Here is a 57,671-nt window from a genome sequence, read left to right as displayed (position 1 = left end):
CAGCACAACCTGTTCTCCCTCTCGCAAGCCGGAAAGCACTTCATAGCCTTCCGGCAACTGCCGTCCGAGGAGCACACTCCGCCGAACAACACGGCCAGCGCTGAGCACTTCCACCATGGTCAGTTGACCGATGTGCCGTACGGCTGCAGGAGGTATTACTAACACCTCTTCATCTTCCAGAGGGAGGAATATGCGTCCGAACATGCCACTGTAAACTCCCGGCGGACAGGGACCAACTACTTTAACCGTGAAGGAACGGCTGGCAGTCTGGGCCTCTGGAACGATCTCGCTGACTGTCGCCTCGCATTCATAGTCCAGGGATTCCAGGCGCCCCCGGATCTTCTGCCCGACGCGAAGCCGCTGGGCTAGGGATTCCCGGACTGTCACCACCAGTTGCATTCGGGCAGGATTATACACGGTGAGCACTACCTGACCTGGCGTCACAGTGTCACCGACCTCAACCCGCTTGTCGGTGACAATTCCATCGATAGGAGAGCGGATGATCGTGTATTCCAGCAGCACCTCGGCTTCGCGCAACAATTGCTGGAGGCGTTCCCGCTCCGCTTGCGCCGCTCGCCAAGCGGCTTCGGCTTTATCGAACTCAGATCGGGCAATCGAATTGCTGCGCAAAAGCTGAGCGGCACGCTCATAGTCGGCTTGAGTCTGTTGAAGCAGGGAGTGAGCACTTTGCAAGGCTGCCTCCGCCTGTTTTTTTCGTGCCTGAAGGTCGGCATCGTCCAAACGAACCAGCACCTCTCCCTTCTGCACCGCTTGACCTGCCCGAACACGCACCTCGACTACTTTGGCCAGTAGCTTGGATGCTACCGCGGCCTCATGGACCGGACGGACCGTACCCACGGCGGATTCCCAGCGCGGACGACGGACCACCCGCACCGTTGCGATCCGCTCCCCTGGGATCGCCTGACCATCATTTTTTCCCTCCTCTGTCTCCCCGTCACCGGGAGGCACTGCCACCTTGGGGTGGAAAAAACCGGCCAATATCAACAGCAGCATAGCCAGAGCGCTGGTCGTTCCGACAACACCAAACCACCACAATACAGTGCGTAGCCAATTCCGCTGTTTCCCTCGTTCTTCCGCACGACGATGCGTTACCACTTCCCCCGATGAGGTGTCCCCGGAGGAAGAAACAACACTCGTCACTGACTCGGAAGGCCCAGATGAGGAGAGGGACAGCATAACCCTTGACCCCCTGACGGTTTTGAAGCATTTCCCGTTGGTCTTGAAAGATTTCCCGCTATGTGAGGAACACAAGATTCATGTCTTATTTTTCAGATACAACGCCTCGGAACGGTTGGGGCAAGCAATCCGTGTGGTGGCATTAGTATCCTTATGGACCGGTCAGCGCCTTGGCGTGCCAGCAGGCGCACTTGCGGGGAATTTGGCCTGCCATCGGGCTTGTAACAATTGCTGCAAGCGGGTGGCAAACTCCGGCGGTAAAGGGTACGGCTCGCCCGCCCGATACAACTGGATCGTTCCCCGGATTGTATCCACCACCACCTGGCACGGATGGCATCCCTTGAGATGTTCCGCAAACTGCTGGCATTCCAACTGGGACAAGTCCAGCGTACCATCCACATATTCATTCAGGGCTTGAAGCAATTCCTCGCAGGTCATGGGAAGCGAATCCTCAAGCATTTGTTGGGATGGATGCTCACTATCAGGATTCCGTTACAAACCGTCGGTCAGTCTGGGAACACCCTCCGAGCCTGATCTGTCGGCGTCCGCTCATCCGGCGATGGGGGCAACGAGGCTGTTGGAGGCGGCAGTTGCTCCGCATGGTGGCTGTGATCCGGGAACACACGCGTCGAGGGATCCGCCAAGGAGGCAGTCAGTCGCTCCCGCAGTTGCAAGCGGGCACGCAGCAGGCGAACCTTGACATTGCTCTCGCTGATGCCCAGAATCTCCGCCGTCTCGCGTACGCTCAAGCCTTCGATGTCCCGGAGCACGAATACCACGCGGTATTTGTCATCCAGTTCGCTGAGAGCTTGGTCGATAAGCTGGCGGACTTCGCGATCCTGGACCAAGCGCTGCGGGTCATCTCGCCAGCGCGCGATGTATTCTGGATGGGGCAACGGCGCACGATCCTCCTCTTCGTTCACCAATGTATCTAAAGAGACTGCCGGACGGGAACGCTTCCGCCGCAGCCATTGCAGGGCATGATTGGTCGCAATCCGCAAAACCCATGTCCGGACTGAGGACTCGCCGCGGAACTGTTCCAGATGCTCGATGACGCTCAAGAAGGTCTGCTGGGTCACATCCTCGGCATCCTGCCGCTGGCCCAAAATGCGATAGGCCAAGGTGAAGACGTGATCCTGCCAGCGCTGAATCAATTGCTGAAAGGCGGCGAAATCACCCTGTTGGGCCTGCCGGAACAGCGCTAGCTCTTGTTCGGCTTCATCCGAGGGTTCAGCGGTTCCAGATTTCCGCTCATCAGGATCACCGGAATGCATGGGGGTATCTGTTCCATCTCCTGGAAGTTTTTGAGATCCCAGTATCATTTCCTCCCCCCGCCCTTGGCCCGAACAGGCTTTTCGTGTTGGGAACAGCTCAGCGATGAGGGCATGCTCCACCCGCAAAAGGAGGCGTTGTTGATATACTAAAAATCCAGCGGGCCGAAGGAGGGATCCCATCCCCCCGTCATGCAGTCTGTTTGATCATGCGCATCGGACTATTCGGCGGAACGTTCGATCCTGTGCATATGGGTCATCTGATCCTGGCGGAGCAAAGCCGGGACCAGGGGCGGTTGGATGAAGTTTGGTTTGTACCCAGCGCCCATCCGCCGCACAAACGGGAGCAACCGTTGACCCGTTTTGAACAACGATGCGATATGCTGGAGTTAGCCACCGCCGGGCATCCGCACTTCCGGATCGAACGGATTGAGAAGGAACTTCCGCCCCCTGGCTATACGGTGCAAACATTGACCCACTTGCGACAGCGCCACCCGGATCACGAATTTTTTTTGATACTCGGAGCGGACAGCCTGGCGGACTTGCCAGGGTGGTACCAGCCTCAGCAGATTGTGAGCCAGGCGGGTTTACTTGTCGCTCCCCGTCCAGGGGTCATGTTGTGGACTGCCGAACGCTTGGCCGAAGCCATAGCGGTAAACGCCGGTCAGGTGCGGCTGCATTACATTGCCTGTCCGTTGATCGAGATTGCCAGCCGGGAATTGCGCCGCTCCGTGGCCCAAGGCTGGAGCATCCGTTACTTGGTACCGCGAGCGGTGGAGGAGTATATTCGCGAACGTGGTCTGTACCGTCCGAAAGCGTCCGGGTCCGGTCCGGCTTCCGCGACATACGAACTGACTCTCCTGTAGCGAAAGCAGTAAGCCGCCAGCGACCCGATTCGATGTTGGATGAGCAGGGCCGCACACTTCCTCCTGTGGGCGTACCGGTGTATTGGCGCGATAGGCTTTCGGAGGGGGATGCCCAAGAAACTGTTGTCCCCGGCGATCTGATTCGTCAGCACCTATGTCCCCCTTGCAGATATTGGGACGGAAAGGTTGAGCCAGGCAGGGAGCTATCATGAGCGGAACATTCCAGTCGAGACGAAAAGGGATTGTAGTAGGGACGGTTCTGGTCCTAGCAGCAGGGCTAGCATACCGGGCGCCTGCCCCCAGCCAGGAACCGACGGCTACTACCCCGCCGGTGCAACAGTGGCAAAGCCAGTATCAGCGGGAGCGTGAGGAAGCCCGGCAACAGGGATGGGGTGAGGCGGCATTGCAGGCGGCGGAGGAATGGGCAGAACGTGCTCAAGCGGCGATGCAAGCAGGCCGTACTGATCTGGCCATCCGCTATTGGCGTGAGGCCCGCTGGCGCCTGCCCTACATGCCACCTGATATGCCTCCCCACGTCCGTCGGGTATTACTTCAGTCCCGTTTGCGGCACGGTGACCGGATCAATAGCCTGGTCTTCAGCCCCGATGGCCGGCGCCTCGTTTCGGCTTCACGCGATGGTACCGTCAAAATCTGGGACTTGGACAATGGCCGAGAGTTGATCTGCTATCGCGGGCATCTTTCGCAGAGCGATGATCCGACACGCAGCGGCAAAGGGATGACGAACGTCCTCCAGGCCAGCGATGCTGCCTTCCACCCGCGCGGCCAGTGGATTGCCTCGGTCAGCGGCAATCAAGTCCACCTCTGGGAGGCAGCGAGTGGCAAACATCTCAAAACCCTGTTGCAATTGAAAACCGATCGGCCTCTCAAATGCTTGGCCTTCCACCCGCAAGGCACGCTCCTCGCAGTGGGGGGAGATGACGGCGTGCTGCGCCTCGTGGACATTACCACCGGTCAGGAAGTCTGGACAGTACCGTCCCGCAATGCCCGCATCGAACGGGTGGCTTGGAACAAGGATGGGTCTTTGATCGCCTTGGGGGACAGCAATGCACAAATTGGAGTGTATGCCCTAGATAATAAACAACTGCTCCTCGGCATGACAGCATTGGAGGGGGGCGAAGTTCTCGGGCTAGCGTGTTCGGTCCAAGATCGGCTGCTCATCGGGGGACGTCAGGGACGGGTTCAGGTGCTGTACTTGCCCCGGCTCAAAGACGCGGGGGCCGACAAGGCAGGCATGCGCGATGGCGAAGATTTCCAAGGCCATGAAGGGGCCGTCTATGCCTTGGCCACGTCTCAGGATGGTAAGTTCCTGGTGACTGGGGGAAGGGATCGAACCGTCCGCCTCTGGGACTTTGCCTCCCGGCAACAACTCCGCTTGTGGCAAGGCCATGCCCAGGCTGTCACCGCAGTGGCAATCAGTCCGGATAGTCGCTGGGCAGCGAGCGGGAGCGAAGACGGGACCATCCGTCTCTGGCCGCTACAGCAAAGCGACGAGCACCGTGCTTTCCAGGATGCGAAAGATTCGCTCTGGGCGGTGGCCTACAGTCCCGATGGCAAGCGCTTAGCCACTGCGGGGGCCGATGGCCGCCTCCGCCTCTACGATTCCGCCGCTGGGAAATTGCTGGCTGATTTTCCCGCCGCGACACTACCCATCACCACGCTGGAGTTCTTCCCCGATTCCCGCCGGGTAGCTCTGGCTGGGGGGGATCGCCATATCGCCATTTGGGACCTCGAACAGCGCAAGCCGGTGCGGACTCTCAGCGGGCACACCTCGGCCATTCTGGCGCTCGCGGTGGCGGCAGACGGCCAGCACTTGTTGAGCGGTGCCGCCGACAAAACCGCACGTTGGTGGAATCTGGAACAGGGCCAAGCTGTGTGGACTTGGAATGGCCGTTCCGCAGTGTGCGCCGTGGCTATCCGTCCAGGTAAAAAAAACCATCTAGCCGTCGGGTTGGCGGATGGGACACTGGTGATCCTCGACGGGGCGAGCACGACCGCAAAAGAGCTATCCCGCCAGCCCAATGCCAATGGGGCCGGTGTCGCGGGCCTAGCTTTCAGCCGGGATGGCCAGCGGCTGGCTTCCGTGGGCGGAGATGGCAGCATTCAGCTCTGGCAGGTGACGGACACGGGAACCGTTCAACCTCTGGCTCGCCTCCACTCCCCCTCCCGGAACAGCTCGGCAACGGCTCCCCTGACCGGAGTGGCCTTCAGTCCGGATGGCCGCCATCTTGCTGCCGTCGGTGCCGACACTTTCGTGCATCTGTGGGACACCGTCACGGGCACGGAGGTCCGCACACTTCAAGGGCACACCGATTGGGTATCCGCCGTGGCTTTCAGTCCGGATGGCCGTTATCTGGCGAGCGTCGGCGTAGAAAAAGACCGAACCTTGCGGATCTTCGAGTTACCCACTCTGCAAGCCGAACAGGAGCAGGTTCACCGCGGTCCGATCTTCTCCCTTGCCTTCAGCCCGGACGGCCAAACTCTGGCCACCGCCGCCTCAGACGGCACCATCAAAGTCTGGAATCTGGCGGATGCTCGTTTGCGAGCCACTCTTCCCACCACGGCGGGAGATAATCCCTATGCCTTGAGCTTCCTCCAAGCGGACACCCTTGCAGTCGGCTTGTCCAACCCTGACGGCAAAGAGGGACGATTGCTGATCTGGAAGCTTGCTGCTCAACCCCAACTGCTCCGCACCATTGAGACCGGCGCTCCCTATCTGATTGTTCCGGACTCGACAGGCCAGCGTTTTGCCGTTTGGCATGCACGTCACCCCAGCGGTGTTGCTTCGCTCCAGTACCACCTGAGCCTCTTCGAAACCGCCACGGGCCGTCAAGTGGGGAGTTTGTCTCCCACTCCCGAACTGCGCGCCCTAGCAATTACGCCGGCCCACTTAGCCATCTTCGGCGATTCACGCGGGCAGGTCCGCTCAGCGTTCCTGGGCGAGAACAAGAATCCGACCGCTCCCTGGTCTCTTTTCTCCGGTCCGATTGCCGACGTGGGAATCACTCCCGATGGCAAGTTTGTCGTGGCCGCGGACGAGAAAGGCACGATCCAAATTGCAGACTTCGCCCAGAGAAAGATGGTGAAGGAGTTCGCAGATAAAACCGAGGGCGTGCGCATGGTACTGGTCAATCCGAGCGGGCGCACCTTTATCACCATCACAGCCAAGGAGCAGGTCAAGCTGTGGGCGTTGGACCCCGCCGCTCCTCCTCAACCGCTGCGCACCTGGAAGTTTTCGAGCAGTATCCGTACAGCTGCTTTCAGCCCGGACGGGGAATCCCTGGCTGTTGCGCTGAACGATGGCACGGTAGCTCTGCTGGAATTGCCAGCGGAACGGAAGAAGTGACTCAGGCCGCCCCGTAGCAGCGGTCATCCGCCACCGAATCGCTCGCGGGCTTCCTCCAGGATTTGGGCGGTCGCTGTTGCACCCACACGAGTGACTCCTATGGCTCGCACCTGAAGGAGCATGTCGAGTGTACGCACTCCCCCAGCGGCTTTCACTTGGACCCACGGCGGGCTGCACTCCCGCATCAAACGTAAATCTTCCAGCGTGGCTCCTCCGCTGCCATACCCAGTGCTCGTTTTGACCCAATCCGCTCGAACCTCGCCGCAAATGCGGCACAATTCCCGTTTGTGCTCATCCTGCAATAACGAATTCTCGAAAATCACCTTGACCTTGGCCCCCTGGCGATGGGCGGTTTCGACCACCGCTGCGATCTCATCCGCCACGTAATTCCAGTCCCGCGATAACACTTTGCCGATGTTGACCACCATGTCCAGTTCCTCGGCGCCGTCAGCTATCGCTGCCTCCGCCTCAAACACTTTGACCCGCGGCGTGTGACTGCCATGCGGAAAACCGACGACCGTGCCTACTGCCACTGGACTACCACTCAAACGACGGACGGCACGCCGCACAGCATACGGTTTGATGCACACCGACGCCACGTTGTAGCGCAAGGCCACTTCCAGACCCGCCTCCAGCTCAGAATCGGTCAGCACCGGTTGCAGCAAGGAATGATCGAACATTTTCGCTAGCTCGGCGAACGTCACGCTGGTGTTCATGCCTTTGCTCTACCTCCTCGGATCGGATAACTACGTCCCACTTTCCCCAAACACTCGAATGATGGAACCACTCGGATGATGGAACCATCCTTCCGATCAAACAATCTATGACTTCGTTTCCCTCGCCGACAGGAAACGAGACTCCGCCTCGGACTAGCGGTTTGAACCGCAACTAACGTTGCCGTAGAATCAGACCGGTGCGAAACCGAACTCAAACACAAAGAAACGGCACTCCGGCGCTCAGCTTCACTGGCGCAGGAATCGGCTGGGCTTTGCCCACGCGGGAAGCTTCTCCTGGAGTCCGCTGGGGTCAGATTTCAGTCAGATTTCAGGCAATAGGGGCAGGGGGTTCAAGGAGCGAGTGCCGATCACTTTTTACCGCTTTTGCGGGCGGGTGTGGACCGGGCACTCTTGGCGTTCCGGGCGGTCCCACTTTTGGCAGCCCCTGACGCCGCTTTGCTGGCCGACTTCTTGGAAGCTGTCGCGGAGGTGCCAGCGCCTGCTGGGGTGCTGCCGTTGTTGCGACCACTCCCTTTGGACTTGCCATCCTTCTTGCCGAAGATCGCCTCATACCCTTCAGCAAATCGCGGGTCTTCCGACATCCCAACACGCACGATACTCACGGCTTCTTACCTCCGGTCCCAAGTGACCATCGATGCAGATTTGACCCCGGTGTGTCTCAGCCAATCCGGGTCTACACAAACTATTCTATGTCCTCACCTGTCCCTGCTTCCTGCACATCATTCACTGTATCAATGTAACACAATGTTTTGCAAGGGTGAAGGGTCCGGTGGACGCAGCGAGCAGTTGTTCCGATGTGTGGCGAGAAGCTCGACGGGGTTTCAGAGCGGCGATTCTGGCGAAGCTGCTGGCCAAGGTGCCATAATCTCAGCGGCCAATTGAGCGGCGAGTCGCGCGTTAGCCTGAAGCAGGACACGATTAGCGAGCAAGGTGCGCCCGCCACTCAGTTCGGCCAGCCGGCGCAAGACAAAGGGCGTCCGAGCTGCTCCCTGCTGGCCACTCTGATGGGCTTCCCTCTCCGCCTGTTCGAGCCAACGTTCGCATTCTGGCGCTGGAATGGCTGCCTCCTCCGGACATGGCTGCACCAGCAAGAGTCCGCTTCCCGCGAATCGGCGATGGGCCGTCCAGAGAGCGGAAACTTCCGCCAGAGTATCGACGCGACAAGAGACAGGCAAACCTGCATCGGACACGTAGAAAGCTGGGAAACGGTCGGTCTGCCACCCCACCACAGGAATGCTCAGGCTTTCCAACAATTCCCAAGTGCTGGGCAGATCGAGCAGGTTTTTGGCTCCGCTGCACACCACGATCATAGGAAAGCGAGTCAAAGCGAACAGGTCAGCCGAGACGTCCAGGGAGGGGGAGGCAGTGTCGATCCGGCGATGGACCCCGCCGATGCCCCCTGTGGCCAGCACGTTCAAACCCACGGCAGAAGCCAGGGCCAAAGCAGCAGAGACCGTTGTGGCCGCTGTCTGGCCCACCGCGATCGAGGCAGCAAGGTCACGCCAAGCAGCTTTGCGCACCCCCACAGCACTTTGCAACTGTTGTAACTGATCATCTTCCAATCCCACCCACGGTATGCCACCCAGCACTGCGGTGATGGCTGGAGTCGCTCCGGCTGCTCGGATCGCTGTCAGGACTTCTCGCGCTGCCTCCTCCCGCTGAGGAGACGGCAAACCCTGGACGAACACCGAAGATTCCAGAGCCACTACAGGCTGTCGGGCGGCCAATGCCGCGCGCACATTCGCCCCGATCTGCACTCTCTCCCTAGCCGGAGCCATACACCCCTCTCATCTCTTTCTCTGGGCTGGGATGGCATTCTTCCCTTGGATGGGAAGTGCATCTGCCGTAATCGACGTTTCCACCTTCCAGGATGATAATGCGCTTCATGACCCCAGCAGAACATCGAGACCCGTCTCGCCCTGCGTCTCCTGCCGAGCCGAGCGCAGAAACGCTGCTGCGTGCAATCGCCCAGCAGGGGGATGAACCCTGGTTCCCCTCGACCTATGCAGCCAGCACGGGGATTGCACGGGATGCCTTGGATGGCCCGTTGACTGACCTGCGCCTGGCGGGGTTGATTGAGGTCGTCACGTGGGTCAAAGGTCGCGGCCAGGGGTACCGAGTCACCGAAGCGGGGCGACGAGCCTTGCGCGGGGCACAGGTGAAACCCCCGGAAACCTCTCCTCCACCTTCGCTCGATAGCATTCCTCTTAACCAGCGTCCGCTCCTGGTCATTTGGCTGCTCGCCGCAGTCTGTATCTTGGTCTTTCTAACTGGTCTAGTTCTGGCCGCGTGGAACGGCTTGTCGATCCGTGATTATCTCACAGGGCAGGATGTGGCCACCGTTCACCGTCTGGGAGCCGTGCGCGGCTGGGATTTGGTACACGGACAATGGTATCGCCTTCTCACGGCGAACTTCACCCATTTTGGACTACTCCATCTCCTAGCGAACCTTCTGGCCCTGATTTTATTGGGAGCAGAGGGCGAAACGGTATATGGACGCTGGCGGCTGCTGTGGTTGTTTCTGTTCAGTGGCGTAGGCGGGGTGGTTGTCGCCGTGGCGATAACACCGGAGGTGGTCCTGGCGGGGGCCTCGGCTGCCCTCTGGGGCTTGCTCTCGGCTCTAGCTGTCTGGCTTTTGACCTACCGCTCGCAATTGCCAGAGCTGCTTTTTCAGCGCGCTTTATTCCGCCTCGGCAGTATCGTTTTGCTCAATCTGCTGCTCGGTTTGGTGCCGGGAATCAGTTGGTCGGGGCATCTCGGCGGCGCTCTCTGGGGTGCGCTGGGGGCAGCGTGGCTGTTGACGGAGCGGCAGAGCCAACATCCAAGGATTCGTTGGTTTCTCCGAGGTGGCATTGGCGTACTCACTCTGCTGCCGCTTTTAGGACTTTTCCTTGTTATGAACTGGTCCGCCGATTGGACAGCGATGCGTCAGCGTTACCATCTCGAACAGGAACGCCGCCGCCTGCAGGAAGCTCAGGAGCAATTCAACCACGAGGTCGTGCCGCGACTCCGCCGGATTAGCCCTTCCCAACTCGAAGCGATCGAGCGAGCTGCCGTCCTTCAGTTGCTCCGGCCCGCCAGCCGCCGGGACAGCGCCACCCTCGCTCACCTGCGAGAACAAATCCAGCAGCACCTCCAGGATGCCGAACAGATCATCGCCTGGCTCGATGGCCCACCCACGGGGCATGCCGCTTTTGACTTGTATCGGCAGCAGGTCCAGCACTACGCCGCCACGGTTCAGCACGCTCTCCATCTTCTCACACTGATGCTGGATCATCCGGACATTCCCTCGGAAACCACCTGGCACCATTGGGGCCAAACACGGCGGCAATTGGAAACCCTGTGGCTGTCGTTCCAACCGCCATGACATCATGGCCACACAACATCCGGGATTAAAGCGGGGAAGTGAACGCGATTCGGTGAGACAGTTCCCTCGTCCGGTGCCAGAGTTCCAATGGCTGTTCATGAGGCGGTACGACTGCCGCCCGCTTGGACCGGAAGCGAAAGGGCACGCTGGAACAAGCGGCGGAACACCGCGAAGGTACGCAACAGTCCCAGCCTTCGCCCGTGGGGAAACTTTTGACTTTCTTGCAACAGGGCCGGGAGCAGAACCACCGCGGTTAGCAAGCACCAGGCCACGCCCAAGGACATAACGATGCCGAGACTAGCCATACCACGATGGCGAGCCAGAGCCAAGGCTGCGAAGCCGATCAGAGTCGTTAGTCCCGCCACGATAATCCCGCGCGCCACGGACCGTCCGAGTTGCCAGGGCTGGCTTTTATCGTGTCGGTGCAAGTAGTCATGGAGCACATGTACGCCGTTATCCAAACCGATGCCCAGCAGTAAGGGCAAAGCCACCAAGTTGGCAGGATTCCAGTCCACTCCGCACCACCCCATCGTACCCGCCGTTAGCAGCAGGCCCGCCGTTAAGGGTAGCAGGGCGGCTAGCCAAGCCCACCCGCGGCGCAGGTCCAGCCAGAGGATGAAAGCCACTACTGCCAGGGCATACACGCAAGCCCAGGCAAACCCCCGCTGCATCTGGCGCAATCCTTCATAAGTGCGAAACGTCTTGCCGGTGGCTTGAGGGTCCACAGTGGCCACGGCCTGAATGAAGCGTTCCAGTGCAGCATACTCCCACAAATCCTCGCGTGCAAACGCTCGCACTAAGAATGCTCCATCCTGACTGACATACCGTTCCCGTAGGGCCACAGGAATGTCGGCCTGCGTCACCGCGACGGGGTGGCTCATTTCTCGCAACTGCCGCAAACCTGTAAACAATTCAGCGCTCAACCAGCGATCGAGGTCACGCAAGCGTTGGGACGCTTCTGGGGCTTCCCGTACTCTCTGGGCAAACCGGCGGGCCGCCTCCTGCAATTCGGTTCTTCCAGCCGCTAACGCTGCTACCTGTTCCGCCAGGCGGACCACACGCTCCGCCTCCACGGCCACAGCGGGAAGGGGTGGCACCTCCGGCAACCGTTGCAGTCGCTGGTGGATTTCCTGAAGCAACGGCAGTTTTCGCTCCTGCTCGCCCGGAAGCAGTGAGGCCACTTCCACCACGTGGTTGACCTCCGGTATCGCCCGGTATCGTTGGGCCAAGTCCGCCGCCTCCTCTCGACTCTCTGCAATACTCAAAGCATCCCAGGTCATCCCGGCAGCGTGAGTGTTTAGATGCTGTTGCCAATAAACTGATTCCAGATTCCTGGCTTGCAGATGAAGGAGGTTGTGGTCATAGTGGATTTTCCCGATTCCAACTCCTGCTAAGACGAGCAATATCGCTGCCAGAGGCAGAACCAGTCGAGGAATGGTCAATTGGGCGGGCTGCTCCTGTCTTACATCGCGTGAAGTTGTTCTCTGCGACCATCGTTCGCTAATCACGAGCAGGGCGGGGAGGACCGTGCAGCAACTGAGGGCACAGAACAACACGCCGCAACCGGCAATCCATCCCAACTCGGCGACCGCTTGAAAATCCACCGCCAGCAATGCCCCGAAGGCTGTTCCCGTCGTCAACGCCGCAGTGACAATGCTCGGACCTGCCATTCGGCCGGCATACTCGATCGCGGCCAGAGGGGCCAAACCCTGCTGCCGTCCTTCATCGTAACGGGCCACCCACAAAACCCCGTAATCTCCGACACCGATCATCATCACTGCAAAGGCCGCCGACAGGATATTCAAATGTCCCACTGTCCAGGTGGCCCAGCCCAAAGCCCAGATTGTACCAATAACCAAGGTCAGTACCGTCAAAAGCGGATACCGTAGTCCGCGGTACACCCAAGCATACAGCGCGATCACCCCCAGCAAGGCGATCAACGTCGCTCTCCGGGCATCCTGATCCGCCTGAGTCATCTCGTCGCTTTCCAGCACCGGCAATCCCGTCAGACCCAAGGTCAGATCGGGATAATCGGCTTGCACTTCATCCAGAAGGGCACGCAGGGTGACAACCGCCTGGCGAGACTCTTGGGGCGATGCATCCGCTCCCACCAGGCGACATAGCAGCACCGTTGTTGTTCCATCTGGCGTTTGCAGGTACTGCGGTTGTTGGAGCGCCTCGGACCACGACTCCTGCTGATGCTGCTGGTGGGGGGTCCATTGCCAAGGTGGGGGTCCGCTCTCTGCGTGCAACCGGGCGCTGCCAGCCCGTAACAGCGCCGGCAACTGAGCGAGCAAAAGCGCATCCATTTTGGAAGGAGAATCGCTGACGAGCGCTGCTGCCGCCCGGCTCAAGAGTGTCTGGATGGATAGCATCCGCCACCCCCATCTTCCCTGTTCCCCCAGAAGCGGCTCCAGGTGTCGTATGCTTTCCCACAACTGTTCCAGTTCCGGCACGCTCAGATAGAGCAGCGCTCGGTACTGCAACGGCCGCAAGTCCACGCGATAAAACACCCGGTCGAACAGTTCTGGTCGGGCTGTCAGGCGTGCTGCCACGGCATCCGCAGCTTCCTTTTGACGGGCGGGGTTGGCCCCCGTGATGACGATCACAGCATCTTCGTCCGCACCGAAGCGTTGAATGTACTGGAGCCAGCGCTTCTGGCAGGGGTTGTCGGCGCTGAGGAGGGCATCCCGTTGGGGAAAGTATTTCAACTGCCAGCAGGCTGCCCCCAGTGCTGCCGTCACGGTCAGGAGTGTCGCCATCAGAGTCCACACGGGTCGCCGTGCCGCCGTCACCGCCATTGCCACCAGCCACCGCTCATATCGCCGCATCACCGCCATGTCTAATCCTCAGCGCTAGCCCTGCCCGCCTTCCGGAACAACTCCTCTCGCTCCGCCACCCCTGATCTATCCACTGGCCGCCTTCCCTCTCTGCCGCTCCATCCCAGGCGGGCATACAACAGGCGGACATTTCATAAGGCATCCGTCGAATCTGGACAAGACCATCAGGTGTTCTCGATTTGGCTGCCGATTTGGGGAAGGGAAACTAACCTCCCTGAGAGCTGAGTTCTGCATGATGAACTTCTGCCTGACGCTCTACGGCCTGATGATCTGATGAGGATTGCTTTCCAGAGCGTAAGAGATCAGCAGGGGGCCTCGGTCCGTGCAGTTCGAGCAGGTAGAGGAGGGATAGGTGAGGACAGACCCGCGAGGGCGAGTCCAGGACACGGTTCTTCAGCGTTGGGTAGTGCCGGGGTGAGGAGCAATCCAGCACACAGGGGCACGATCTTCTTCAGCATGAGGACCAGATAAAGCCAGGCGGCGTAGGGGCACGACCTGGACATCGTAGATTTCCTCAACGCCGCTCCGAAGCATGAAGGTGGCCACGGTACGGCCGGTACGCCATTCGATCACACCCACGCCACAGACGAGTTCATCATGCCGCTCCCCAATCGGCAATCCGCCAAAGATGTTGGTTTCGCGGATTCTGGACAAACCCACAAAGGCATAGGGACCGTGAAAGGCCAAGCCACGTGTGTATCCCGGCACCGCCGCGACTCCTTGCACCTGACCCCGCGTCACATCCACCAGGGACAAATGCCCCCAGCCGGAGTTGAGCACCCACAACTGCCCGCCATACAAGCGCGGGGAGTGCGGCATGGATAACCCTTCGACCACGACTTGTCCGCTCGGCACTTCCAAAAGGCAGCCGCCTTGCACCTTGTTGGCCCGCCAGCCTTCTTTTTCATTGCAGCGTCCCAAGACAGTCACGAAACGGGGCTGCTGCCCATCTGTAGCCAAGCCGTTGAGGTGGCACCGATCTTCCGGCACTAGGTCACTGACAAAGGGGGGACGCCACCGCGGCACGAAGTGGTACTGGGCTTCCAAGGTACATAAACACGAAAAGAGGGTGTTGACTACCCACAATTGGCCGCCACACCACGCCAGATCATGGCATCGGATCGGGCCTGTGTAATGGGCCTGGCGTGCCAGAAATCCCCCGTCGTATCCCTCCAAGAGTCCCCGGTCCGCCGGTTGAGCTGCGAGAAACCACACCGCCTGGCGTGTCCCCACCGCCAGCATCCGCGGACTGACGGCCAGTCCCATCGGCTGCTCGAAGGTGTGAAACTGCACGTCCAGCTTTCCATCCCGTTCGCCGAGGACTAGCACCTTCCCTGCCTGATAGGTGGACACTAACAGAGAAATACCCAACTGTCCAAGCAAGTCAGGGAAATCCTGAGAGTGTTGGTACTGCACCAGCCGTGTGCTGGAACCTGCCGCTGCCGGTTCCGATCGGGGAGCAGCCTCCATCGTCATCGTCATGCTCCGTGGAGTGATACCGAGGAAAAAACAGCGATCCCCTTTCTGCACTGGACCATAATCTAGCACATCGGCGCTTGGAAGGGGAACGCGACTTTGACTGCGTGCCAACTCCGGGCTAGTTGCTGTCCCGTCTCTTCGTGTGCATTCTGAGAACAGCATCAGAGGGGGCATTCCGAAAGGAAAGGTGAGCCGTTGGGACCCCAGAACGCCCGCTTGAGCCTCCTGGAACACATCGTTTCTGTACCACAATTGCTACAATCAAGGGCATGGCAGACAATCGCGAACCGGTACAGGTACGGTGGCCTTTGGTGCTGTCCATCGGAGCAGCGGTGCTGACTTTGGCTTTGAAAGCAGGCGCGGCGTGGTGGACCGGCTCGGTGGGATTACTCACGGATGCTCTGGAAAGCCTGGTGAACCTGACGGCAGCCGCCACGGCGTATATCGTGGTGTGGTATGCGGCCCGACCGGCAGACCGAACCCATGCCTTCGGCCACGAGAAGATCGAGTATTTCTCCAGCGGTCTGGAAGGGGTCCTCATTGGCGTGGCGGGCATTGGAACCGCCGCTTATGCTTTGCAACGCTGGTGGCAACCGGTCCCGTTGCAGGGATTAGAAACTGGAACGATTATCGGAGCTATCGCCGCGGCGATCAACTGGCTGGTCGCACGAGTACTGCTCCAAGAGGCCCGACGCATCGGCTCGATCGTCCTGGAAGCGGATGGACGGCATCTCATGAGTGATGTCTGGACATCTGCGGCTGTACTGGCCGGCCTGCTCCTGGTTTTGTGGACCGGCTGGACCTGGATCGATTCCTTGCTCGCTTTGGGTGTCAGTCTAAATATCATTTGGACCGGGAGTGAATTGGTGGTGCGTTCCTTTCACGGTCTGATGGACCGGGCATTACCTGAAGCGGAACAGGAGCGGATTCGGGAGGTTCTCCGCCAGCAACTGGGCGACCGCGAAGCCACGTTCCACATGCTGCGGACCCGGCGTGCTGGCCAACGCCGCTTCGTCGAGTTCCACCTGCTGCTTCCCGGAGCCACGCCGATACGCGCGGGGCATCAATTGGTCCACAGCCTGGAAGAAGCCCTGCGCCGCGAGTTCCCCGGCACGGAAGTGATGGTCCATCTGGAACCGATTGAAGAGTCCTGTTCCTGGGAAAAGGAAGAGTTGGCCCGGCTGGGAGAAGTGACAGAGCCAAACTCGACGAAGGGTCAGCCGAAGCCAACAGGGATGGCAGAAAGGACAAGGAAATGACGGAGTGGTGGTCGCCGGGATTGGAGACGGTCATGGCAGGCACCGCTCTGCTCGCAGCGAGTGCGGGTGTGACCGGAAGTTTTGCAGTCTTGCGCCGGCAGAGCTTGCAGGGAGATGTCGTAGCTCATGCTGCCTTGGCTGGCGTAGCCGCTGCCTTTCTCCTTGGGATTCGCGGCCCTCTGGGGTTGCTCCTGGGCGGCGCCGTGGCGGGCTGGATCACCTTGGCCCTCGCGAGCCGCCTGCACCACCACACCCGCCTGCCGTTGGATGCCGTGCAAGGAGGAATTATGGCGGTGGCTTTCGGCTTGGGTCTGGCCTTGCTCAAACACATCCTGACTCACGTGCCGGATGCTGGACGCCACCCTTTGGATCGATACCTCCTCGGCCAAGCAGCCCAGCTCCGCGATGCTGACGTGCAGATCATCGCCGCCGTGACTATTCTGAGCATGCTGGTAGTGGCGGCTTTCTGGCCGCAGTGGAAGCTGCTGGCTTTTGATCCGGAGTATGCCGCAGGATTGGGACTGCCCGTGCGCCTCCTCGAACTGGGTCTGACGACCCTAACGGTGACTGTAGTGGTCATCGGTTTGAAGGCCGTGGGGGTTGTCCTGATGACGGCTTTGCTGGTCGCCCCGGCTGTAGCGGCCCGCCAATGGACCGACCGTCTCGGAATCATGGTCTTGCTGGCCGGCCTCTTCGGTGCCCTCTCTGGTATTCTGGGTACCCTCCTGGCTCACTATCTTGGGCGGCATGTCAGCGTCCCTACAGGGCCGACAATCGTGCTGTGCGCCAGCGGGTGGGTGATCGTATCACTCCTGGCTGCCTGGGTTCGGCAGGAGTCTCGCCGTTGGGTAGCGACTCGCAGGAGTCATCATGCTGGAGCTGAAACTGGCCCCTGAACTGGAACTGGCCTGCGTGCTTGCGGTGGCAGCGGCGGCCTGTGCCTTGCCCGGCGTGTTCCTGGTCCTGCGCCGCATGGCCTTGGTCTCGGATGCCATCGGCCACACTTTGCTCTTCGGCATCGTTGTCGCCTTTTTCGTGGTAGGCGATTTGGACTCTCCGTTTCTGCTGCTAGGTGCGGCTTTGACCGGGTTGGCCACGGTCGTGCTGGTGGAAAGCTTGCAGCGCCACCGGCGGATGAAGGCGGATGCAGCCATTGGGCTGGTCTTCCCTTTTCTCTTTGCATTAGCTGTCGCCCTGGTCTCACTCGGCGCCCGCAACATTCACCTCGACGTGGACGCCGTGCTGGTCGGTCAGCCAGAATATGCTTTGCTCCCCCGCTGGCATTGGAGAGGAATAGCTATTCCGCCTGTAGCAGTCCTGGGTGGTGTCGTTGTCCTCAACCTTTTGCTTTGCCTGCTGTTTTACAAGGAATTGAAACTCACGACGTTTGATCCGGAACTGGCGCGCGTACTGGGCTATTCGCCGGCCCTGGTGCATTATGGCCTGATGGCGGTGGTCTCGGTCACAGCCGTAGCCGTCTTTGATGCGGTTGGGCCAGTGCTGGTGGTGGGGTACTTTGTTCTGCCGGCGGCCACCGGATTGTTACTCTCCCAACGCCTGTCGGGCGTCCTAGTCTGGTCCGTGGGAGTCGGCGTTATCGGTTCGATCCTCGGAACGCTGGCCGCGGCCCGCTGGAACACCAACGCTGCTGGTAGCGTGGCAGCAGCTTTGGGATTGCTTCTGGTGCTGGCATTTCTACTTTCACCCTATCGTGGCTGGCTCGTCCAACTCTGGCGCCGAAGGCACCAACGGCAAACCCTGGAAGAAATCCTGCTCCTCGTCCATCTCTATCAGCATGAGGGCACAGCCGCCGAAGCGACCGAAGCAGCCGTTGCGGACCTCCACCAGCACTTGGATTGGCCAGACGAGCGCGTGGCTCAAGTCATCGCACGAACCTTGTCCCGAGGTTATGTTCAACAGGACGGCAACTTGCTGCGACTCACCCCAGAAGGCCGCCAACAGGCCCAACAGGTCTACGGCAACATCCGCGGCCTCCCCGAAAACTGATGGGACGGCGGTTTCCCTTCGAGCAGAAATGCCAGGGCCGGCTGGATCGCCGGATAAAACGAAAAGCGTAACGCTGGTAAGCCGATCCTTACCGTGACGTGGCCTACCTTTCGGAGAAAGCATCCGATGTTGCTGGCGCAGATGAAGCAGAAACGCCAGGCGTGCTGGAGAGTGGAGGGAAATTGGTGCTAAAGAGCCACTCCAGGAGGGCTTTTTGCGTGTGCAGGCGGTTAGCTGCTTGCTGGAATACTGCGCTGGCTGGGCCATCGATGACTTCATCGGTGACCTCTTCCCCGCGGTGAGCCGGCAAACAGTGCAGAAAGCGACAATGGGGCGGCGCTGCGGCCAACAACGCCGCATTGACCTGGTAGGGAGCAAACCGCTGCAGCCGTATGTCTCGCTCCGCTTCCTGACCCATACTGGTCCAGACATCAGTATAGATGACATCCGCTTGACACACAGCCGCTTTCGGATCGCTCACTTCGAGAGGCAGCTCGGTCGAGACCTTGGCGCGGTACAATGCCTGGAAATGCTCGTCAAAGCCGTAGCCGGGCGGACAGCTCAGTATGAAGCGGATGCCTAGCTTGCCGCAACCGACCGCCAGGGAGCGCGCCACATTGTTCCCATCACCCACGAAGACGACAGTTCGTCCCTGTTCTGTGCCGAATAATTCCCGGATGGTCAGCAAATCCGCCAAGGCCTGACAGGGATGAGCCTTGTCTGACAAGGCATTGATCAAGGGAATCGTAGCATGGGCCGCCAAACCCGTCAGCGTCTCGTGATGATACACCCGCAGGACCAGCGCATCGACATACTGGCTGATGGTGCGGGCGAAGTCGGCCAAGGATTCACGCCACCCCAGTCCGACCTCGTTGCCGGGCAGATACAGGCTGGTGCCGCCGAGCTGGGCGATGCCGCTTTCAAAACTGACCCGCGTCCGCAACGACGGCTTCTCGAAAATCAACCCGATGATCCGCCCCTGCAGACTCCGCCGCGGAATCCCCCGCTCCTGGGCAGCCTTGATCCGCTCCGACTCCGCCAGCAGATGCAGCAACTCTTCCCGGCTTAGATCGATCAGATTGAGAAAATGCCTCATGGCGCGTCTTTCCCTCGGGCGAATCGTGGCCCTGGATTGGAATCAACGGATAACAGATAGTACCTCCGGCGACTCTTTCCCTAACGGATGATCCGTTTGTGTCCCGCCAGAATGCCCGCAGATCGGCGTGCTGGCCGGTAGCAGAGCGCGAGCAGGAATGGTCCACGGCGGCTGGTTGCCTTCCTGTCGCTGGCCTGAGAACCCCTCAACTCTCCAGAGAGGTGAGCACCTCTGCGAGAATATCGCAGCCTTGATCGATTTCCGCATCGCTGATGGTCAAAGCCGGCAGCAGACGCAGAATGGTCCGTTGGGTGCAGTTGATGAGCAGTCGCCGTTGCAGGCAGGCGTGGACAATCGGTTCCCCCTCGGTGTGCAACTCGATACCGATCATAGCTCCGCAGATGCGCAGGTCGCTGATGAGAGGCGCACGCTGGCGCAGGGCTTCCAGACGTTGGCGGAAGCGTTCCCCGATGGCAGTAGCCCGGGCGAGCAAGCCCTGCTGCTCGATCGTCTCCACCGTCGCCAAGGCCGCGCGAGCCGCGAGCGGATTGCCTCCAAAGGTGGCGGCATGGGTGCCTGGTTGGAGTTTCTCGGCGACCTCCGCTCGTGCGATCATTCCCCCCATGGCCACACCGCCTGCCAGGGCTTTGGCCAAGGTGACGATGTCCGGCGTAATTTTCCAGTGCTGGAAGGCATACCAGCGACCGGTACGCCCCATACCTGATTGCACCTCGTCCAGGATCAACAGCAGGCCGTGGCGGTCGCACACCTGCCGCAATCCTTCCAGGAAACCGGCAGGGGGTATCTGAATTCCCCCTTCTCCCTGAATCGGTTCGACCAGGATGGCGCACGTTTCGTTATCGACTAGTCGAGCGATCGCCTCCAGGTCGCCGTAGGGGGCATAACGGAAGCCCGGCAGGAGTGGTTCGAAACCCGCATGGTACTTCGGTTGACCCGTTGCTGTCAGAGCACCATAAGTCCGGCCGTGGAAGCTTCCCGTGCAGGAAATGATCTTGTATCGCCCGTGAGGATGGCCGTAGAGCCGAGCCAATTTGATGGCCGCTTCGTTGGCCTCCGCCCCGCTGTTGCAGAAAAAGCAGCGGGCATCGAACCCCAGGCGTTCCACCAAGGCTTGTCCCAGCAGCGCTTGGGGCACGGTATACCAGGTGTTGGGCACATGGATCAGTTCCGCCACCTGAGCTTGCACAGCCTCGACCACCCGCGGCGGACAGTGTCCCAGCAAACCGCACCCCCATCCCGGAAAGAGATCGAGATAGCGGTTCCCCTCCGCGTCCCAAACCCAGGAGCCTTCACCGCGCACCAGACATACGGGAAAGCGCTTGTAATTGGGGGTCAGGTAGCGCTGAGCCAGTTCCATAACCTGGGCGGTGGAGAGGGAAGCGAGAGCAGAACTGGAATGAGTTATCGTATTCATGGCTGTGGTGTTGCTGGAGGTTGGGAATGGGTGGAGACAGAGAAGTTTCATCGCCGCAGGCGCGTGCCGGCTGACTTATGGAGAAATAGTTCCAGTAAGGCGAAGGGCCGGCGGCCATCCAGAATCACTGCTGTGGCGGCTCCCGCCTCCAGAGCCTGAAGGCAGGCTTCCACCTTGGGAATCATCCCCCCGTGGATCACTCCTTGGTCCATCAGCGCTTGCGCTTCCGCTGCCGTCAGTTCGGGGATCACACTGGCGGCATCCGTCGGATGTCGCAACACGCCAGGGGTGTCGGTGAGAAAGACGGCTCGCGTAACAGCTAACGCCCCAGCGAGAGAGGCCGCTACCGTATCGGCGTTGACATTGAGCCAACCTAACGGACTAGCCGCGTAAGCCGCCAAGGACGGAAATATCGGGACTTGACCTTGCTCAATACACACCCGGATGGCAGCCTGATTGACACGGGCCACTGTGCCCACCCAACCCAGGTCCACGGCTGATCCATCTTCTGACTTCCAAGACAACAACTCCCCCTCTAGGGGAAACGGCTGGAGGTCCAAGGCCGACAGGGCTGCCACGCCCAGTTGTTGAAGCTGGCGGGTCAAATCGCGATTGATCTGTTGCAGGACGCGAACCACAATCGCCAGTGTCTCGGTATCGGTGTAGCGCCGGCCTGCGATTTTGCGCGGGGTCAAGCCGGCTTGCTGCATCGCCCGGTCGATTGCTTTTCCCCCTCCGTGCAGAAGGAGAAGGGGAAATCGCAACTGATGCAATACCGCCACACCGCGCAAACATCGTTCCGCGGCAGCCGGATCATCCAAGGCACTGCCACCCAGTTTGATCATCAGGATGCCGTCTCGCTGGCGAACCAGGTGTTCCACAGCCTCGGCCAGCGCCGCCGCAGTCAAACCCTCAGGCATCGACTTCGTGCTGCCCCGTGTTCACATTAGTATCGAATCAACATCGGAAAATTTCATGCTAGGCAACGTGGCCGGATACGTCAATCCCCAGAGGCGGAAGCCGGAACCCGCGTCCCTTTTCCAATACCAGACTTTCACGTCGGTTCATGGAGGGATTGTCGGCTTCCGCTCTTTTGCTCACTGATTTATCACTGGGCTGGAGAGCGTATAGTGTAGGAAGTAGATAGGCTCCTCGTTGATTTCCGCCAGTATTATGCGTAAAGTGACTTACGAAGCGAGAGGAACAGCGATGCGGACGGCAGGGCAACGACGCGGTGAGGACCTGCATCTGCTCCGGTGCGGCCGGGGTGGGTTTGCGGTGCAAACGGCCTGAGCACGTCCAGCACACACCCCACGGCCCCGGCGCACGGCCTTCTGTGTCCGGGGCCGCACTTGTTCTCAACCGCTGATGGAGGAAGTTCGAGTTCTCGCCCTTGGCCTGCCCTTAACTCTACTACCCTGTGAGGTGTCACCATGGCGCCACCGTCGGACCCCAATCGTGTGTTGATCTTCGACACCACCCTTCGGGATGGCGAACAAAGTCCCGGTTGCAGCATGAATCTCAGTGAAAAGATGGAGATGGCGAAGGCCTTGGCGGAGCTAGGAGTGGACATCATTGAGGCCGGCTTCCCCATCGCTTCGCCGGGAGATTTCGAGAGCGTCCGGGCGATTGCCCAAGAGGTCCACGGACCGATCATTTGTGCCCTAGCCCGCTGCAATCCAGTGGACATCGACCGGGCCGCAGAGGCTTTGCGCGGTTGTCCCCGGCCCCGCATTCACGTCTTTCTGGCCACCAGTGCCATCCACCGCGAATTCAAACTCCGCATGACCCCTCAGGAAGTGATCCAACGCGCCGTTGATGGCGTCCGCCGTGCCCGCGACTACTGCGAGGACGTGGAGTTCTCACCTGAAGACGCCGCCCGTACCGAATTGGACTTTCTGGCAGAGGTCGTGGAACGAGCCATCGAAGCGGGAGCCACGACGCTCAATATCCCCGACACCGTGGGTTACGCTGTCCCAGAACATTATGCTGCCATCATTCGCCATCTGCGTACCACTGTGCGCGGTATTGACCGCTGTGTACTATCGGTCCATTGCCATAACGATCTAGGGCTAGCCGTCGCCAACAGCTTGGCAGCACTGCGTGAAGGTGCCCGGCAGGTGGAATGCACCATCAACGGCATCGGCGAGCGTGCCGGGAACGCCGCTTTGGAAGAAATTGTTATGGCCCTGCGGACCCGCCGCGATTTCTTTGGCCTGACCACCGGTATCAACACGCGCTTGCTTTACCCCACCAGTCGTAAGCTATCCCACATCACCGGCATGCACGTGCAGCGCAACAAAGCCATCGTGGGCCAGAATGCTTTTGCGCACGAAGCCGGTATCCACCAGGACGGCATGCTCAAGGAACGCAGCACTTACGAGATCATGCGCCCCGAAGACGTGGGTATCCCCCGGACCGAACTGGTCTTGGGCAAACATAGCGGACGCCATGCCCTCAAGCAGCGGGTCGCCGATCTGGGCTATCACCTCACCGACGAGCAGCTCAACCGCGTCTTCGAGGAATTCAAACGCTTGGCCGATCTGAAAAAGGAAATCTACGATTCGGACATCGAAGCGCTCGCGGAAAATCAGTTGCAGACTGGCACCTCCGCTACCTGGACCCTCGTCGGCTTTACCAGCACGGCGGGAACCGGCTCGCAAACCTCCGCTGCGGTCGCCCTGCGCCACAAGGACGGTACGATCCACCGCGACGCCGCAGTTGGCAACGGACCGATTGATGCCCTCTTCAAAGCTATCAATCGCATCACACAAACACCCGTCAAAGTCGTGGATTATCGCGTCCGGGCTGTCAGTCAGGACATCGATGCCCAAGGGGAAGCCTACGTGGAGATCGAACACGACGGCAAGCGCTCCCGCGCCCGCGCTGTAAGCGTGGATGTGGTGGAAGCCAGCGCACTGGCTTATCTGGAAGTCGTCAACCGTGTGCTCGCCCGCGAACTGCGCAGCCGGCTCAAGCCCACCGACCATATTCCGACAGATGTGACCCCGGCCCCCACCCCCTGACCTTCCGTGAGCTTCCTTCGCGCCAGTCCGAATTGCGGGGGTCGCTCTTGCATCTGGAGCCAACGGCAGCCTACGACTCAAGCCCCGACAATCGCCAGAAGTTGACTCAACCGGGAGATCGTAACCACCTCCGCCGCGGCACATTCATCTCCCACCAACTGGAACTGCGAGCGAAGCGGAAAGGCCGCCTCATTCTTCTTCTGAGGCTGATACCAGACGGCTTGCAACCCCGCCGCCTGGGCCGCTTGATAGTCCATAACCAGGTCATCCCCCACATAAAGCACCTGGGACGACGGATAACCTGCCTGGCATGCCACCGCACTGAAAAAGACAGCCGACGGCTTGCGATAGCCCACCTCTGCGCTGATCACCAGCCGCTCCTGCAAACCGGCGAGATCCGGAAAACCCGCCACCACCGACCGCAAGCGAGCATCATAATTCGAGGCGATCCCGCAGCTCAGCCCGCGTCCTTGCAATGCATCTAGCACCATCGCCGCTTCATCCGCCAGTCGCCAAGCCTGGGGATGCGCAAAGTGCTCGAACAACTCCTGGAAAATGGCTTCCGCCTGTTCAGCATCGGCCGACGGCAGACAAGCCTGGACAATGGCCCGCCACCGCGACACCTCACGGGCTGCATCCACCTTCCAACCCCGCTGCCGGTCCACCTCCTCCTGTTCCGCAAAGGCTCGCCTGAGACGCTGGCGGACCTCGGCTACTGATACTTCGATCCCATGCGCTCGGCCCACAGCCGCATACACCTCTTCTGCCGGAGGGTGGGGGAACAGGAGCGTGCCAACCGCATCGAAATAAACCGCCTGAATCCTCGCCATGATTCCAGAGTGTGTTGGGAGGCCCTGAGACTGTCTGAGCGCTTCGGGACCTAGCGGTTTGTAGGAGCTAGCCCACGGCCTGACGCCGCGCTGCATCCTGACGGGGAAGAATCGCGACAGGCGGAGGCGAAATCGCAGCCAAGGACGTCCCTGGAAGGGAAGAACGACGGGCGGCTGCGGGCGGAACAGAGGTCTGCAATACCACCCGCAGGGCCAAGGCGGATTTGAGCAAGTGAATCCCTCCGCGAAAGATGATAAACCCTACGCCGGCTGCCGGAACCGCCTCGAATACTCGCTGATCCAGCAGTAACAACAGGGACAGACCAAAAACCAGCATTCCACCCGCCAGCAACAACCAACCCGTAATTTCTCGCAGCATCAGCAGCAGTCGCATGGTGGATTCTCCCTTGCCTCAGACACGGCGGATCACCCCCGCGATCGTTCCGCCCTCCGTCTCATCGGAAGCAGACTCATCACGCACTCTCCCGAAGACCCCAGCCAACGGCAAGCTTATTCTGTGGCTTCGGGAGTGAGGCTTTCTCTCTTCAGGCGGCTCACCCTGCCCTGGAATGCCGCCGCCCGCCGCCACTCGCGGTGCAACTGCTCCCAGGCTTGTTCCTGGAGCAACATAGCTGCTTCATCTCGGTTCAATCGGCGATAGCGCAGCAGCCAAAGAAGGCAGTAAGATACCACCACCACCCCCGCCACCACCGCCGTCAGCACCATCAACCGGCTCAACCACCCCGGCAGCGCTTCCGCCGTCAGAGACGAACGATCGAGGTTCCAGGCCACCGGCGGATCATAGCCGGGCATGAGGATGACAGACTCGGCCGTCAACCATAGAAGCCAAGCAGCGGCTACACCGAGCACCGCCTGCCTCAAGCAACGAAACCATTCACCGGGCGGTACAATCTCCGCCGGCCGCCGCCAGCGCACCACTTCCCCTTCACGAGCTTGGGGCTGAATGGCCACCTCCTGCATCAGACTTACGTAACGCCAGTGACAACTGGCATACACGACCACTGCCAGAACGGCGAAGATCAGGTCGATTTCCAGGGTCGATTCTAGGGGGACAACCGGAGTTCGCTTGATTGGGCTGCCAATGGGAAAGTAACTGAACCAACAGGCCAATAGCAAAACACCCGACACTGCTCCACCCCAGCGCCATATCCATCCCGCTAATCCCAGGATCGGAAAAAGCAAGCTCCATTCGCCGGCGGACTCTAGAAAGTAAACTGTGACCGTGAATAGTGCCGCCGCGCTGGTAGCCAGATACATCAACCCAGCGGAATGAGTCCGGAGCGACGCCCACATTTCGGGAGTCGAGAGCGGCCGACAAGGACAAGTCTCCTCCGACAGGGGAATAGCAAGCACCGGTGACTGTCCGCCGTTTTCGGCCCGCCCTTCCCACCGCACACGCGGTCTCTCTGGAGCGGATGATACGGCTGCTTGTTGCTGAGGGTTCATCGCCGGCTCCGGTATCCTCGCAGTCGGTCCAACCGTTCCAATACTACTGGCAACGGGTCGTCAGCATCGAGGCGCAAGACCGCAGCGCCCACCGCCACCAACTGCCGCCGCATCTGCTGGAAGGCTCGCTCATAGTCGCGCTGCGCCAGCCGCTGCTGAATCGCCTCGGTGGACGAGAGAGGTGCTAGCTTCGCCACTGGAACTAATGAGCGTCGGCCCGACATGCCCCGGCTTGAGGAAGAGGGCGTTTGCGGTCCGGGAACAATCACCAATACATGATGGTGACGGGCGCGCGCCACGCGGCAGGCAGTGATCAGCGGCGTCAGTGCACCGCTATAACGAGCCAGGTCCGCCAGAATCACGTACAATTCGTTGTCCCGCGCTTGCCCCACGGCGCGGAGCAGAGCTTGGGCCAAAACGGTGATTTTCTCTGGTTCCTGATACTGCTGTTGCTGGGGCAAATCATACCAGGGAACAATCACCGGCACTTGATGCTCTTGGAGGAATCGACGGAGGGCCGTCAGAAAGGCCTCATCCTCATGCATCAGTCGTTCAATCGAAGCGGGACCAGTACCTTGTTGGAAGGCCAGAAGGGCGGCTAATTGTTTGCGCCGTGTCACGCGCCGCCGGCCGCTCCCTAGTAGGTCGTAGCTACCGTACAGCAGCCAGAAGGTGCTAGCAAACACGAATGGACCGAGTGACGACACCAGAACACTAAGCAGGAAAACGACGAGATGAGTCGTCCAGTGGGAGCCGGGAAAAGACCGAAAATACCAACGGGTAAAGGCCGCGGCCAATTCCAGACATGTGAAGCGCCAGGCCGGCACCAGGATCAGGAGCAGCAGATTGGCCACCATGATCAGCGGTATCAGCCACCCCCAGCGGCGATCCAACAATGGCCGCCATAAACGTGAAAGTGGCATGCCATTGCAAGGCGGCTGAAGCAACTCCGGGTATAGATATTGCGCGCGCAGGCCGACCTGGCGAGTCAGGTCCGCCAATGTTCGGCTTTGCGATCGGGCGGGTCGTGCGGCCATCTGGGCCAGACTTTGCAAAAAGCGCAGCAGATGTTGCCGGGTGCGCGCGGGAGGCAGCACTTCCACTCCGCGAGCATCGAAACAGACCAGACCAACCAGATCACGATGACTCGCTGCTGCCTGGCCTAGTATGGCTGCGGCTTCGGCCAGCCGTTCCACACCTCGTTCTCCCGCCTCTCCCAATCGCATCTGTTCCGCACCATCCACAAATAGCAGGCAGCGCACCGGCACATCGCTCTCGAATTCCTTGGTGATCAACTGCTCCCGGCGGGCTGACACTTTCCAGGCTACCATCTTGGGAGGATCGCCCGGCTGATAGTCCCGCAAGTCCAGCAGTTCGCTGCCCGTGCCTGGCCGCCGCCAACGGTGCATACCCGGAGGAGGGAGCAAGTTGAAGGGTTTGATGGCACGTTGCCGTCCCTCCTCATCGGTCAGCAGGGGCAGGACCCACCATTGCCGCGCCTCCCGTAGCATCCAGCGGTGCTGAAAAAACCCCTGCCCGTCGGCGGCAATCACCTGCACTCCTTCACATCGCACGCTCCCCAACGCCACTGCTCGCCGTTGGTATCGCAACACGACACTCTGACCTGCTTCCAAGCGTATCCCCCATCGGGTGGATCCTCCGCACAACTCCGTTCCGGGCGCGAACACATCCTCGACCAGCAGAAATGCAGGCGACCACCGGCTTCGGTTGGTCACGGTCAGCTCCACAGTGAAGGGGATCTGGGTCCATAAGGTCTTTACAGGCCGTCCCCCTTGCCAGAGCCGCCGTTCCACTTGCAACCGGCCGCGCAATCCTTCCACAAGGAGGGCAAAATACAACCATTGGCCCCCAAACAGCACTAGCAGCGCTAGGGCTGTCCAGAGGGGAAACAGAGAGGCTTCACTCCCCAGAAGCGTGGCGACAACGGTCCAGACCACGATCAGGATCAGCCAGCGATATCCGCGTGTCGTTAACATGATGGGATGGTTCGGACCCCTGCCGTTAGACTTATCGAATCGGAATAAGAGCTGCCTCCGTCTGCCTCGACCGGTCTGTCAAGTAGACTCCAGCACTGGTACCGTATCGAGCAATTCCTGGAGCACATCCGTTGTTTGCCGGCCTTCAATCTCGGCTTCCGGACGCAAGATGAGCCGATGGCTTAGCACAGGATAAACCACCGCTTGCACATCCTCGTGGGTGACAAAGTGGCGCCCGCAAAGGACCGCCCGCGCTCGAGCACAGCGCAGCAGATTGAGAGCCGCGCGCGGACTCGCTCCCAACGCCACCTCGGCATGTCGTCGGCTCGCCTCTGCCAACTGCACAATATACACGTAGATTGTTTCGGCCACATGTACGCTCGACAACTGACTCTGCAGTGACAGAATCATCTCCGGCGTACAGAGTGGCTCCACTTCCGGCACAGGCCGGCTGTGCAATCGCAGCAATTCCACTTCCTGCTCAAAGCCGGGATAACCCATCTCGATCCGCAAGAGAAAACGATCAAGCTGGGCCTCGGGCAGGCGGTACACACCTTCCTGTTCCACCGGATTCTGCGTGGCAATCACCAGGAAGGGAACCGGCAACGGAATCGATTGGCCATCCACCGTCACCTGATATTCTTGCATTGCTTCCAGCAGAGCCGCTTGGGTCTTGGCTGGAGCACGGTTGATCTCGTCGGCCAGCAGCACCTGCGTGAAGATCGGGCCTTTCCGCAGCACAAACTCATTGCGATTGCGATCGAAGATGGAAGTGCCGGTAATGTCGGAGGGAAGCAAATCGGGCGTGAATTGCACCCGTTGATACTGGCAGCCCAAAAGACGGGCGAACACCTTGGAAAGGGTGGTTTTGGCCACACCAGGTACGCCTTCTAAAAGCACATGTCCGCCTGCCAGCAAAGCGATGAGCAACTGAGCCGTCACTTCCTCGACTCCCACGACAACCCGGCCCACCTCCCGGTTCATCTGGCGCCGCAATTCCTGGGCCTGTTGAGCTAGTTCTCTGGCCAGCTTCTCGGCATCCGGCGTCGCAGCACCATCGGAGCTGGTGGATGTCGGAGGCGGTCCTGGCTGTCCGTCATGGCTACCGGACAGAGCGGCGTGCGGAGATGAACTGCTGCCAGGCATTGCTGTCATGCTCGGCCTTCCTCTGCTGGGGTCAGACGCCACAAACCATCCCGCTGGGCTTGCATAAGTTCCTCCAGTACCCTTTCCCACTGCGGCCACTGCTGCAAGGTCAAGTGCGGGGTTGGCTCACGGGCGTAACGCCACAGGGTCTGAAGTTGTCGCCGCCATTTTTCGGCCTGGGGCACCTGCAATACCACCACAATCGGCGGTACGGGAGTCGAAGCAGGATCACCAGCGCCCGTTTGGATAAAGAAATCACGCAACACGCGACGTATCGCTTCGGACCACTCCGGCTCCGACATAGCTGGCGATCGCCGCTGAAACCAACCCCTTCGGGGCTGCTGGCTGGACTGTTGGCCTGTCCGGGCCAGAAACGACTGAGAGGAACGGCTCTGTTGGACTCCCCGCCACAACAACCCCAGTGCTCCCGCTAGTGCCAGGATAGCGATTAGCTTGAGCAAAGCTGTCCAGCGGGCCTGCCGCTGCACGGGGAACTCCGGCGAACCGAGGAGCACGGTGTTGGGCAAATCCCGCTCCTGCGCTGTCTGGATCGCCCGGTTCCCCAGCTCAGTCAGCTTCTTTTGAAGGGCCCAGAAATCTGGGAAGCCCGAAGGAGGCGGAGGAGGTAGTGGCGGCACGGGTGGCACAGGCGCTGAAAGCAAAGCTTGCAGCACCTCCCGACTCGACACCCGACTGCCGTTAACATACAGGCGGTACCAGCGGCGCGGCGGCGACCCACGCAGACAGACTGCCACCCGTCTCGCCAATTCCCAGTTGTCCGTCCCCGCTTCTATCAACATCTGATTGATAAACACACTGTGATCAGCCAGAGCCAAGATGGTGGCGGCGGGGACACCGGGTGCAGTTCGGCTCCATTGTCCCCCCGCAGCAAATATCGCAGATGCTGGCAAAGGCAGGTCCTTTCCTCCAACTTCGTCGTGCAGATAGCTCCCCTGGGGAAAGCGGGCTAATGGCTGCAAAGGACCCCGCTTCGGATCGAGCAACAGATAGCCGCTGACATTGCAACTGACGCGGTGCAAAGCCTGCATCAACTGCTCCGGTTCTGAGTCACGCCTGGGACCCCCACCTTCAGGTACCGCCCCATGCCACCGCAACTCTTCTTGGGGCACAAGATACAAACATGAAGGCCGGTTTCGGTGGATCATGCGCGCATCGTCACACCGAACTTCGCCCCCTTGAAACCGCAGTCCTAACTCCGTCAGATCAAGTTCTCCATCCGTGGCGATCAGGATACCGCCGCCGCCCCGCAAGACCTGGAGCAACTCATCTCGACGCTGGTCACCTTGCCGGACCAAATAGCGCAGGTCACGGCCTAGATGGATGACCACCGCTTCGGCCCCAGCCACCTTGGCTTCATCTTCCCACAATTGCAAACCGTGAAGGTGCAATACGGCGGACCACAATTCGACCCCGGCGCCCGAGACGGCAATTCCAGGCAAAGGCGGCGGCTCTTGACCTCGTGTCTCGATCAAACCCATCAGGAGCAAGATTAGCACGCCCAGGCATACCCCAGGACGCAGGAGCTTTCTGAGAGGCGGGAATACCTTTCCACGACGGAAGGTGTCAGGTGGCGTAGTCATGTCGGCGATACCCCGGCCCATGAACATAAGATACGCCGTCCCTGCATCCAGACCTCCGGCGGCAATTTTCTGGCTTCTGGAGCATAGCGGGCCAGTTCATACAAGCGTGCCAACTCTTCGATTTGCTCCTTCTGTAAAACGGCTTTCTGGTGCAAAACCCGAGCAATGGTGGCATGCGTCCAGTGTCGTGCCTCCGGTCCCAAGAGTTGTACGCTCCACCACTCGAAAGCCCGCACCAGTTCTTCCGGGGTCTGAATCTGCCGGGGATCGACCAGTTGTTGACCCTGGAGCAGCGGTGGCCGATGCGGCCAGGATAACCAAGCGAAGCGACGCTGCCGTTGCCTGATGATCAGTGCGGCAATCGCTCCTCCGAGAATAACAAGGATTGCTAAGAACCACCAGCTTTGCCGGGGCAGGGCGGGCCAGTCCCATCCGCCAGAGGATAGGCTCCCCCACGATCCTCCCCCACTACCCTGACGTCCCCAACGCAGGGACGAACTCCACCGCGGCCACCGCCACTGGGGCCAGCGCCAGCGTCGTCCCTCCGTGCCACCTTCGGCGGAAGCTCCTTCACTTCTGTTATCCCCCGTCCCCCTTTGGCCATGCCCGATTTCCGGCATCTGTTCTCGCAGAACCTCCCAGACGCTACGGCCGGAGGAATCCCGCAGGTCCCAAGCCATTCCCCCCTCTTCCATCATTTGCAATAACAGATTCCGTAGTTCCGGCGTATTATCCATAGGTCCGATATAGCGTTCCCACAATTCCCGGAAGGCGTCCCAGGAGCGGTGGCGGGGGTCGTGGGGGGACGGTAGGGCTGTGTTCTGACCTTGGGGCGTCGGCGGGGCGCTTTGCGGTGGCGTACCAAGAGGGCGATCAGGAGGAACTAACGGGGAATCCGTGGACAGGGGCGGCTGCATTAGCTTGGATGGATCCAACGGAGGGAGCCAATTCCGCGGAGGCAATGGCGGCACCTCCTTCCCTTCCTGAGATAGGCGACGCTGGATTCCCTCCAGGAAGCGCCGCCAGCGCTCCTCATCCATGTGCAACAATTCCAGCCACCGCTTCTGTTCCTCCGGCGTGGCAACTCCCATCTGCCGCAAATGCTCGCTCAGCAGGTTCTGCCACTGCTGTTCCAGAGGAGATGCCACCGGCGGTACCCCTTTCCCCCCCTGTCGCAACCGCTCCCGGAGCTGCGCCACATCCAAGGCCGGGACCCAAAGATCATGTTCCGCGCTACCGGGGGCAGGGACGCCGGCAAGAGGCAAGGGCTGTTCCACGTCGATATTCAGCCCCAGTGTACCAGACCAACCGATGACCAGCCCGTCAGAATATCGCAGCGCTTTCTGTCCTCCATCTTCCCTCACCGGACACGCCATAACCCAACTCGAACAATAGAGGGCAGCGGCCAAATACACTCCCACGCTGACCATCCTCATGACTTGAACCCACCCCTTCCCACTGGGCATCACCGGCCACCATCTCTTGAGAACAGCCAGACCTGCGAATGGAACGTCCTTCCCCCGCACCTGAGCATTTGTTCCACCGGACTGTCTCATACGCAACAATCTCATGAGACGATTGCCTTTCCCGCCGTAATTATCACGCTAGGCACAATCGGCCACCCTTCCGTTCCCCCTTCCACCCCCATACACCACTCGCTTGGCAGACTCTATACACACCGCTCACTTGGCCGATACCTCTTATTCCTTGATGGTATTGTCCCGCATTTTCCTTCAGCGAGCAAGCCATGCCTCTGGAGCCCGACGATTCCTCCAGACGCAACCTTCCCCCAGCCAGCGACCCGTCGAAGCGGTCCGGTTCCTGGAACTGAGGCGAAAACCCAAGGCTGCCTGGCCTCCCCTCGATGGGGGAACTGAAGATAGAGCTAGACTCCGCTTGAGGCGGTCATAGGGAAGGCAGATTCCACCTCCGTCATGCTCTCTGTTTCCGAGTTTCCATCGTCGGGAATGGCCTCCGTTTCGCTTTCCCACCGCTCCCACTCCTGGAGGTACGGTTCGGCCAGATATTGCAAGCGTTGTTCGACCACGTGCCGAGCGAGAATCAGAAAGCCGGCGTACCACAGCCAGGTGTAACGATACAGGTTATGGCCAAATATGCCTAACAAGAGGAGCAACAGCACCGACATGCCAATGGCCCGCGCAAGGGTTAGCGGAAGCCAATCCCGCAGGAAGGGATAGTCTTGTCCCACTCGTCGAAGCCATCGGATATTGCTACGGTAGGCCGCGAGCAAACCGACAAAGGCTAGCAGACCCACGGTTCCCAATTCTCCTACGAGCTGTCCGTAGAGGTTATGGGATTCCAGCTTGCTGCCCGTTGCAGGCCGCCAGGCTCCGGGTCCCACCCCCGTTAGCGGGTAAGTCTGCCACAGCGCCAAACCCGTGAAGAACCCTTCGATACGCCCCTGTCCCGATTCCTGGGCATTTTTCGGACCGGCATTCGGATCGATGATCGTCAGGAAGCGGTTTTGCAGCGACTCCGGCAAAGTCAGAAAGGCAGGGGGGGCCACGAGAATGGCCACGAGCAGTAGGCGGAGCCGCTGCCGACTTCGGCTGATGAGCAGAGCACCCCAAGCCAAAAGGCCCAGAAATGCCGAGCGGGAACCAGTCAGGAGGATACATAGAACCGATAGTGCCCCATACGCCAGGCACGCCGCCCGACCCCAACGTCCCCCAATGCGGCTCTGCCACAAAGCCCAAGCCAGCGGCAGGGCCACCACCAGGCTCGCCCCGAACGTGTTCGGGTCCCCCATCGTTTGATCCACTCCAATCATCCGAGCGATCCCCATGCGGTAGGTATGCCGGCCCCCCAGATATTCCCGCAGGGAATGCAACTGATACAGCCCCATCACCAACACAAACCCCACCACCAGCCGGCGCAATCCCGCTTCATCCTGGACGGTGGTGGTCAAGAGCAGGAAAAACACCAGGATTTTGAACCAATCTTCCACCACCGGTTGGCTCCGCTCACTCCAGGGACTCAACAACCAAGCCAGCAGGACAGCCGCTGCCAACCCCGCCACTCCCCCCTGAAGCGCGTTGCCCAACCATCGTTTGTGCGCATAGACCACCCAGACTCCCAGCGTGAAGAGCATGTACAGCCGCTCGAGGTGGATTTCCCCCAGCCATGGCCAGACCTCGAACGGCCGGTCGATGAACAAAAACATATAGCCAATCAGCAACCAATGCATGATTCCCTTCCTTAGCTCAGCAAGGCGATGCCGTCCGAGAAGCTCGAATTCCCCCGTGAGGTTCCTATCCTAAGCCAACGTTCACCCCTCTGAAAAGAGGAATTGGATTAGGTCAAACATGAAGCCGCTCCCCAAACCGAAGCAGAAGACTGCCGGTATCGAGGACCGATGGTAACGGCTGCTCCACAACCTTTCTCTACGAATTGGGATAATCTGGAATCTGCGCAAAATGGTAATGTTGGATAAGATAATTAGGGATGCTATGGTGATAGGAGCCGTTATTCCTAAGGGAGTCATCGGCCATGCGGCGGCAACTTGCGGGCAAACGCTGCTTGCTGACGGGAGCCTCCGGCGGCATCGGGCGAGCTTTGGCCCAGGCTTTAGCTCAGGCGGGTGTCCGCTTGATGCTCACGGGGCGGCGACAGGAAGCCTTGGCGGAGTTGGCCCGCCAGTTGCAAAAGCAGGGAAGCCACGCCGACTTCTACCCTGCAGATTTGACCCAACCCGCCCAGCGACAGCATCTGGTGGAACAGACGATCCGTTCGCTCGGCGGCCTGGACCTGCTCATCAACAACGCGGGCATCGGTAGCTGGGGACACTTCGACACGTCCACTCCAGAGATTCTCCGCACCATCATGGAGGTCAATTTCTTTGCTCCTGTGGAGCTGACGCGCCTAGCCATGCCCCATCTGATGCAGGGGGAACAGCCGGCAGTCGTCAACATCACCTCGATGTGCGGCCGACGGGGGATGCCGGCTTGGTCCGAATATTCCGCCAGCAAGTACGCCCTTGTCGGGATGTCCGAAGCCTGGCGTGGGGAATTCGTCCGCTTTCAGGTGGATGTCATCACCATCGTTCCCGGTCTCACCAACAGCGGCCTGGACCAGCATTTGCTGCGCAAAGAAGGGCGTGCCCAAATCCGCTTCGAGCGCGGTATGACGCCTGAATATCTGGCCGGCCAGATTCTCCGCGCTATAGAGCGTAACCGCCGGGAAGTGGTGATTGGCCGCGAGGCCCGCCAACTCCTCTTCTTCCAGCGGTGGTTCCCGCGCTTGACCGATTGGCTCATAGGCCGCAAAATCCGCGCGCTGTATCGCAAAGATTCGACTCCCTCCTCACCGCCTGCTTCCGGAGGAAACCCATGAACAGTGCCACGGTTGCCGGTCGTGATGAGTCTGCTCGTGCGAATCTCGCTGCTGCCACTCCCTCGGAAGCGATGGGGTGCGCGGCAGCCCCAGCTCCTGCCACCACGGCCCCCGCTACCCCTCTTCTGTCCGACGCCACCTTCAAACAGCGTTTGCAAGAGCTGCGGCAAACCGATAACTGGACCAACTGGTACTATCTCCTACGAACCTGGATTTATCTAGCACTGGTCCTGGCAGTGGCGATCGCGTTTTTTGAGCTGCGAGCCGACTGGGGTTTGTCCTGGTGGTGGAACCTCCCCGTAGCGTTGTTAGCCATTATCCTTGTGGGGGCAGGACAGCATCAGTTGACGGGCCTGGCTCACGAAGCCTCCCATTACATTCTCTTCCGCAATCGATATCTCAACGATGCGGTGGCTGATCTGTTCTGCATGTTTCCGATCTTTGCCAGCTTGTATCACTATCGCTTGCAACATCTGGCTCATCACCAATTCGTGAACGATCCAGAGCGGGACCCCGATGTAGCCCAGCTCCGGGCGAGCGGGCATTGGCTCCCCTTCCCCCTGAGCAAGCGCCAAGCGGTGATGGCTTTGTTACGGCAGTTGTGGCCCCCGCGCCTCATTCGCTTCATGCGCGTCCGTGCTCAGTTCAACGCCACCGGAACCCATCATTCCCCATATCTGATTCCGGGCCAACCGCCTTCACAGCGAGCTGTCCGCATTGGAGCAGCGTACCTGTTACTGCTCATAGCCACACTGACCGCTTTGTTTTATCTCACAGACGGAGTGGTTCCTCTCCTCGTCGCCCCGCTCGTGCTGTGGCTGCTCGTGTGTGTCGTGTTCTGGAAATTGCCCGATCACGCTTTCCACCGCAGCCGCTTGCGCCCGGTCATTCACTCCCGTTACACTTCGATGGGCCGGGTTGGCGTTATCACAATTCTGTTCACAGCCGCCGCCGTAGCCACCAAAGCCACCGGCAGCCCCTATGTGGGTTACTTCTTCCTGCTCTGGATCGTGCCCCTGTTTACCTCATTCGCCTTCTTTATGATCCTGCGGCAAATCGTGCAGCATGGAAACGGTGGCCGCGGCTGGATTAACAACAGCCGTTCCTTTTTTATGTTGCCGTGGATCCGCTTCGCCGTTTTCCCGATGGGACAGGATTACCATTTGCCCCACCATATGTACTGCACGGTGCCCCATTTCCGCCTGCGGCAATTGCATGAGCTGTTGCTCCAGTACCCGGAGTATCGGAACGAAGCGCTGGAAGTCCACGGCTATTTCTTCTCGCCGGAGAAACCGCAGGTTCATCCCACGGTGCTGGACGTGCTAGGACCGAACTATGCCCCCCGCAGCCAGGAGGTTCACATCGATGACGAAATCCTGGCACTGGATGCTTTCGACGACCGCCAGGCCATCGCCCAAGAGGCGGAGCGATCCCGCCAAGCAGGTGCTAGGTTTTCTAGTACACTCCCGGCTAAAGACACTTGAGAGTGATCCCTCGACCAATCTACCCACATCAGCGGAGAGGGAGTAAGCCGGAGACAGGCAACGAATAGAATGCCTAGGGGACGGGGTCTTCAGTTTGCCGATTCAGCCAGGCAAACCGAGACGCGATTTTCACGCGATGAGCCAGCGCCGCCGTTGCAGGTAATCCCAGATGACGTAGCGGTCCAATTCCCGCCCCGCCGCAAAGATGACTCGACCCCGCGTCACCCGTGCCAGGCGGTAGGCAAAACGCACATCCTCTTCCGACTGGTTCCAACTGGACAGCAGAAAGATGTTGATAGTAATCCCTTCACGGGCGCAGAGCAGAGCTTCCCGCAGCGTGGCTTCTTCGGTACGCGGGTCAGGAGGATAAAGCATGTACAATGTGCTTCCCTCAAAGTGAGCGGTTGGCAAACCATCTGTGATCAAGGCGATTTGGCGGTTGGGTGTATCCTGCAAGGCCAGGAGTCGGCGGGCTGTCTGCAAACCATGCTGGATGTTGGTGAAATGCTGCGGGACAAGTAGCTCATTGACGTCCGGCTGACTCATGTCCACTTTCAGGCGCACCACCGGATGAAAGATGGTGACCGGCTTAGGCATCAACTGGGCGATTTCCGAAAAGTGTCGGGGTTTCGCGAAGGTGTACATTTCGATAAACTGCAAATAATCTCCCGGATACTCGGTGCGGATCAACCCCTCCAGGGCCAACCCCATCCGCTTGACGTTGACGTACTGTTGGTCGTAACGCATCGAACCGGACATGTCGAGCAGCACACACGTGGCCGCTTTGGGCGTCACGCGGGTCCGATGGATGACGAGGTCCTCCGGGCGCAAGCGGACTGGCAGATGCGGTCCTTCCCGCAGCAGAGCGTTGACCATGCTGGAGGAAATATCCAGATGGGCCACCGAATCGCCAAACTCATACGGGCGGGTGCGGAGGGACTCCACGGCACCTTCCCCCTCGACAGGCTGCTCATGCCGCCCCGTTTTGGAGGCTTGCAATTGGCTGAAGATATGGGAAAGCACCTTGGATTGGAACAGCCGCATCGCTTTGGGCGTCAGGCGATAACGCCCCCGGCCATCATATTCCAACCCTTGTTTCTCCGCTTGTTCGCGCAAGTAATCTTGGATCTGCTGTTGCAAGGCGGAGAGGCGCTCCAGGTCTCCCGGCTCGGCGAATTTGCGTAACTCTTCCAGGTCAATGATGGCCAATTGCGCCGTCTTCTTCGCTTCTTCCAATTGTCGCAACAGGCGGTCGATTTCTTCCAGTTCTTCCTTGACGGCCAGGGCCTTGGGTACATCCATCGGCGTGCGGCCTGTGAATTCGTAGCGGGAAGCCAGCTCTTCCACCTGGTACTTTTCTCCCAGCAAACCGATGAGGATGACCAGTTGGCGGGCAAAGGGATCGGTATCGCGGCCGATGCGGAAGTAGAGCATCTCCAGATCGTGGATTTGTTCCTCCCGCACCGCTCGGCGAAAAGCGGCCTCATGACGGGGGGGCGGTTGCACCCTCTGCACGGCCCGGCGAAAGGCCTGTGCCGCCTGCTGGCGCACCTGGCGGGTTTCGTACGTCTGGAGAATCTTCCGCTTGCGCTCCAGGAGGATTTCCCGCAAGGCATCCAAGCTTGGCCCCAATCCTGCAATCTGCGAGGCGTCCAACCGGATCGCTTTGGCCAATTGTTCTTCGGTGTACTCCGAGGCATCGCCGAAGCGGAGGAGATGTTCGTAAAGCGGTGTTACCAAATCCGGAGGCGGGGCCGTCGGCGAAGGGAAATTTACCGGATCGTACTTCTGGTAGGTGTGGATAATGCCGCCGGGAGTTTGCCGCAGGGAATCGTTCATTGTGCATTCCTCACTTAGCCCAGCTCAGGGGAGGACACCCAGGAATTGCAGAAGAATCAAGGGCGTTGCTGGGATTTCCCCCCATCAAATTTCGTAGGTGATGCGTCCGTGGCGGGTGCTCCGGCTGATCCGATCCGTGACATACAAGCCCGCGAGGATGAATTCAACACAACTGGCACGCATGGCTTCGGATTCGCCCGCATTCACCTCGAAGGCCTTCTCCCAAGCTTTCGGCACGCGCTTGAGGCGGCGGGCATACTCGCTGCTGGGTAGCATATCCCCCACCTCGATTTTGATTCCCTTGCTAAAGACTTCGGCAATTTCTTCCAAGCCGTGCTTCTCGACATACTCCTCGAAGACGACGCGAATGGCATCGGCAATGATGGCTTCCAGCACTTGCTTTTCGCTCATCTGGTGGGCGCCCATCAGGTCCAGTTCCAGCTTGCCCAGGGCAGAGGCTGGCAGATGACCCAGATCGCTGATTCGAGGTACGGCCGGTTTTTCTCCCAGCAAGATTCCGCGGCGGCGGGCGGAGGCGACCATCGTGCGGTAGTTGGCGATGCTGAAGCGGGCACTCACGCCGCTGGCTTGATCCACATACTTTGACCGCCGGGCGCTGATGCTGATCTGTTCGACGATCTCCTTCATGAAATAGGGAACCAGCACGGGGTACTCCCCCCCTAGGTCCAGCCCCGCTTCCTGTTCCATGATTTCGATACCGGTAGCGCGGTCCAGAGGATAATGCGTCTGAATGATGGCGCCGATACGGTCTTTCAACTGCGGGATGACCTTGCCGGAACGATTGTAAGTCGAGGGATTGGCCGAGAAGAGCACCAGGACGTCGAGGTCGAACTGGATCGGATAGCCGCGGATCTGCACATCCCGCTCTTCCAGGATATTGAACAGCCCGACTTGGATCAGTTCATCGAGTTCGGGAACCTCGTTCATGGCAAAGATGCCGCGATGCATGCGGGGAATCAGGCCGAAATGCAGGGCTTCCTCCGCGGACATGCTCGTGCCTTGGGCCAGGCGGGCCGGGTCGATTTCCCCGATAATGTCGGCGAATTTGGTTCCCGGAGCTAAGCGTTCGGCGTAACGTTGTTCCCGCGGCCACCAGGCGATCGGAATCCGTTCCTCCGGCTGGGTGCGGAGCAATTCCTTGCCAGCACGGGTGATCGGAGCGTAGGGGTCCTCGTGAACGGGACAGCCGGGAATGTCCAAGTAGGGAATCGCCTCATCGAGGAAGCGCACGAGCGACCGCATCAGGCGGCTTTTCGCCTGCCCTTTCTCGCCCAGAAAGAGCATGTCATGCCCGGCGAGGATGGCGATGCTGATTTCGGGAATCACTGTATCGTCGTAACCGATGATGCCGGGGAAGAGCGGCTCCCCGCTGCGTAGGGCTTGAATGAAGTTATCACGCAATTCCTCTTTGACGCTTCGGGACTGCCAGCCACTCTGGCGGAGCTGGTGCAAGGTGGTCGGTCGCACAGTATTCATAGTTCCTCTGGCTCGACGGCTGGAATGGCACCCCTGCTGGAAACTCTGGAAAAGAGTCTTCCAAGAGTGCAGGAACGAGGCGCCACCTAACGCATTGTAGGCAGGCGGGTGCCGCCGGAAGATGCACAAAGGCAAAAAACCTCTGTCGCGCGGGGGAAAGAGGACCGGCTAACGTCTTCCGGCGCAGATCCTTGTGAAAGGAGAGGAACGCTATTATGAGAAACCATTGGACAATTCAAGGGCAGGACCGAGCACTGAGCTTGTTTGCTCGGCCATGTCCCGCTCGGCTTATTGCACATCTTTGCGGAAGGGCTAGCCATCAGATGGGCAGGACGCCTGTGCTATCCCCGAAGGATTTGGTCGGCACACCCATGCGCTCGAAGAGAGCCAGGTAAAGATTCATCAGCGGGGTGTCGGCCCGCTTGGGGAAGACCAGATGTCGCCCGCCACGGATGGTGCCGCCACCTTTGCCGATGAGCAGGATGGGCAGATCATCATGATTGTGGCGGTTGCCGTCGCTGATACCGCTGCCATAAACGAGCATGAGGTTATCCAACAGGCAGCCATCTCCTTCGCGGATGTTCTTCATTTTCTCCAACATGTAGGCCAATTGCTGGATGTGGAAGGTGTTGATCTTGCGGATTTTGGCGTGCTTGTTGGGGTCGCCGCCGTGGTGAGACAGGTCGTGGTGTCCTTCGGCAACACCGATGAGCTTGTAGGGCCGATTGCTGCCGTCATTAGCCAAGGGGAAGGTAGCCACACGGGTTAGGTCCGCCTGGAAGGCCAGGACCAGCAGGTCCATCATCAGGCGGATATGCTCTTGCAGATCCGCGGGGATACCGCTGGGCTTGGGCATGTTGGGCTGAGGCGGCGGCGCGGAGTTGGCCTGCCGGATACGCTCGATACGCTGCTCGATTTCTCGCACACTGCTGAGGTATTCATCCAGTTTCTGTTTGTCACGGTGGCCCAACACCTGGTTGAGGCGGCGGACATCTTCGTGGACGAAGTCCAGAATGCTCTTGTTGTACAGTTCCCGCCGGGCGCGAGCTTCCGCCAGTTCCTTCGGATCATTGCCGCCGAAGAGACGCTCGAAGACCAGCTTGGGATCGACTTCCTTGGCGTTGGGAGTCGATTCGCTGCGCCAGGAGAGATTGGAGGAATAGGCACAGCTATAGCCGGAGTCACAGTTGCCAGCTTGGGCGCCGCGTTCGATCCCTAGTTCCAGGGAGGGGAAGCGGGTCTGATCGCCAATGGCCAAGGCGACATGCTGGTCGGCTGAGATACCAGCGCGAATATCCGCGCCGTGGGTCTTACGGGGCTGGCGACCGGTCAGGAAGGCCGCCATGGCACGTGCATGATCACCAGGACCATCACCATTGGGGCGGGCTTTGTCCAGGGCCAGACCGGTGATAACGTTCACGTATTCCTTGAACGGCGCCAGCGGTTGAAGAATGGAGGGAAGTTCTCCCAGCGGTCCCTCTCCCTGCTTCGGCGTCCAGTCGGCCATGTGGATGCCGTTGGGAACATAGAAAAAGGCCAGCCGCTTGGGCGGAGGGGCAGGGCTGCGGAGCGGAGCGGCCACGGCCAGCGATTCCAGCCAGGGCAGCGCTACGAGGGTACCCAATCCCTTCAGGGCGGTACGGCGAGTGATCCGGTGGGTGGTCATGGTCATTCGCTCCTTTTCCCTTTACGTTTCTGGAACGGATCGGACTTCACTATAGCTAACACCAAAGCGGAGAAACGGTCTTGCTGGGCTTTGGTCGCGGCCACGATCTCATCTACAGCGCACTTATCATAATACTCTAGACCACGCCCCAAAGCATAGGTCAACAATTTTTCGGCGAAGCAGCGGCGGAATTGATCCGCTTTGCCTAACAGGACCTGACGCAGTTCCGCAGGCCCGTTGAATTGTTCCCCTCCGGGTAGCACACCGGAAGCATCAATCGGCTGCTTGTTATCCGTGGTACGCCAAGCCCCGATCGCGTCAAAGTTTTCCAGGCCAAAACCGAGGGGATCGAGTTTCGCGTGGCAGACGGCACAACTGGGGTTCTGCCGGTGCTGCTCCATCTGTTGCCGCAGGGTCCCCTTGAGCTGCCCAACGGGGGGTAATTCCGGGGCATCAGGGGCAGGAGGTGGCGGCGGGGTTCCAAGGATGTTCTCCAGGATCCACTTGCCGCGCTTGACCGGACTGGTCCGCGTCGGATTGGAGGTGACAGTCAGTGTGCTGCCCATCGTGATCACACCACCGCGGCGGTTGTCCGGTAGCGTCACCCGGACGAATTCCAAACCCTGGACATTCGGGATGCCGTAGTGCCGGGCCAGCCGGCCGTTGACAAAGGTGTAATTCGAGTCCAGAAACTCCAGGATGCTGCGGTCGTTCTGCACAATGTACTCGAAGTATAGCTCCGCTTCGCGGATCATCGACTGCCGCAACAGTTCATCCCAAGCGGGGAAGAGACCTTTGTCCGGTTGGAGGGTTTGCAGGTTTCTTAGTTGCAACCATTGGCCGGCGAAGTTCTCGGAAAGTGCTTTGGCTTTGGGGTCTTTGAGCATACGGCGGACCTGAGCCTCCAACACGCCCGGCTGCCGGAGTTGTCCTTTCTCCGCCAGTTGGAACAATTCCTCATCCGGCATACTCGACCAGAGGAAGTAGGAGAGTCGTGTCGCCAACTCGAAGTCATTGAGCAAGCGGACTTCCTCCGGGTTTTTAGGGTCCTCCTCGATGCGGAAGAGGAAATGGGGGGAAACCAGCACGGCCTTCATCGGCAGCTTGAGGGCGTGAGGGAAGGTTTCTCCCTGCGCGACGGCCAAATCGTAGAGGCCGAGCAGCCGCTGGACTTCTTCCTGGCGAACAGGCCGGCGGAAGGCTCGGCGGGCGAAGTTGGCCAAGATTTTCTCCGCGGCGGCGCGGGCCTGTTGCGGGGAATTGTCCTGCGGCCGGGCAACTAACAGCAGCTTCACCGAAGGAGGTTCCGGGGGCAGCTTCGCCTGGAATGGCCCCTCGATCTCCAGCAGCTCCAATCCGAACGAGCGGCTCTGGTTGGATTGCTTGTCGGTGAAAGCGTTGGTGAAGGCGATGGCGACACGCTTTTCCCCTGCCGGCAAGCGGGCACGTATCTCATACAATCGGGCCTTGCCTTGGGGCGCATCGACTATGTGCTGGCCCACATCGCGCCCATCGACCCGCACGGCCACTTTGGGAAATTCATTCCCCACCTGGCTACCCCAACCCCGGAAGCGGATGGCGTACTCCCCCTCCGCTGGGAAATTGAACCGCTCCAAATAGGCGGACCCTTCACTCGTGAAGACGATGCGGACGGGATCGCGGCTCTTCGCTGAGCGGGGAATCGTGTTGATGTTTTGGGGGCGGTAGGTCTGGCGGGACACTTTTGGCGCCTCAGGAATCGCCAATGCAGCGTTGAGAACTTTATCGGCGGCAGCCATGTACTTCTCCAGCAGGATCGGCTGGAAGGAAAGCACATCGCCGATGTTGTCAAAACCGTAGCCAACGTCGTCGGAGGGGAAATCATCTGCCGGCTTGATGTCCACACCGCAGAGATCACGGATGGTATTGTTGTACTCGGCCCGATTCAATCGCCGTAGGGTCACCCGGCCGGGATCGCGCGGTCCGCTGCAATCCACCTTGGTCAGTGTGCTTTCAATCCATTGGATCAGAAACTCACGCTCCTCGCGTGTCGGCTGAGGTTTGCTCTTGGGCGGCATATCGCCGGAAGCCAGCACGTGCTGCACCGCCTGCCAATTCTTCCGGTCCTTGCGGGCATGCGCCTCGCTGACATACGCGTCCAGGGATAGTCCACCTTTGGCCTTTTCACCGCGGTGGCAGTCGAAACAGTACTTGCGCAGCAGGGGCATGACCTTGTTCTGGAAGGTCACCTCATCAGCAGCGGATTGGGAAGACGCCGCAGGGACAGCCTTCTGACCCTTCTCCTCCGGCAAAGCTAATGGTTCGGCCCCGTATGCCCTCAACCACCGTTCTCCTTGCTGCGCCTGATATCCCACCCAGGCCAGCAAAACGATGGCTCCAAAACTCACACAGACTCCCGCCGCGCGTTCCTTCATGCTTCTGCCGCACCTCCCGTTGTTCCTCGCGCAATCAATTGCTGTTACAACACAGAATCGCAGGATTGACAAGTGCCTTCGGCAGGGGTTTTGCCAGAGGCTTCAGCCGGCTTAGGGGGGACTTCGACTCAGCACACCCGTGTGTACACTCCGGCGGTAGGGAATAAATTCCTCTTCATCTACGTTTTATCGTACCCGTAGCCACAGCCGTCTGCAAGCGAGGAACATCGGAAAATGCTCATCCCGCAGCATTTCTCATTATCTTTTCACGAAGAATGGAAAATTTGGGAGTGATGCGAATGGAAGCCCATGGAGGAGTATTCGGGAGCATAAATGACAAACAGCCATCAATGACCGGTGGAAGCAGCCCCGATTATTCCAAGGGCAACAGCTCAAGTTCACCCCCGTCGCAGCAGGTGTGCAAAAAGTGAGGAGCAGAGCACGGCAGCGGAGGGACGAATCACTTACCGTGGCGCAGGGGACGTTCCGGAGGTACTAAGCGCTCTTTACCTAGCCAGGGACGTAGGGCTTCCGGAATCAGAACAGAGCCATCGGCCTGTTGGTAATTCTCCAGGATGGCAATGATGGCGCGAGTGCAGGCGATGGCCGTGCCGTTGAGAGTATGCACAAAGCGGGTCCCCTTAAAGTTTTTCCCCTTGTAGCGGATGTTGAGGCGGCGGGCCTGGTAATCGGTGCAGTTGGAGGTGCTGGTCACTTCGCCGTACTCGCCATGGCTGCCGCGGCCTGGCATCCAGGCTTCCAGATCATATTTGCGGTAGGCGGGGCCGCCCAAGTCGCCGGTGCAGGTATCCACCACCTGATAGGGAATCCCCAGCCCTTGGAAAATTTCCTCTTCCAGCTCCCGGATTTCTTCATGCATGGCTTCGCTTTGTTCGGGCGTCGTGAAGGCGAAGAGTTCGACCTTGGTGAATTGATGGACGCGGAAGAGGCCGCGCGTTTCGCGTCCAGCGGCACCAGCTTCAGTTCGGAAGCAGTGGGAAACACCGACATACCGTAATGGCAGATCAGCTTCGTCCAGGATTTCGTCCTTGTGTAGGCCGCCAAGGGTGATTTCCGCCGTAGCAATTAGGCACAGATCGCTGTCCGCGAGGGTGTAAATCTGGCGGGTATTGGGATTAGGATCACGGGGAAGGAAGCCGATCCCTTCCAGCACCTCGGTGCGGGCCAGGTCGGGTGTGAGGATGGGAATGTAGCCGTGCTGGATCGCCTTGTTTAGGGCGTATTGCACCAGAGCCAATTCCAGCAGAGCGCCGTCGTGGGTGAGATAGTAGAACTTTTGGCCGGCCACTTTCGCCCCCGCTTCAAAGTCCGCCAGGTGCAAATGTTCGCAGAGGGCCACGTGATCCTTAGGCGGGAAATCGAACTGCCGTTTCTGCCCCACTTGCCGCAGCACAACGTTGGCGGAGGCATCTGCCCCAATCGGCGCAGCGGGATGCGTCAGGTTGGGGATAAGCCGCAATTGAGCATGTAATTGCTCTTCGACCTTGTGGAGGGTCTGATCCAACTGCTGCAATTGGCTGTCTAAAGCCTGGGACTGGGCCTTGAGAGCTTGCTTCTCCTCCACGGTGGCGGCTTGGGGAAAACGCTTGCTGATTTCGTTTTTCCGGGCAGCGACCTCGCCGCGTTGCCGCACCAACTCCTTGCGTTGCTGTTCCAAGCGGACCACTTCATCCACGGGCAGGCTGGACACACCCCGCTGGTGGCAATTTTCCTTCACCTGATCGACATGGGCGAGAATGTAAGCGGGATCAAGCATGGCGCAATTCCTCAACAGGTCCGCTGCCGGGGGTTCGGACACATCTCGTGACGGGTCCGGTTGCTCCGGGGAAAGGTTCATTGATCATTCATTGATCACGTTGTCGTTATCGCAAGCCCCTCCCCGACTGCCTAGAGGCCAAGGGATCACTCCACCAGACCAAAATTCGCGGAGCATTCGGGACTGAGCTTCCGGGGACTAAGAGACGAGGGGCTACCAGAGGGGAGGATGGCCGAGCATGCGGCGGAGAAGACCGATTTGGCCGCAATGGAGCATCTCATGGAGCGGGGCATAGCGGAGGCAGGCTATGCGGCTCGTGCACAGCGGATGAGGGGTCAAGGGGGGCAAGTCCAAATCCGCGTCGGGATAGGCCGGGAGTTCTCGCAGTATGCGTTCGTGTACAGCCTGGAAGATCTCGCGGATGTCGGCGGCGGAATAACGCCCCGGCGGCTGAGCTGTAGACATCCGGCCAAACTGTTGCAGGAAGTCGAAGGGAATGAGCAGCTCATCTGCCTCAGTACGTCCCCGCAACCGCTCCAGACACAAGCGATACTCGGCGACCGCAATGTGCCCCACTTGCCAGGCAATATGGCTGCTGCTGCCAGGGGGAATCACAAACCACTCGTGCGGGGCGATTGTGTCGAGCCGCTCCGTCGTGTACCGGCGGGCAAAATCCAGTTGTTCCAACGCTTCGCTCAAGCGAGACATGGCAGCACATCCATCGAAGGAAACGCCTGGTAAGGCTTCGGACCAACACCACCTCTGCGCGGAGTCAGCCCGCGGAAGCATCTCCTGCGGGATCAGGGGCGTTGTTCCAGCGGCACATAGGCCACGTCCGTGCGCCCTATGTAGATCTGCTCCGGGCGGTAGATGCGGTTGTTTTGCAACTGTTCGTGCCAATGGGCCAACCATCCGGCCACACGGGCGATGGCGAAAATCGGCGTGAACACATCCGTAGGAATCCCCAGCGCTTGGTAAATCACCCCGGAGTAGAAATCGACGTTGGGATAAATTCCTTTCGGACCGTAGATCTCGTTGCAGATGCGTTCCAATTCGAGGGCGATCTCGTAGTTTTTCGGCCGCTGGGTTTCAGCAAACATATGCTCGGCAATTTCCTGGAGCACCGTGGCGCGGGCATCCTTGACCTTATAGACACGATGGCCGATGCCCATGACTTTGAACTTGGGATTGGCAGCGATCTTGCCTTCCAGCCAGCTTTTGACATTGCGGGGATCACCGATCTCCTCGAATTGCCGCAAAGCCTCTTCGTTAGCACCGCCGTGGAGAGGGCCGGACAATGCCCCAATGGCGGAGGCGACGACATGATATGGCGTGGCCAGAGTGGAAGCCGTCACGCGAGCGGTAAAGGTGCTGGCATTCATGGTGTGCTCAGCGTGGAGAATGAGGGTGGCATCGAGCACCTTCCGGGTCGCCGGCGTGGGTTCCTTGCCAAAGAGCATGTAATAGAAGTTAGCCGCGTGATCGAGGTCGTCCCGGGGTTCGAGGATTTCCTGGCCGCGGCGGGTGCGGGCATAGGCGGCGACCAGCGTGGGCAGAGCCGCGATGAGGCGGCAGGTGGCATCCCAGTTCCGCGCCGGGTCCTGCACATTCGGACAGGGATAAAACATCCCCAAGGCGGCCACGGTGCTGTGCAGCGCATCCATCGGATGCCCATCGGCCGGCAGGCAGCGGATCATCTCCTTGAGACGGAAATGGATGGCCCGCCGCTGCCGTAACTCGTCGTCAAAATCCGCCAGTTGCTTCTGGGTTGGCAATTCTCCCTTGATCAGCAGCCAGCAGACCTCCTCGAAGTTGCTCTCTTTGGCCAGAACTTCCACGGGTATGCCGCGGTATTCCAGGCGGGCTTTTTTACCATCCAGGAAACTGATCGCGGATTTGGCAGCAGGAACATCTTCCAGCCCCGGTTTATAATCGGCTTCACTGACCATACCACGCCTCGACAAAAGCTATTGTCAGGATGGAGCCACCGTGGCAGCGACTGCGGTGGGAACTGGCTCCGACTCGCCACCGCCTGGGGTTATTCCACACCATCACCGTCAGGGAAGGTATAGAGAGGCGGCAGCGAAGGAAAAGGCCACAGAGTCCCCCGGAACCCAACGGATACCCCAAGACACCAAACCCGGCTGGATCGGCCCGGACAAACTGGTCCGCTCCCACTCCTGTCTCACTTCAGGGGCGTGATGATGATGTTGCGGTAGGCCACGGGACCGTGGTCCCCCTGGAACATCAACGGACCGGTGGGAGCTTCTTTGCCCGTCAGCCCGCCGGGAGTTGGCCCCTTCATCTCCACATTCTCATGGAGGAGCACGCCGTTCAGCTCCACCTTGCGGAACCGGGCCGGAGCTATCTTTTGGCCGTTGGCAAATCGCGGCGCCTGAAACTCGATGACAAACTTCTGCCACTCTCCCGGCTTGCGGGCGGCATTCTTTTTCGGCGGAGCGGCGCCATAAAGCGCCCCCAAGTCCCCTTGCGTGAGCTTGTTATCCGGCTTGCCGTAGCTGTCCAACACCTGCACCTCATACTCCCCCATCAGGTACACCCCGGAGTTCGAGCCTTTGGGCAGAAGAAATTCGACCTCCAAATGGATATCCCCGAACTTCTCCTCAGTATAAATATCCACTCCGCCACCCTGCACATTGCACAACCATAACTCCTGCGCATCGGGCACGATGACGAAGGCCCGCTCATTGGTCGGATCGAGCTTTACCGCCACCGCCTTCCAATGACTTTTCGCGGCATTCCCCTTGAGCTTCCAGCCGCTCAAGTCCTTGCCGTTGAAGGGCCGGTATGCCTCTTCACGGGATTGCCCTGACACCCCCGCCATCACACCCAGCCACAACGCTAATCCCAGGAATCCCGCACGTACCATGATGGTAACTCCTTCCACACGATGAGCTATCACGGAACCGGACCCGGAGGGACGCTGTAGGATGGTCCGACATTGAGCCGTTGTAGCTAACTTATTTCCTCAAGGCGAGAGCCAGCCTAAAATCCTTGTCGAGCGAAGCTAGCGTAGGGACCGGTTCATTCACGCAGCTTCAACTAGGTTTTTCCCCTCTACTGATCCTACTGAGTTTCGATAGGCTACTGTTGCACTGGGATGGACTGAAGCCATGCGGCAGGGCCAGCGATGATGACCACATCCAGCACGGCCTGATTCTGAGGGCTGAATGCCGTCCGTCTGTCAGCGGCGGGCTAGACAGCACAATTCTGTCAATCCCACGGCGGCAGGGGAAGCGGAGGGTAGGTTTGCCGCATAATTCCTTCATATTCTGGGTCCACGTCCGGTTCCGGTTCTCCAATGAGCACTAATCCTCGCAGGTGCCCCGCCGGCACGCGCCGAGCTTTCGTCAACCAGTGGAACAGCTCGCGATAACTCGTGAAAAAATGCCAGTCTGGTGCCAAGTAACCGCTGTAGCCGTTGACACAGGGGATGCCCACATTTTGCGCCGCCCGCATGACCACGACTTGTAAGCGGTAGTATTGATGGTCCAGTTCCGGCGCCGGGGGCAACTCCGAGGGAAAGACATACACCAGCCGCGGCTGTGGATGCTGTCGGATGGCCTGCTCCAGTCGCTCTTGCCAGCGCACGAGTTGACCTAGCGATACCCTCTGCCCCTCCCACTGCTGCACCCAAGTGGTGGGAAGGACGGCATGTTCGGCCATCAACACGAGGAGCAAGAAGATGCCACCGATTCGCGCAAGGTAATGGGAGCGGGAAAGCACCCAGGTGAATAGTTCGGCGCTGGCCAGTCCCAGGGGGAACAACAGTACGAGCACAATGCGACCCACTACACGAATCGTTGATCCGCCAGGCAGGCTGAGAATCGGTTCATAAAGCCAGACTTGGCCGAAGCGGGTGATCCAAATTGCCAGCAGCAGGGACGACCAACACAACAGAGACACCACCACTTTCCGCTGTCCCTCGGCCGTTTCCGTCGATCGCCTAATCTGCCCCAAAGCGAACAGCATCGCCAGCAACGGCACCCAACCGGGAAAAAGACGCCGTTCTCCATGGACATTCCCCAGGTCCAAGCCGAGAGCCGGGGCAACGGCATTCCATACTGCCGTCGGATGACAAGCCAGCCAGGAAAGCGGCTCAGGGGCCCAGAGCTTCAAGAACTCTGGATCCATCACTCCAGAGACGCGCGCGTGCCGCAGAACGATGCCCCCCACGGCCATCAAAATAGCTAGGATGATCAGTAACCGCGTCAGCCAGACGCCAACCCGCAGAGGAAACAACTCCGACCACGGCAGATCGCGATACAGGCGCAAGCCTGTAAGAACGAGGAAAACCAGGAGCAATTCGGCGAGAAAAATCGCGATATAAGCCGTCAAGAGGAATTGGCCAAACCAGCAGGTGGTCAAGAGTGCAAAGCGGCGATGAGTAGGTTCCCCCAGAAACTGCCAAGCCAGTACCACGGCCGGGGGCACCAGCCAGCGGTGCAGCAACTGGGCATGGCCGACCTGACTGGTCACCGGCAAGGCGAAGGCGAAGATGAAAGCCGCCACGGCCGCAGGAGCGGGGTCAAACCCCAGGCGTCGCGCCGCCCACAGCGCCGAAACATAGTTGAGTACAAAGGCCAGTATGAACCATCCCTGAAAGGCCCGTTCCGGGCTTAGACCCAGCACCCGTAACAGGGAGTAAAAAGGCATCAGGGCAATGTGGGGGTCGGTGGTACCGGTCATACCCGGTGTCGGGTAAAAAATGGGGGCATGCCAGAAACTCGCCCGCCCCCGCAGCGATTGGTACCCATGCTCCAGCATGTAATTGTTCAGGACGTTATCGATCCCATCACCTGGCAGACCGTCGCCATCCCAACCGATCAGGCGCAGGGGCAAATTGAACATCCCCACGGCAAACAGCACAATGGCGAGCCAATAGGAACTCAAACGGCGTGAAGATGCAGGGGGGAACAAACGGGCAGCGGAGGGCGATGCTGTTACCATACGTGTATCTCAAAGCGTCTCTTCTGGCGGCAGGGGTAACAAATGTTCTCCCCCTTCACTATACAACACACCATGACGGCATGCCGTCACAACGGAGAACAGAATCGGCCCGACCCAAGGCAGCGCCAATCGATCAGGGGAACAGACCCCGTCGGGCTTTCTCATTGGCCACCTTCATGACTCCGAGGCTCAGGGCAGCCAGCCGGTTGCTGATGTTACGCCGTTTGGCTTCGAGTCGGACACGCTGAAAGGCACTGCGCATGAGTTTTTTCAACTGAGCGATGACCTGTTCTTCTCCCCACATGAATTGCTGCAAGTCTTGAACCCATTCGAAGTAGGAGACGGTGACGCCACCCGCGTTGCAGAGGATGTCGGGGATGACAAAGATGTCGGAATGGGCCAGAATGGCATCGGCTTCCGGTGTAGTTGGCCCGTTGGCTCCCTCCGCCAGGATACGGCAGCGGAGGCGGGCGGCGTTGGCCTCCGTAATTACCCGTTCTACCGCCGCCGGAACCAAGACCGTACAGGGTGTGGTCAGCAGCTCCGCCGGGTCCATCTCTTCCGCTTCCGGAAAACCTTGCACCGTGTGCAAGACATTCCCTGGGCTGTTGACGTACTGGATCAAAGCGGGGATATCGATCCCGCGGGGATTGCGGATAGCCCCATAGCGATCGCCAATGGCCACCACCTTAACTCCCAGGCGGTGTAATTCCTCGCAGGCCACGGAGCCAACGTTGCCAAATCCCTGCACCACTGCTGTGGCATTCTCCGGAATGATGCCGAGTTCATCGAGTGCTTCGCGGATACAGAAGACCACCCCTCGTCCCGTGGCTTCCCGTCGCCCGACGCACCCACCCAACTCCACCGGCTTGCCAGTGACAATCTCCGGACAGGCATAACCGACCTTCATGGAATAGGTGTCGTAAATCCAGGCCATGGTCTGTTCATCGGTACCCAGATCGGGAGCCATGACATCCACCCGCGGGCCGATGATACTGAGCACCTCTTCGGTGAAGCGGCGGGTCAAGCGCTCCTTTTCTCCCATACTCAGCAAAGCCGGGTCGCAAGCAATCCCTCCCTTGGCGCCACCATAGGGCAAGTTCATCAGGCCGCATTTCCAGCTCATCCACATGGCCAGGGCTGCCACTTCGCCTAGGTCCACATTGGGCGCATAACGCAGGCCGCCCTTGCTCGGACCACTGGTCAGCGAATGCTGAACGCGATAACCGATGAACACCTGAGTCTGGCCGCTGTCCATCCGAATGGGTACGGCCACCACCATCGACCGCTTTGGCACCTTCAACCGTTGGGCAATGCCCGGATCGATATTGGTCACCTCTGTCACCAGTTCCAATTGGCGGCAAGCCATCTGGTAGGTGGGCGAGGTGTGGAACAAAGTGGCCGGGCAGGCTTCCTGCCGCATCACGACGCTGGACATGCATCACCTCCGGAGACGGGGAGAGGAAACGTTCCGGGCCGGCGCCTGACGGCTCGCACACCGCAGGGAGGAAAGCGGGAGGAGAGGCGCTCACGGCCCCTGTCAAAGATTTAGCATAAATGCTAAGGGGGACCTCGCCTATAATACTCCGCGATGCCTATAGCAATTGCTCATCCCACCGAACCAACTTCCGGACCGCTCTTGATCTTCGGCTGCGGCTATGTCGGCCTGCGCGTGGCTCAGCAAGAGCGGCAGGCGGGACGGACCGTCTATGCTCTGACGCGCCGGCGGGCCGAGTTACTCGCTCAGCAGGGCATCCTCCCCCTGAGCGGGGACGTTCTGGCCCCGGAATCCTTGCCCCCTTTCCCGGCGGAGGCCACGGTGCTCTATGCCGTCGGTTACGATCGCTTCTGTGGACGCAGCATGCGCGAGGTCTACCTGCACGGCCTGGAACATGTACTGGAGCGTCTACCAGCCCCCCGCCGTTTCGTCTATTTGTCCAGCACCAGCGTCTATGGACAATCCGATGGCAGTTGGGTGGATGAAGACAGCCCCGCTGAACCGAGTGACGAATCGGGCCGCGTGGTTCGGGACGCCGAGCTGCTCCTGCGCCAGTGCTTGCCGCACGCCATCATCCTGCGCAGTGCCGGTATCTATGGCCCTAATCGCCTCCTGCGCCGCCGGGAACAACTCCTCCAGCACGAACCGATCTCCGGCGATCCCCACCGCTGGCTCAACCTGATCCACGTGGATGATCTGGTCGCGGCCATCCGCTTGGCTATGGATCGGTCCCCCCCAGCAGCCCTGTATAACGTTGTTGATGACATACCAGTGACACGACAAGAGTTCTATACTCTCCTGGCAGAGTTGTATGGAGCACCACCGCCTCGCTTCGCCGATCTGCCAGAACCGCGTGCTAACCACCGTCGCATTCGCAACAGCCGCCTTCGTCATGCTCTGCATTGGCAACCCCGCTACCCAAGCATCCGCGAGGGGCTGCCGGCCGCACTCGCTGCCTCGGAATCCTGAACGGGCCGGACACGCACAATCTTCCGCCCCGATTTGACTTAAAAACCCTCCTGGAGAGATTCCCATGTTGCCATCCGTTTGCCGAGTCCGCTGCTACCGTTTCGACTCCGCCCTGACTGGTTTGTGTCTTCTGGCTGTCACTCTGCCGGCTGTCTCTGCCCCGTTTCCTAACGCCCCCTCCGCCGATGCCGCTACACCCCAAAGCCTCACTTCGGCCCAAGCTGCGGAAGGCTGGCTGCTGCTCTTCGATGGCCAGACCACCTTCGGTTGGCACTGTCAGGGGAAGAACGCCGTTCGAGATGGTGTCTGGCATCTGGAAGAGGGCAGCACCGCCTGGCCCTTCAGTCGCTTCGGGAACTCCTGGGAAATGGTAACGGAAGTGGCCGGACCCGCCCGGTTATATCTGCCCCACGATCACGTACTGGAACACCGCGGTGACACCTTCGACCAACTCCAAGTATTCTGCGATGGTGAGAAAATCCGCTATGAGGGTAAGGGATTTTCTCGAATCAATGCCAAGCGTCCAACTGGTCCTCCAGCAGCGACGATTGGCATCACGGCTCCTGGTCCACAACCGGCTCGCTTGCGCCATCTTCGCCTGCGTCCCCAACAGTTGCAACCGCTCTGGAATGGCCGAAACCTCGACGGCTGGACCGTTAATCGGACCGATCCGAAGCGCCAACAGGCCCGCTTCCGCGTCACGGATCAAGGCGAATTGCTCGTCGAGGGTGGGCCAGGTGATCTGGTCAGCAGCGTGCATGCCGCGGATTTCCTCTTGCAATTCGACTGCCGCACTTTAGGCAAGCATCTCAACAGCGGCGTATTCTTCCGCTGTATCCCTGGGCAATATCAGAACGGCTACGAGGTCCAAATTCACAACGGTTACAAAAACAACGACCGGACCCAACCGCTGGATTTCGGGACCGGCGGCATTTATCGCCGCGCCCCCGCTCGTCGAGTGGTGAGTAACGATGAGGAATGGTTCACCGTCACTCTGATTGCGGATGGCCGGCGCTTGACCACTTGGGTCAACGGCTTCCCGGTCGTCACATGGGAGGACCCCCGGCCGCCCCATGACAACCCCCGCCAGGGCTACCGTGCCGCCGCCGGTCCCTTTTCCATCCAAGCTCACGATCCCACTACCCGCTTGCTCTTTCGCCGCATCCAGTATGCCCCGCTCCCACCTCGCCCGGATTCCCACCCCGCCCCCTAGCTTTCCTGAGCCAAGCGATTCCCCGACTCCACTGACAGCCCACGGATAACGTCGAGCAGGGGAATCCTCTCGACCGACTTGCCTAAGGGATTCCTTCCCTGTGCTCCTTTGCTGGCAAAGCCTGAATTCCACCGATGGGATGATTTTGCGGGAATAGTTGCTCCCCTTGGCCAATTCTCTGCTAATCTGAAGCGCCATCGTAATCTGTCATCTGATCCTTGGCAGGCACCAGCAGAAAAGGTTACAGTGGTGTTATGCCTCCTTCGCCTGCTAATTGGCCTGATTTCCCACCACCTGGTGCTGCGGGTGCGGAAGAGATGCGCCTGCGCTGGGCAGACTATTTGGATGACCGCGGCCAGCATGATTGGGCCGAACTGATCCGCCTGCAACTGAGCCTCGCCCACCTTCCCACCGGCGATCCACCCCCACCCGAATGGCGGGAGCGCGAAGCCGAATTGAACCTGCGTTTGGGCCAGCAATGGTTTCATGAGCTAGAGGGTCTGCTCGCCGCACCGCCGCAATTCCGTTATGGCCTGCCGGATGCCGTGGCCGTGGACGCGAGTGTCTTTCTCCGCCGTGCTCCGGAGTTATTCGCCCGTTTGCCCATTCGCCGCCTCCGCTTACTCGAACCTGTCGCCGTCTGGCCAAAACTGTGGGACTGCCCCTGGCTAAAGGGGATTGAAGAATTGGACCTTTGCGGCGCGGAATTGACCCGCTGCGATCTGACGCCCCTGTTTCGCTCCTCTTCTCTGCAATCGCTCCAGCGACTCGATTTGAGCTTCAATCAATTGGAAGATGCCGCCTTGCTCCCCTGGCGCCGGGGTTGTTCCTTTCCCTACCTGCGCTGCCTCGCCCTCAACGACAATCGCTTGACCGATCGGGTCCTCTCCCTGCTTGCGGATACCCCCTGCTCGGTTCATCTGAACGAACTCGATCTCGCCCGCAACGACATCACGGCGGCTGGTCTGAGCGAACTGGCGGCCCATCCCTGGCCTGAACTCCACCAATTGCGCCTAAGTGGCAATCCGTTGGGGGATCGCGGCCTGGCCCTCCTGGCCACTTCACCCTTACTCCTGCGGGCGGCCCAACAGCATGGCCTCCTGGAGTTGCACGGCCATCCCCAAGTGCGTATCAGTGCGGCGGGCATCGAACCGCTGGTGCATTCGGAGGCTGCCGAATATCTACGTGTTGTGGACCTGGGTCACCAGCAGTTGGGTGACGACGGTCTAGTAAGCCTGCTCGGTTCTCGCCGCTGGCCTTGCCTCCGCCGCCTCTGCCTCCCTCGCAACCGTATTACCGACCGGGGGATCGTCCGGCTCCGATCGCACTGGCCGCACTGGCTGGCTCAATTGCGCACCTTGGACCTGTCTGGCAATCGTCTGACTTCCTTTGGCGTCGGCTTGCTCACTGCTGCTTTGCCTTCGGACAAACCCGGCGCCGCTCTGGACATCAGCGGCAACCTGCATCACACCCTGCCGCGCCACTCCAGCACTGCCTCCTCCGATTCCCGATCCCGAACCGCTTTCATCTCCGAGTTGCACCTGCTCCGACAGCGCATCTCCCATCCTCGCCGCCCGCACTCCTGATCCTTCGCCGTTTCTTCTCCTCCCCAACATCTTGGGAGGCACGTCATGGACTGCGCTGTGACATCCGCAGGCCGAATTCCTCTGTCCAGCTATGCCAATGGCCGCTACCATGTCATACCGACATGCCATCGGCTCACGTTCCCTCCATTTTCCTCTGGTCCGGGGAGAAACCATTCATGTTGCGCCTGTTCGCTTGTTGCCTGCTGTTAGGTTGGGCAGCTCCGTCATGGATCACTCCGTCCTTACTAGCCCAGGAACTCCCCGCCCAAGGCGGCCGACTGGAGGACATCATCTATGCCCGCAAATATGGCTGTGCCTTGACTATGGACGTGTTTGTTCCCCCTAAGGATAAAGCCAACGGCTATGGAATCATCTTTTGCGTCTCCGGCGGCTGGATGTCAGACAAACGCGCGATCAATCCGGTTTTTGTGCAACCCTTTGTCCAACGCGGCTATGTCGTCTTTGCCGTGGTGCATGGCAGTCAGCCGAAGTTTACGATTCCAGAGGCTGTCGAGGATATGCACGCCGCCGTCCGTTACATCAAGCAGCATGCAGCACGTTTCCGTATCGATCCGGACAAGCTCGGTGTCATGGGAGGGTCAGCGGGCGGCCACCTATCCCTGATGCTCGGCAATGCTTTTCAACCGGCGGATCCCAAAGCGAGCGATCCGCTCCGGCGCCACTCCTCCCGTGTGGCTGCTGTTGCTTGCTTCTTTCCACCCACTGATTTTCTGAACTGGAGCCGGGAAGGGGAAGTCCAACTTGGTGAAGGTGCTCTGCGTGCTTTCCGTCCGCCGTTCGACTTCACGACCCGCGATCCCCAAACGAATAAACTCGTCGTCATCGAGGACCCGCAGCAACGCCAGGCGATCGGTAAAACTATTTCCCCCTACTACTTCGTCAGCAAGGACTCCGCCCCTGCACTCATCATCCACGGGGACGCCGACAAACTTGTGCCGCTCTTCCAAGCCCAGCGGATAGCCGAAAAATACCGGCAAGTCGGTGTTCCCTGCGAACTGATCATCCGCAAGGGCGCCGGGCACGGCTGGAAGGGCATGGACAAAGACCTGGAACTCTTCGCCGACTGGTTCGACAAACACCTCCGCGGTCTGAACGCACCGTGATTCCAACCCAGCACTTCCATTCGGACTCATCCGCTGCTCTTCTTACATACATCTCGCCTGCCGCTTTTCACTCCTGGAAAACTGCTCCTGTTGGCTCACCGGCGAGAGCGTTTTTCATGGCAGGCCATCGCCGCTAAGCCATCATTATAATTTCCGTTATTATTATCCTTATTTTTTCATGTAATATCATAGTCATCCTTCACTTGATTCATGTGAGAAAATAATAATTAACTTTTATGGATAATTCTCCCTAGAGCCGGTATAGTGTCAATGCGATGACCCCTGCTGCCGCGAA

At 59.7% G+C, this 57,671-nt stretch carries 42 protein-coding genes (1 of these 42 only partly in view); 13 read left to right on the top strand and 29 right to left on the bottom strand.

Annotation, left to right across the window (positions count from 1 at the left end; translation table 11 throughout):
* From H0921_RS15080 to H0921_RS15070, 3 genes are all read right to left on the bottom strand, one after another.
* Positions 1 to 1,014, bottom strand: partial view of an efflux RND transporter periplasmic adaptor subunit gene (locus H0921_RS15080; RefSeq protein WP_194539344.1) — the 5' portion only. 30 nt of this gene lie to the left of the window's left edge; 1,014 of the gene's 1,044 nt are visible here — the first part of the coding sequence; the start codon lies at positions 1,012 to 1,014; its stop codon lies off the left edge, out of view.
* A gap of 345 nt (positions 1,015 to 1,359) precedes the next feature.
* On the bottom strand, positions 1,360 to 1,635 hold the full coding sequence (locus H0921_RS15075; protein WP_194539343.1) for an anti-sigma factor family protein: 276 nt from the start codon (positions 1,633 to 1,635) through the stop codon (positions 1,360 to 1,362).
* A gap of 68 nt (positions 1,636 to 1,703) precedes the next feature.
* Positions 1,704 to 2,519 carry an RNA polymerase sigma factor gene (locus tag H0921_RS15070; protein ID WP_194539342.1) on the bottom strand — a complete coding sequence of 272 codons (816 nt, stop codon included), beginning with the start codon at positions 2,517 to 2,519 and terminating at the stop codon, positions 1,704 to 1,706.
* 158 nt (positions 2,520 to 2,677) lie between these two features.
* Between H0921_RS15070 and nadD the strand changes: the two genes are divergently transcribed.
* Both nadD and H0921_RS15060 read left to right on the top strand, forming a co-directional pair.
* Positions 2,678 to 3,334, top strand: a complete 657-nt coding sequence (nadD, locus tag H0921_RS15065) for a nicotinate (nicotinamide) nucleotide adenylyltransferase (protein WP_194539341.1) — start codon at positions 2,678 to 2,680, stop codon at positions 3,332 to 3,334.
* A 208-nt stretch (positions 3,335 to 3,542) separates the two neighbouring features.
* The gene (locus H0921_RS15060) at positions 3,543 to 6,698 is read left to right on the top strand and encodes a WD40 repeat domain-containing protein (RefSeq protein WP_194539340.1); all 3,156 of its coding nucleotides are present in this window, start codon (positions 3,543 to 3,545) and stop codon (positions 6,696 to 6,698) included.
* 23 nt (positions 6,699 to 6,721) lie between these two features.
* Here the strand turns inward: H0921_RS15060 and deoC are convergent, their stop codons facing one another.
* The 3 genes from deoC to H0921_RS15045 all read right to left on the bottom strand — a co-directional run bounded on the left by deoC (position 6,722) and on the right by H0921_RS15045 (position 9,213).
* Positions 6,722 to 7,414, bottom strand: a complete 693-nt coding sequence (deoC, locus tag H0921_RS15055; RefSeq protein WP_194539339.1) for a deoxyribose-phosphate aldolase — start codon at positions 7,412 to 7,414, stop codon at positions 6,722 to 6,724.
* A 368-nt stretch (positions 7,415 to 7,782) separates the two neighbouring features.
* Entirely contained in the window at positions 7,783 to 8,037 is a 255-nt protein-coding gene (locus tag H0921_RS15050; RefSeq protein ID WP_194539338.1) for a hypothetical protein, read from the bottom strand.
* A 219-nt stretch (positions 8,038 to 8,256) separates the two neighbouring features.
* Positions 8,257 to 9,213 carry a pseudouridine-5'-phosphate glycosidase gene (locus H0921_RS15045; protein WP_194539337.1) on the bottom strand — a complete coding sequence of 319 codons (957 nt, stop codon included), beginning with the start codon at positions 9,211 to 9,213 and terminating at the stop codon, positions 8,257 to 8,259.
* A gap of 107 nt (positions 9,214 to 9,320) precedes the next feature.
* Here H0921_RS15045 and H0921_RS15040 point away from each other — a divergent pair, with 107 nt between their 5' ends.
* Entirely contained in the window at positions 9,321 to 10,802 is a 1,482-nt protein-coding gene (locus H0921_RS15040) for a rhomboid family intramembrane serine protease (protein WP_194539336.1), read from the top strand.
* 95 nt (positions 10,803 to 10,897) lie between these two features.
* Here H0921_RS15040 and H0921_RS15035 read toward each other — a convergent pair whose 3' ends face one another.
* Both H0921_RS15035 and H0921_RS15030 read right to left on the bottom strand, forming a co-directional pair.
* Positions 10,898 to 13,642, bottom strand: coding sequence for an MMPL family transporter (locus tag H0921_RS15035; protein ID WP_194539335.1), 2,745 nt, complete (start codon positions 13,640 to 13,642; stop codon positions 10,898 to 10,900).
* A 393-nt stretch (positions 13,643 to 14,035) separates the two neighbouring features.
* Positions 14,036 to 15,118, bottom strand: a complete 1,083-nt coding sequence (locus H0921_RS15030; RefSeq protein WP_228499843.1) for a TIGR03032 family protein — start codon at positions 15,116 to 15,118, stop codon at positions 14,036 to 14,038.
* Positions 15,119 to 15,390: 272 nt separating this feature from the next.
* On the opposite strand from H0921_RS15030, the gene H0921_RS15025 reads away from it, so the two are divergent.
* The 3 genes from H0921_RS15025 to H0921_RS15015 are packed head-to-tail and all read left to right on the top strand — an operon-like array spanning position 15,391 to position 18,387.
* Positions 15,391 to 16,380, top strand: coding sequence for a cation diffusion facilitator family transporter (locus H0921_RS15025; RefSeq protein WP_194539333.1), 990 nt, complete (start codon positions 15,391 to 15,393; stop codon positions 16,378 to 16,380).
* Positions 16,377 to 17,276, top strand: a complete 900-nt coding sequence (locus H0921_RS15020) for a metal ABC transporter permease (protein ID WP_194539332.1) — start codon at positions 16,377 to 16,379, stop codon at positions 17,274 to 17,276. Before H0921_RS15025 ends, H0921_RS15020 begins: the two co-directional genes overlap by 4 nt.
* Positions 17,251 to 18,387 (top strand): metal ABC transporter permease, encoded by a 1,137-nt coding sequence (locus H0921_RS15015; RefSeq protein ID WP_228499840.1) that lies wholly within the window; start codon positions 17,251 to 17,253, stop codon positions 18,385 to 18,387. The genes H0921_RS15020 and H0921_RS15015 overlap by 26 nt, the downstream gene beginning before the upstream one ends.
* A 103-nt stretch (positions 18,388 to 18,490) precedes the next feature.
* On the opposite strand, the gene argF is transcribed toward H0921_RS15015, so the two are convergent.
* The 3 genes from argF to argB all read right to left on the bottom strand — a co-directional run bounded on the left by argF (position 18,491) and on the right by argB (position 21,838).
* The gene (gene argF / locus H0921_RS15010; protein WP_194539331.1) at positions 18,491 to 19,483 is read right to left on the bottom strand and encodes an ornithine carbamoyltransferase; all 993 of its coding nucleotides are present in this window, start codon (positions 19,481 to 19,483) and stop codon (positions 18,491 to 18,493) included.
* Positions 19,484 to 19,688: 205 nt separating this feature from the next.
* Positions 19,689 to 20,918 carry an aspartate aminotransferase family protein gene (locus tag H0921_RS15005; protein ID WP_194539330.1) on the bottom strand — a complete coding sequence of 410 codons (1,230 nt, stop codon included), beginning with the start codon at positions 20,916 to 20,918 and terminating at the stop codon, positions 19,689 to 19,691.
* 47 nt (positions 20,919 to 20,965) lie between these two features.
* Positions 20,966 to 21,838 carry an acetylglutamate kinase gene (gene argB / locus H0921_RS15000; RefSeq protein WP_194539329.1) on the bottom strand — a complete coding sequence of 291 codons (873 nt, stop codon included), beginning with the start codon at positions 21,836 to 21,838 and terminating at the stop codon, positions 20,966 to 20,968.
* Between the two features lie 513 nt (positions 21,839 to 22,351).
* Between argB and H0921_RS14995 the strand changes: the two genes are divergently transcribed.
* The gene (locus H0921_RS14995; RefSeq protein ID WP_194539328.1) at positions 22,352 to 23,944 is read left to right on the top strand and encodes a 2-isopropylmalate synthase; all 1,593 of its coding nucleotides are present in this window, start codon (positions 22,352 to 22,354) and stop codon (positions 23,942 to 23,944) included.
* Positions 23,945 to 24,021: 77 nt separating this feature from the next.
* On the opposite strand, the gene H0921_RS14990 is transcribed toward H0921_RS14995, so the two are convergent.
* The 8 genes from H0921_RS14990 to H0921_RS14955 all read right to left on the bottom strand — a co-directional run bounded on the left by H0921_RS14990 (position 24,022) and on the right by H0921_RS14955 (position 34,193).
* On the bottom strand, positions 24,022 to 24,774 hold the full coding sequence (locus H0921_RS14990; protein ID WP_194539327.1) for an HAD-IA family hydrolase: 753 nt from the start codon (positions 24,772 to 24,774) through the stop codon (positions 24,022 to 24,024).
* Positions 24,775 to 24,841: 67 nt separating this feature from the next.
* Entirely contained in the window at positions 24,842 to 25,168 is a 327-nt protein-coding gene (locus tag H0921_RS14985; RefSeq protein ID WP_194539326.1) for a hypothetical protein, read from the bottom strand.
* 116 nt (positions 25,169 to 25,284) lie between these two features.
* Complete coding sequence (locus tag H0921_RS14980; RefSeq protein WP_194539325.1) at positions 25,285 to 26,241, bottom strand: hypothetical protein; 957 nt, start codon at positions 26,239 to 26,241, stop codon at positions 25,285 to 25,287.
* Positions 26,238 to 28,238 carry a DUF58 domain-containing protein gene (locus H0921_RS14975; protein ID WP_194539324.1) on the bottom strand — a complete coding sequence of 667 codons (2,001 nt, stop codon included), beginning with the start codon at positions 28,236 to 28,238 and terminating at the stop codon, positions 26,238 to 26,240. The genes H0921_RS14980 and H0921_RS14975 overlap by 4 nt, the downstream gene beginning before the upstream one ends.
* A gap of 78 nt (positions 28,239 to 28,316) precedes the next feature.
* Entirely contained in the window at positions 28,317 to 29,393 is a 1,077-nt protein-coding gene (locus tag H0921_RS14970) for an AAA family ATPase (RefSeq protein WP_228499837.1), read from the bottom strand.
* Positions 29,390 to 30,985: a hypothetical protein gene (locus H0921_RS14965; protein ID WP_194539323.1), complete on the bottom strand. Its 1,596-nt coding sequence runs from the start codon at positions 30,983 to 30,985 to the stop codon at positions 29,390 to 29,392. The genes H0921_RS14970 and H0921_RS14965 overlap by 4 nt, the downstream gene beginning before the upstream one ends.
* Complete coding sequence (locus H0921_RS14960) at positions 30,982 to 32,421, bottom strand: hypothetical protein (RefSeq protein ID WP_194539322.1); 1,440 nt, start codon at positions 32,419 to 32,421, stop codon at positions 30,982 to 30,984. Before H0921_RS14960 ends, H0921_RS14965 begins: the two co-directional genes overlap by 4 nt.
* Positions 32,422 to 32,870: 449 nt before the next feature.
* Positions 32,871 to 34,193, bottom strand: coding sequence for an O-antigen ligase family protein (locus tag H0921_RS14955; protein ID WP_194539321.1), 1,323 nt, complete (start codon positions 34,191 to 34,193; stop codon positions 32,871 to 32,873).
* A gap of 302 nt (positions 34,194 to 34,495) precedes the next feature.
* On the opposite strand from H0921_RS14955, the gene H0921_RS14950 reads away from it, so the two are divergent.
* A complete protein-coding gene (locus H0921_RS14950) occupies positions 34,496 to 35,338 on the top strand; it encodes an SDR family oxidoreductase (protein ID WP_194539320.1) in 843 nt (280 codons plus the stop codon).
* Positions 35,335 to 36,822: a fatty acid desaturase family protein gene (locus tag H0921_RS14945; protein ID WP_194539319.1), complete on the top strand. Its 1,488-nt coding sequence runs from the start codon at positions 35,335 to 35,337 to the stop codon at positions 36,820 to 36,822. Before H0921_RS14950 ends, H0921_RS14945 begins: the two co-directional genes overlap by 4 nt.
* Before the next feature lie 129 nt (positions 36,823 to 36,951).
* On the opposite strand, the gene H0921_RS14940 is transcribed toward H0921_RS14945, so the two are convergent.
* The 10 genes from H0921_RS14940 to H0921_RS14895 form a co-directional block, all read right to left on the bottom strand.
* On the bottom strand, positions 36,952 to 38,661 hold the full coding sequence (locus H0921_RS14940) for a vWA domain-containing protein (RefSeq protein WP_194539318.1): 1,710 nt from the start codon (positions 38,659 to 38,661) through the stop codon (positions 36,952 to 36,954).
* Between the two features lie 84 nt (positions 38,662 to 38,745).
* Entirely contained in the window at positions 38,746 to 40,158 is a 1,413-nt protein-coding gene (locus H0921_RS14935) for a magnesium chelatase (RefSeq protein WP_194539317.1), read from the bottom strand.
* 319 nt (positions 40,159 to 40,477) lie between these two features.
* The gene (locus H0921_RS14930; protein WP_194539316.1) at positions 40,478 to 41,830 is read right to left on the bottom strand and encodes a DUF1552 domain-containing protein; all 1,353 of its coding nucleotides are present in this window, start codon (positions 41,828 to 41,830) and stop codon (positions 40,478 to 40,480) included.
* Positions 41,827 to 44,238, bottom strand: a complete 2,412-nt coding sequence (locus tag H0921_RS14925; protein ID WP_194539315.1) for a DUF1592 domain-containing protein — start codon at positions 44,236 to 44,238, stop codon at positions 41,827 to 41,829. The genes H0921_RS14930 and H0921_RS14925 overlap by 4 nt, the downstream gene beginning before the upstream one ends.
* Positions 44,239 to 44,698: 460 nt before the next feature.
* Positions 44,699 to 46,015, bottom strand: a complete 1,317-nt coding sequence (gene serS, locus H0921_RS14920; protein WP_194539314.1) for a serine--tRNA ligase — start codon at positions 46,013 to 46,015, stop codon at positions 44,699 to 44,701.
* A gap of 213 nt (positions 46,016 to 46,228) precedes the next feature.
* Positions 46,229 to 46,723, bottom strand: a complete 495-nt coding sequence (locus H0921_RS14915; RefSeq protein WP_194539313.1) for a DinB family protein — start codon at positions 46,721 to 46,723, stop codon at positions 46,229 to 46,231.
* Positions 46,724 to 46,815: 92 nt separating this feature from the next.
* Complete coding sequence (locus tag H0921_RS14910; RefSeq protein WP_194539312.1) at positions 46,816 to 47,964, bottom strand: citrate synthase; 1,149 nt, start codon at positions 47,962 to 47,964, stop codon at positions 46,816 to 46,818.
* Between the two features lie 236 nt (positions 47,965 to 48,200).
* Positions 48,201 to 48,905 carry a 3-keto-disaccharide hydrolase gene (locus H0921_RS14905; RefSeq protein ID WP_194539311.1) on the bottom strand — a complete coding sequence of 235 codons (705 nt, stop codon included), beginning with the start codon at positions 48,903 to 48,905 and terminating at the stop codon, positions 48,201 to 48,203.
* Between the two features lie 344 nt (positions 48,906 to 49,249).
* On the bottom strand, positions 49,250 to 50,986 hold the full coding sequence (locus tag H0921_RS14900; protein WP_194539310.1) for a hypothetical protein: 1,737 nt from the start codon (positions 50,984 to 50,986) through the stop codon (positions 49,250 to 49,252).
* A 133-nt stretch (positions 50,987 to 51,119) separates the two neighbouring features.
* Complete coding sequence (locus H0921_RS14895) at positions 51,120 to 52,424, bottom strand: Glu/Leu/Phe/Val family dehydrogenase (RefSeq protein ID WP_228499831.1); 1,305 nt, start codon at positions 52,422 to 52,424, stop codon at positions 51,120 to 51,122.
* Positions 52,425 to 52,577: 153 nt separating this feature from the next.
* Here H0921_RS14895 and H0921_RS14890 point away from each other — a divergent pair, with 153 nt between their 5' ends.
* The 4 genes from H0921_RS14890 to H0921_RS14875 all read left to right on the top strand — a co-directional run bounded on the left by H0921_RS14890 (position 52,578) and on the right by H0921_RS14875 (position 57,376).
* Complete coding sequence (locus H0921_RS14890; RefSeq protein ID WP_194539309.1) at positions 52,578 to 53,453, top strand: SDR family oxidoreductase; 876 nt, start codon at positions 52,578 to 52,580, stop codon at positions 53,451 to 53,453.
* Between the two features lie 64 nt (positions 53,454 to 53,517).
* Entirely contained in the window at positions 53,518 to 54,666 is a 1,149-nt protein-coding gene (locus H0921_RS14885) for a 3-keto-disaccharide hydrolase (RefSeq protein ID WP_194539308.1), read from the top strand.
* Between the two features lie 317 nt (positions 54,667 to 54,983).
* A complete protein-coding gene (locus H0921_RS14880; protein ID WP_194539307.1) occupies positions 54,984 to 56,252 on the top strand; it encodes a leucine-rich repeat domain-containing protein in 1,269 nt (422 codons plus the stop codon).
* 176 nt (positions 56,253 to 56,428) lie between these two features.
* Positions 56,429 to 57,376, top strand: coding sequence for an alpha/beta hydrolase (locus H0921_RS14875; RefSeq protein WP_194539306.1), 948 nt, complete (start codon positions 56,429 to 56,431; stop codon positions 57,374 to 57,376).
* The last annotated feature ends 295 nt before the right edge of the window (positions 57,377 to 57,671 follow it).

Origin of the sequence: Thermogemmata fonticola (assembly GCF_013694095.1) — a bacterium.
Classification (GTDB): domain Bacteria; phylum Planctomycetota; class Planctomycetia; order Gemmatales; family Gemmataceae; genus Thermogemmata; species Thermogemmata fonticola.
Note: the sequence above shows the minus strand (reverse complement) of the source record. Positions and strands in the feature narration are given on the sequence as shown.

Coding starts and splice junctions, on each gene's coding strand:
- H0921_RS14985 (WP_194539326.1), bottom strand. CDS start 25,168: ATGCGACTGCTGCTGATGCTGCGAGAAATTACGGGTTGGTTGTTGCTG.
- argB (WP_194539329.1), bottom strand. CDS start 21,838: ATGCCTGAGGGTTTGACTGCGGCGGCGCTGGCCGAGGCTGTGGAACAC.
- H0921_RS14995 (WP_194539328.1), top strand. CDS start 22,352: ATGGCGCCACCGTCGGACCCCAATCGTGTGTTGATCTTCGACACCACC.
- H0921_RS14905 (WP_194539311.1), bottom strand. CDS start 48,905: ATGGTACGTGCGGGATTCCTGGGATTAGCGTTGTGGCTGGGTGTGATG.
- H0921_RS15045 (WP_194539337.1), bottom strand. CDS start 9,213: ATGGCTCCGGCTAGGGAGAGAGTGCAGATCGGGGCGAATGTGCGCGCG.
- H0921_RS15005 (WP_194539330.1), bottom strand. CDS start 20,918: ATGAATACGATAACTCATTCCAGTTCTGCTCTCGCTTCCCTCTCCACC.
- serS (WP_194539314.1), bottom strand. CDS start 46,015: ATGCTTGATCCCGCTTACATTCTCGCCCATGTCGATCAGGTGAAGGAA.
- H0921_RS15015 (WP_228499840.1), top strand. CDS start 17,251: ATGCTGGAGCTGAAACTGGCCCCTGAACTGGAACTGGCCTGCGTGCTT.
- H0921_RS14950 (WP_194539320.1), top strand. CDS start 34,496: ATGCGGCGGCAACTTGCGGGCAAACGCTGCTTGCTGACGGGAGCCTCC.
- H0921_RS14955 (WP_194539321.1), bottom strand. CDS start 34,193: ATGCATTGGTTGCTGATTGGCTATATGTTTTTGTTCATCGACCGGCCG.
- H0921_RS14980 (WP_194539325.1), bottom strand. CDS start 26,241: ATGAACCCTCAGCAACAAGCAGCCGTATCATCCGCTCCAGAGAGACCG.
- H0921_RS14940 (WP_194539318.1), bottom strand. CDS start 38,661: ATGAACGATTCCCTGCGGCAAACTCCCGGCGGCATTATCCACACCTAC.
- H0921_RS14965 (WP_194539323.1), bottom strand. CDS start 30,985: ATGACTACGCCACCTGACACCTTCCGTCGTGGAAAGGTATTCCCGCCT.
- H0921_RS14960 (WP_194539322.1), bottom strand. CDS start 32,421: ATGAGGATGGTCAGCGTGGGAGTGTATTTGGCCGCTGCCCTCTATTGT.
- H0921_RS14885 (WP_194539308.1), top strand. CDS start 53,518: ATGTTGCCATCCGTTTGCCGAGTCCGCTGCTACCGTTTCGACTCCGCC.
- H0921_RS14900 (WP_194539310.1), bottom strand. CDS start 50,986: ATGGTAACAGCATCGCCCTCCGCTGCCCGTTTGTTCCCCCCTGCATCT.
- H0921_RS14945 (WP_194539319.1), top strand. CDS start 35,335: ATGAACAGTGCCACGGTTGCCGGTCGTGATGAGTCTGCTCGTGCGAAT.
- H0921_RS14915 (WP_194539313.1), bottom strand. CDS start 46,723: ATGTCTCGCTTGAGCGAAGCGTTGGAACAACTGGATTTTGCCCGCCGG.
- H0921_RS15025 (WP_194539333.1), top strand. CDS start 15,391: ATGGCAGACAATCGCGAACCGGTACAGGTACGGTGGCCTTTGGTGCTG.
- H0921_RS15075 (WP_194539343.1), bottom strand. CDS start 1,635: ATGACCTGCGAGGAATTGCTTCAAGCCCTGAATGAATATGTGGATGGT.
- nadD (WP_194539341.1), top strand. CDS start 2,678: ATGCGCATCGGACTATTCGGCGGAACGTTCGATCCTGTGCATATGGGT.
- H0921_RS15040 (WP_194539336.1), top strand. CDS start 9,321: ATGACCCCAGCAGAACATCGAGACCCGTCTCGCCCTGCGTCTCCTGCC.
- H0921_RS14970 (WP_228499837.1), bottom strand. CDS start 29,393: ATGACAGCAATGCCTGGCAGCAGTTCATCTCCGCACGCCGCTCTGTCC.
- H0921_RS15020 (WP_194539332.1), top strand. CDS start 16,377: ATGACGGAGTGGTGGTCGCCGGGATTGGAGACGGTCATGGCAGGCACC.
- H0921_RS14890 (WP_194539309.1), top strand. CDS start 52,578: ATGCCTATAGCAATTGCTCATCCCACCGAACCAACTTCCGGACCGCTC.
- deoC (WP_194539339.1), bottom strand. CDS start 7,414: ATGAACACCAGCGTGACGTTCGCCGAGCTAGCGAAAATGTTCGATCAT.
- H0921_RS14880 (WP_194539307.1), top strand. CDS start 54,984: ATGCGCCTGCGCTGGGCAGACTATTTGGATGACCGCGGCCAGCATGAT.
- H0921_RS15060 (WP_194539340.1), top strand. CDS start 3,543: ATGAGCGGAACATTCCAGTCGAGACGAAAAGGGATTGTAGTAGGGACG.
- H0921_RS14990 (WP_194539327.1), bottom strand. CDS start 24,774: ATGGCGAGGATTCAGGCGGTTTATTTCGATGCGGTTGGCACGCTCCTG.
- H0921_RS15035 (WP_194539335.1), bottom strand. CDS start 13,642: ATGGCGGTGATGCGGCGATATGAGCGGTGGCTGGTGGCAATGGCGGTG.
- H0921_RS15070 (WP_194539342.1), bottom strand. CDS start 2,519: ATGATACTGGGATCTCAAAAACTTCCAGGAGATGGAACAGATACCCCC.
- H0921_RS14975 (WP_194539324.1), bottom strand. CDS start 28,238: ATGTTAACGACACGCGGATATCGCTGGCTGATCCTGATCGTGGTCTGG.
- H0921_RS14910 (WP_194539312.1), bottom strand. CDS start 47,964: ATGGTCAGTGAAGCCGATTATAAACCGGGGCTGGAAGATGTTCCTGCT.
- H0921_RS14930 (WP_194539316.1), bottom strand. CDS start 41,830: ATGACCATGACCACCCACCGGATCACTCGCCGTACCGCCCTGAAGGGA.
- H0921_RS14875 (WP_194539306.1), top strand. CDS start 56,429: ATGTTGCGCCTGTTCGCTTGTTGCCTGCTGTTAGGTTGGGCAGCTCCG.
- H0921_RS14935 (WP_194539317.1), bottom strand. CDS start 40,158: ATGAATACTGTGCGACCGACCACCTTGCACCAGCTCCGCCAGAGTGGC.
- H0921_RS14895 (WP_228499831.1), bottom strand. CDS start 52,424: ATGTCCAGCGTCGTGATGCGGCAGGAAGCCTGCCCGGCCACTTTGTTC.
- argF (WP_194539331.1), bottom strand. CDS start 19,483: ATGAGGCATTTTCTCAATCTGATCGATCTAAGCCGGGAAGAGTTGCTG.
- H0921_RS15030 (WP_228499843.1), bottom strand. CDS start 15,118: ATGACGATGGAGGCTGCTCCCCGATCGGAACCGGCAGCGGCAGGTTCC.
- H0921_RS14925 (WP_194539315.1), bottom strand. CDS start 44,238: ATGAAGGAACGCGCGGCGGGAGTCTGTGTGAGTTTTGGAGCCATCGTT.